This is a genomic window from Streptomyces sp. NPDC056987 (assembly GCF_042673865.1).
Lineage (GTDB): Bacteria > Actinomycetota > Actinomycetes > Streptomycetales > Streptomycetaceae > Streptomyces.
Map to the genome: position 1 here is coordinate 169132 of NZ_JBHURV010000011.1, position 55892 is coordinate 225023.

54 protein-coding genes and 1 pseudogene (2 of these 55 only partly in view) are annotated in these 55892 nt (G+C 72.4%); 27 read left to right on the forward strand and 28 right to left on the reverse strand.

Annotated elements, in window-relative coordinates:
* Positions 1-806 carry the 5' portion of an acyl-CoA dehydrogenase family protein gene (locus tag ACFTZC_RS15745; protein ID WP_382889888.1) on the reverse strand. Its footprint begins 331 nt before the window's first position, so 806 of the gene's 1137 nt are visible here — the first part of the coding sequence; the start codon lies at positions 804-806; its stop codon lies off the left edge, out of view.
* 192 nt (positions 807-998) lie between these two features.
* Between ACFTZC_RS15745 and ACFTZC_RS15750 the strand changes: the two genes are divergently transcribed.
* The gene (locus ACFTZC_RS15750) at positions 999-2039 is read left to right on the forward strand and encodes an NAD(P)-dependent alcohol dehydrogenase (RefSeq protein ID WP_382890011.1); all 1041 of its coding nucleotides are present in this window, start codon (positions 999-1001) and stop codon (positions 2037-2039) included.
* 117 nt (positions 2040-2156) lie between these two features.
* Here the strand turns inward: ACFTZC_RS15750 and ACFTZC_RS15755 are convergent, their stop codons facing one another.
* Both ACFTZC_RS15755 and ACFTZC_RS15760 read right to left on the reverse strand, forming a co-directional pair.
* On the reverse strand, positions 2157-2687 hold the full coding sequence (locus ACFTZC_RS15755) for a potassium channel family protein (RefSeq protein ID WP_382889890.1): 531 nt from the start codon (positions 2685-2687) through the stop codon (positions 2157-2159).
* A gap of 142 nt (positions 2688-2829) precedes the next feature.
* Entirely contained in the window at positions 2830-3387 is a 558-nt protein-coding gene (locus ACFTZC_RS15760) for a TetR family transcriptional regulator (RefSeq protein WP_382889892.1), read from the reverse strand.
* Positions 3388-3567: 180 nt separating this feature from the next.
* Here ACFTZC_RS15760 and ACFTZC_RS15765 point away from each other — a divergent pair, with 180 nt between their 5' ends.
* From ACFTZC_RS15765 to ACFTZC_RS15775, 3 genes are all read left to right on the forward strand, one after another.
* Positions 3568-4332 (forward strand): dienelactone hydrolase family protein, encoded by a 765-nt coding sequence (locus ACFTZC_RS15765; RefSeq protein ID WP_382889894.1) that lies wholly within the window; start codon positions 3568-3570, stop codon positions 4330-4332.
* A gap of 130 nt (positions 4333-4462) precedes the next feature.
* Positions 4463-5560 carry a glutamate--cysteine ligase gene (locus ACFTZC_RS15770; protein ID WP_382889896.1) on the forward strand — a complete coding sequence of 366 codons (1098 nt, stop codon included), beginning with the start codon at positions 4463-4465 and terminating at the stop codon, positions 5558-5560.
* Positions 5561-5602: 42 nt separating this feature from the next.
* Entirely contained in the window at positions 5603-7675 is a 2073-nt protein-coding gene (locus tag ACFTZC_RS15775; protein WP_382889898.1) for an alpha-glucuronidase, read from the forward strand.
* A gap of 49 nt (positions 7676-7724) precedes the next feature.
* Here the strand turns inward: ACFTZC_RS15775 and ACFTZC_RS15780 are convergent, their stop codons facing one another.
* The 5 genes from ACFTZC_RS15780 to ACFTZC_RS15800 all read right to left on the reverse strand — a co-directional run bounded on the left by ACFTZC_RS15780 (position 7725) and on the right by ACFTZC_RS15800 (position 14205).
* Positions 7725-9776, reverse strand: a complete 2052-nt coding sequence (locus ACFTZC_RS15780) for a beta-galactosidase (RefSeq protein WP_382889900.1) — start codon at positions 9774-9776, stop codon at positions 7725-7727.
* Positions 9773-10465 (reverse strand): hypothetical protein, encoded by a 693-nt coding sequence (locus ACFTZC_RS15785; RefSeq protein WP_382889902.1) that lies wholly within the window; start codon positions 10463-10465, stop codon positions 9773-9775. The genes ACFTZC_RS15780 and ACFTZC_RS15785 overlap by 4 nt, the downstream gene beginning before the upstream one ends.
* A gap of 94 nt (positions 10466-10559) precedes the next feature.
* The gene (locus ACFTZC_RS15790; protein WP_382889904.1) at positions 10560-12209 is read right to left on the reverse strand and encodes an extracellular solute-binding protein; all 1650 of its coding nucleotides are present in this window, start codon (positions 12207-12209) and stop codon (positions 10560-10562) included.
* A 56-nt stretch (positions 12210-12265) separates the two neighbouring features.
* Positions 12266-13138 (reverse strand): carbohydrate ABC transporter permease, encoded by an 873-nt coding sequence (locus ACFTZC_RS15795; protein ID WP_382890013.1) that lies wholly within the window; start codon positions 13136-13138, stop codon positions 12266-12268.
* A gap of 47 nt (positions 13139-13185) precedes the next feature.
* Positions 13186-14205, reverse strand: a complete 1020-nt coding sequence (locus tag ACFTZC_RS15800; protein ID WP_382889906.1) for an ABC transporter permease — start codon at positions 14203-14205, stop codon at positions 13186-13188.
* Between the two features lie 215 nt (positions 14206-14420).
* On the opposite strand from ACFTZC_RS15800, the gene ACFTZC_RS15805 reads away from it, so the two are divergent.
* Complete coding sequence (locus ACFTZC_RS15805) at positions 14421-15482, forward strand: acetylxylan esterase (RefSeq protein WP_382890015.1); 1062 nt, start codon at positions 14421-14423, stop codon at positions 15480-15482.
* A gap of 234 nt (positions 15483-15716) precedes the next feature.
* Here ACFTZC_RS15805 and ACFTZC_RS15810 read toward each other — a convergent pair.
* Positions 15717-16028: pseudogene (locus ACFTZC_RS15810) on the reverse strand (glycoside hydrolase family 3 C-terminal domain-containing protein); the annotation flags it as partial.
* Positions 16029-16279: 251 nt separating this feature from the next.
* Between ACFTZC_RS15810 and ACFTZC_RS15815 the strand changes: the two are divergent.
* The 3 genes from ACFTZC_RS15815 (at position 16280) to ACFTZC_RS15825 (ending at position 19709) form a co-directional block, all read left to right on the forward strand.
* On the forward strand, positions 16280-17317 hold the full coding sequence (locus tag ACFTZC_RS15815) for a LacI family DNA-binding transcriptional regulator (RefSeq protein WP_382889908.1): 1038 nt from the start codon (positions 16280-16282) through the stop codon (positions 17315-17317).
* Positions 17318-17336: 19 nt separating this feature from the next.
* Complete coding sequence (locus tag ACFTZC_RS15820; RefSeq protein WP_382889910.1) at positions 17337-18350, forward strand: LacI family DNA-binding transcriptional regulator; 1014 nt, start codon at positions 17337-17339, stop codon at positions 18348-18350.
* A 291-nt stretch (positions 18351-18641) separates the two neighbouring features.
* Complete coding sequence (locus tag ACFTZC_RS15825; RefSeq protein ID WP_382889912.1) at positions 18642-19709, forward strand: AI-2E family transporter; 1068 nt, start codon at positions 18642-18644, stop codon at positions 19707-19709.
* Positions 19710-19724: 15 nt separating this feature from the next.
* On the opposite strand, the gene ACFTZC_RS15830 is transcribed toward ACFTZC_RS15825, so the two are convergent.
* Complete coding sequence (locus ACFTZC_RS15830; protein WP_382889914.1) at positions 19725-19880, reverse strand: DUF6131 family protein; 156 nt, start codon at positions 19878-19880, stop codon at positions 19725-19727.
* Positions 19877-20701, reverse strand: coding sequence for a TioE family transcriptional regulator (locus ACFTZC_RS15835; protein ID WP_382889916.1), 825 nt, complete (start codon positions 20699-20701; stop codon positions 19877-19879). The genes ACFTZC_RS15830 and ACFTZC_RS15835 overlap by 4 nt, the downstream gene beginning before the upstream one ends.
* Positions 20702-20759: 58 nt before the next feature.
* On the opposite strand from ACFTZC_RS15835, the gene ACFTZC_RS15840 reads away from it, so the two are divergent.
* Complete coding sequence (locus tag ACFTZC_RS15840) at positions 20760-22010, forward strand: erythromycin esterase family protein (RefSeq protein WP_382889918.1); 1251 nt, start codon at positions 20760-20762, stop codon at positions 22008-22010.
* Between the two features lie 18 nt (positions 22011-22028).
* On the opposite strand, the gene ACFTZC_RS15845 is transcribed toward ACFTZC_RS15840, so the two are convergent.
* Together ACFTZC_RS15845 and ACFTZC_RS15850 are read right to left on the reverse strand one after the other, a co-directional pair.
* Positions 22029-22298: a sigma factor-like helix-turn-helix DNA-binding protein gene (locus ACFTZC_RS15845; protein ID WP_382889920.1), complete on the reverse strand. Its 270-nt coding sequence runs from the start codon at positions 22296-22298 to the stop codon at positions 22029-22031.
* A 158-nt stretch (positions 22299-22456) separates the two neighbouring features.
* Complete coding sequence (locus ACFTZC_RS15850; protein WP_382889922.1) at positions 22457-23194, reverse strand: SDR family oxidoreductase; 738 nt, start codon at positions 23192-23194, stop codon at positions 22457-22459.
* A 138-nt stretch (positions 23195-23332) separates the two neighbouring features.
* Here ACFTZC_RS15850 and ACFTZC_RS15855 point away from each other — a divergent pair, with 138 nt between their 5' ends.
* On the forward strand, positions 23333-23923 hold the full coding sequence (locus ACFTZC_RS15855) for a TetR/AcrR family transcriptional regulator (RefSeq protein WP_382889924.1): 591 nt from the start codon (positions 23333-23335) through the stop codon (positions 23921-23923).
* Here the strand turns inward: ACFTZC_RS15855 and ACFTZC_RS15860 are convergent.
* Genes ACFTZC_RS15860 through ACFTZC_RS15870 form a run of 3 tightly spaced genes read right to left on the reverse strand, consistent with a single transcriptional unit; the run spans position 23874 to position 26558 of the window.
* Positions 23874-24671, reverse strand: coding sequence for an FAD:protein FMN transferase (locus ACFTZC_RS15860; RefSeq protein WP_382890017.1), 798 nt, complete (start codon positions 24669-24671; stop codon positions 23874-23876). The two genes, ACFTZC_RS15855 and ACFTZC_RS15860, sit on opposite strands and share 50 nt — an antisense overlap.
* Before the next feature lie 34 nt (positions 24672-24705).
* Positions 24706-25161: an FMN-binding protein gene (locus ACFTZC_RS15865; RefSeq protein ID WP_382889926.1), complete on the reverse strand. Its 456-nt coding sequence runs from the start codon at positions 25159-25161 to the stop codon at positions 24706-24708.
* Positions 25162-25172: 11 nt separating this feature from the next.
* The gene (locus tag ACFTZC_RS15870; protein ID WP_382889928.1) at positions 25173-26558 is read right to left on the reverse strand and encodes a ferric reductase-like transmembrane domain-containing protein; all 1386 of its coding nucleotides are present in this window, start codon (positions 26556-26558) and stop codon (positions 25173-25175) included.
* Positions 26559-26718: 160 nt separating this feature from the next.
* Between ACFTZC_RS15870 and ACFTZC_RS15875 the strand changes: the two genes are divergently transcribed.
* The 3 genes from ACFTZC_RS15875 to ACFTZC_RS15885 all read left to right on the forward strand — a co-directional run bounded on the left by ACFTZC_RS15875 (position 26719) and on the right by ACFTZC_RS15885 (position 29883).
* Positions 26719-27477, forward strand: a complete 759-nt coding sequence (locus ACFTZC_RS15875; protein ID WP_382889930.1) for a response regulator transcription factor — start codon at positions 26719-26721, stop codon at positions 27475-27477.
* Positions 27477-28970 carry a sensor histidine kinase gene (locus ACFTZC_RS15880; protein WP_382889932.1) on the forward strand — a complete coding sequence of 498 codons (1494 nt, stop codon included), beginning with the start codon at positions 27477-27479 and terminating at the stop codon, positions 28968-28970. The genes ACFTZC_RS15875 and ACFTZC_RS15880 overlap by 1 nt, the downstream gene beginning before the upstream one ends.
* A 253-nt stretch (positions 28971-29223) precedes the next feature.
* A complete protein-coding gene (locus tag ACFTZC_RS15885; RefSeq protein ID WP_382889934.1) occupies positions 29224-29883 on the forward strand; it encodes an NADPH-dependent FMN reductase in 660 nt (219 codons plus the stop codon).
* Positions 29884-29887: 4 nt separating this feature from the next.
* On the opposite strand, the gene ACFTZC_RS15890 is transcribed toward ACFTZC_RS15885, so the two are convergent.
* Positions 29888-30691 carry a methyltransferase domain-containing protein gene (locus tag ACFTZC_RS15890; RefSeq protein ID WP_382889936.1) on the reverse strand — a complete coding sequence of 268 codons (804 nt, stop codon included), beginning with the start codon at positions 30689-30691 and terminating at the stop codon, positions 29888-29890.
* Here ACFTZC_RS15890 and ACFTZC_RS15895 point away from each other — a divergent pair.
* A complete protein-coding gene (locus ACFTZC_RS15895) occupies positions 30690-31205 on the forward strand; it encodes a MarR family winged helix-turn-helix transcriptional regulator (protein WP_382889938.1) in 516 nt (171 codons plus the stop codon). The two genes, ACFTZC_RS15890 and ACFTZC_RS15895, sit on opposite strands and share 2 nt — an antisense overlap.
* A 70-nt stretch (positions 31206-31275) precedes the next feature.
* Here the strand turns inward: ACFTZC_RS15895 and ACFTZC_RS15900 are convergent, their stop codons facing one another.
* On the reverse strand, positions 31276-31857 hold the full coding sequence (locus ACFTZC_RS15900) for a TetR/AcrR family transcriptional regulator (protein ID WP_382889940.1): 582 nt from the start codon (positions 31855-31857) through the stop codon (positions 31276-31278).
* Between the two features lie 106 nt (positions 31858-31963).
* Here ACFTZC_RS15900 and ACFTZC_RS15905 point away from each other — a divergent pair, with 106 nt between their 5' ends.
* Positions 31964-33157: an MFS transporter gene (locus ACFTZC_RS15905; RefSeq protein WP_382889942.1), complete on the forward strand. Its 1194-nt coding sequence runs from the start codon at positions 31964-31966 to the stop codon at positions 33155-33157.
* Positions 33158-33203: 46 nt separating this feature from the next.
* Here ACFTZC_RS15905 and ACFTZC_RS15910 read toward each other — a convergent pair whose 3' ends face one another.
* Positions 33204-33947, reverse strand: a complete 744-nt coding sequence (locus ACFTZC_RS15910) for an IclR family transcriptional regulator (RefSeq protein ID WP_382890019.1) — start codon at positions 33945-33947, stop codon at positions 33204-33206.
* 125 nt (positions 33948-34072) lie between these two features.
* Between ACFTZC_RS15910 and ACFTZC_RS15915 the strand changes: the two genes are divergently transcribed.
* The 10 genes from ACFTZC_RS15915 to ACFTZC_RS15960 all read left to right on the forward strand — a co-directional run bounded on the left by ACFTZC_RS15915 (position 34073) and on the right by ACFTZC_RS15960 (position 44645).
* A complete protein-coding gene (locus ACFTZC_RS15915; RefSeq protein ID WP_382889944.1) occupies positions 34073-34906 on the forward strand; it encodes a 2-keto-4-pentenoate hydratase in 834 nt (277 codons plus the stop codon).
* A complete protein-coding gene (locus ACFTZC_RS15920; RefSeq protein WP_382889946.1) occupies positions 34903-35868 on the forward strand; it encodes an acetaldehyde dehydrogenase (acetylating) in 966 nt (321 codons plus the stop codon). Before ACFTZC_RS15915 ends, ACFTZC_RS15920 begins: the two co-directional genes overlap by 4 nt.
* The gene (gene dmpG, locus ACFTZC_RS15925) at positions 35865-36929 is read left to right on the forward strand and encodes a 4-hydroxy-2-oxovalerate aldolase (RefSeq protein ID WP_382889948.1); all 1065 of its coding nucleotides are present in this window, start codon (positions 35865-35867) and stop codon (positions 36927-36929) included. The genes ACFTZC_RS15920 and dmpG overlap by 4 nt, the downstream gene beginning before the upstream one ends.
* 341 nt (positions 36930-37270) lie before the next feature.
* A complete protein-coding gene (locus ACFTZC_RS15930) occupies positions 37271-38161 on the forward strand; it encodes a catechol 1,2-dioxygenase (protein WP_382889950.1) in 891 nt (296 codons plus the stop codon).
* 33 nt (positions 38162-38194) lie between these two features.
* Positions 38195-39052 carry an alpha/beta fold hydrolase gene (locus ACFTZC_RS15935; protein WP_382889952.1) on the forward strand — a complete coding sequence of 286 codons (858 nt, stop codon included), beginning with the start codon at positions 38195-38197 and terminating at the stop codon, positions 39050-39052.
* The gene (locus tag ACFTZC_RS15940) at positions 39049-40098 is read left to right on the forward strand and encodes an LLM class flavin-dependent oxidoreductase (RefSeq protein WP_382889954.1); all 1050 of its coding nucleotides are present in this window, start codon (positions 39049-39051) and stop codon (positions 40096-40098) included. The genes ACFTZC_RS15935 and ACFTZC_RS15940 overlap by 4 nt, the downstream gene beginning before the upstream one ends.
* Entirely contained in the window at positions 40095-41435 is a 1341-nt protein-coding gene (locus ACFTZC_RS15945) for an MmgE/PrpD family protein (protein WP_382889956.1), read from the forward strand. Before ACFTZC_RS15940 ends, ACFTZC_RS15945 begins: the two co-directional genes overlap by 4 nt.
* Before the next feature lie 49 nt (positions 41436-41484).
* Positions 41485-42204 carry an NADPH-dependent F420 reductase gene (gene npdG, locus ACFTZC_RS15950; protein ID WP_382889959.1) on the forward strand — a complete coding sequence of 240 codons (720 nt, stop codon included), beginning with the start codon at positions 41485-41487 and terminating at the stop codon, positions 42202-42204.
* Between the two features lie 305 nt (positions 42205-42509).
* Positions 42510-43820, forward strand: coding sequence for an MFS transporter (locus ACFTZC_RS15955; protein ID WP_382889961.1), 1311 nt, complete (start codon positions 42510-42512; stop codon positions 43818-43820).
* A gap of 18 nt (positions 43821-43838) precedes the next feature.
* The gene (locus tag ACFTZC_RS15960) at positions 43839-44645 is read left to right on the forward strand and encodes an alpha/beta fold hydrolase (protein ID WP_382889963.1); all 807 of its coding nucleotides are present in this window, start codon (positions 43839-43841) and stop codon (positions 44643-44645) included.
* 14 nt (positions 44646-44659) lie between these two features.
* Here ACFTZC_RS15960 and ACFTZC_RS15965 read toward each other — a convergent pair whose 3' ends face one another.
* The 7 genes from ACFTZC_RS15965 to ACFTZC_RS15995 form a co-directional block, all read right to left on the reverse strand.
* Positions 44660-45361 carry a TetR/AcrR family transcriptional regulator gene (locus ACFTZC_RS15965; protein ID WP_382889965.1) on the reverse strand — a complete coding sequence of 234 codons (702 nt, stop codon included), beginning with the start codon at positions 45359-45361 and terminating at the stop codon, positions 44660-44662.
* 70 nt (positions 45362-45431) lie between these two features.
* Positions 45432-46760: a M20 family metallopeptidase gene (locus ACFTZC_RS15970; protein ID WP_382889967.1), complete on the reverse strand. Its 1329-nt coding sequence runs from the start codon at positions 46758-46760 to the stop codon at positions 45432-45434.
* Positions 46757-46915: a hypothetical protein gene (locus tag ACFTZC_RS15975; RefSeq protein WP_382889969.1), complete on the reverse strand. Its 159-nt coding sequence runs from the start codon at positions 46913-46915 to the stop codon at positions 46757-46759. Before ACFTZC_RS15975 ends, ACFTZC_RS15970 begins: the two co-directional genes overlap by 4 nt.
* A complete protein-coding gene (locus ACFTZC_RS15980) occupies positions 46912-47790 on the reverse strand; it encodes an alpha/beta fold hydrolase (protein ID WP_382889971.1) in 879 nt (292 codons plus the stop codon). The genes ACFTZC_RS15975 and ACFTZC_RS15980 overlap by 4 nt, the downstream gene beginning before the upstream one ends.
* Entirely contained in the window at positions 47790-49127 is a 1338-nt protein-coding gene (locus tag ACFTZC_RS15985) for a Rieske 2Fe-2S domain-containing protein (RefSeq protein WP_382889973.1), read from the reverse strand. The genes ACFTZC_RS15980 and ACFTZC_RS15985 overlap by 1 nt, the downstream gene beginning before the upstream one ends.
* Positions 49128-49194: 67 nt before the next feature.
* Positions 49195-50172 carry a PDR/VanB family oxidoreductase gene (locus ACFTZC_RS15990; protein WP_382889975.1) on the reverse strand — a complete coding sequence of 326 codons (978 nt, stop codon included), beginning with the start codon at positions 50170-50172 and terminating at the stop codon, positions 49195-49197.
* A gap of 168 nt (positions 50173-50340) precedes the next feature.
* Positions 50341-51390, reverse strand: coding sequence for an Lrp/AsnC family transcriptional regulator (locus ACFTZC_RS15995; RefSeq protein ID WP_382889977.1), 1050 nt, complete (start codon positions 51388-51390; stop codon positions 50341-50343).
* A gap of 142 nt (positions 51391-51532) precedes the next feature.
* Between ACFTZC_RS15995 and ACFTZC_RS16000 the strand changes: the two genes are divergently transcribed.
* Positions 51533-52822, forward strand: a complete 1290-nt coding sequence (locus ACFTZC_RS16000; RefSeq protein ID WP_382889980.1) for an amidohydrolase family protein — start codon at positions 51533-51535, stop codon at positions 52820-52822.
* Positions 52819-54393, forward strand: coding sequence for an AbgT family transporter (locus tag ACFTZC_RS16005; RefSeq protein WP_382889982.1), 1575 nt, complete (start codon positions 52819-52821; stop codon positions 54391-54393). The genes ACFTZC_RS16000 and ACFTZC_RS16005 overlap by 4 nt, the downstream gene beginning before the upstream one ends.
* Before the next feature lie 172 nt (positions 54394-54565).
* On the opposite strand, the gene ACFTZC_RS16010 is transcribed toward ACFTZC_RS16005, so the two are convergent.
* Positions 54566-55288, reverse strand: a complete 723-nt coding sequence (locus ACFTZC_RS16010) for a hypothetical protein (protein ID WP_382889984.1) — start codon at positions 55286-55288, stop codon at positions 54566-54568.
* 138 nt (positions 55289-55426) lie between these two features.
* Positions 55427-55892: the 3' portion of a sulfotransferase gene (locus ACFTZC_RS16015; protein WP_382889986.1), read on the reverse strand. Its footprint extends 584 nt past the window's final position; 466 of the gene's 1050 nt are visible here — the last part of the coding sequence; its start codon lies off the right edge, out of view; its stop codon occupies positions 55427-55429.

A 55892-nucleotide genomic window follows, 5' to 3' on the forward strand; every position in this document is an offset into this window, starting at 1 on the left:
GGCCGGCCGAACTGGGTACGTTCCCGCACGAAGCGCACCGTGTCCTCCAGCGCGTGGGCGCTGCCGCCGACCTGCTCGGCGGCGAGCCCGGCCCGCCCGGCGTCGAGGGCCGCCGTCACCTCGCCCGACGCGCCGACCGGCGTCGCGGGCGCGCCGCGGAACTCCACCAGCGCCTGGCGCCGCGTCCCGTCCAGGACGCGGCGCTCCGTCCGTACGCAGGTGTCCGAATCCGGCTCGCAGGCGAACAGCCGGGGCCCGTCGGCCGTTCGGGCCCGCACCAGCAGCAGTTCGGCGCCGGCCCCGTCGAGTACGAAGTCGGCCGCGCCCCGCAGCACCCAGCCCGAGCCGCCGCGCTCGGCGCCGACATCGGGCGCACGGTCCTCGGCGCCGTCCCCGAAACCGGCCACGGTGGCGGTGAGCGTGCCGTCGGCGATCCGCGGCAGGTGGCGCTCGCACGCGGCCCGGTCACCGCTGTACAGCAGGGCGTGCGCGGCGAGGACCACCGTGGGCAGCAGCGGCGCGGGGGACAGGACGCGGCCGGACTCCTCCAGCGCCACGGCGAGCTCGGCGAAGGTGAAGCCGGCCCCGCCGTACTCCTCGGGGATCGCCAGCCCGTGCACGCCGATCTCGCGGGCCATCCGCGTCCAGAGCCGCTCGTCGTGACCGCGCGGGGTGGCGGACTGCTCACGGAGCGCCTCGGAGCCATGGGTGTCGGCGAAGAAGTCCCGCAGGACGGTGCGGAGCTCCCGCTGCTCCTCGGTTTCGGGCAGGAGACGCGGGGCGCCTTCGTGCGGACGGGGGCTCATGGGGTCTCCAATGCGCTCGGGTACGGGACTGGGACGGAGGCGGCACAGGGATACTTGAAATTGAACTCAATTCATGAACGGTACGTGCCGGATCCCCGGACGGGCAAGATGCGCGCTCCGCGACCCATATTGAACTGACTTCGTCTCTGTTACCGTCACGGCATGGGACTGACAAGACCCCCGGCGGCCACCATGCGGGCCGTACGGATGACGGCCTGGGGAGAGGAACCGGCGTACGGGACGGTCGAGCGCCCCGTACCGCGGGGCGCCGAGGTGGTGGTGCGCGTGGCGGCCACCGGGCTCTGCCACTCCGATCTGCACATCGTGGACGGCCCCGCGGGCGCGCTCCCCTACCGGCTGCCGTTCACCCTCGGGCACGAGGTGGCCGGGGAGATCGCGGCGCTGGGCCCGGACGCCGCCGGACGGACCGCCGGTGAACGTGTCGTGGTGTACGGCCCGTGGGGCTGCGGGGAGTGCGACCGCTGCGCGGCGGGCCGCGACAACTACTGCGACCGGCGCGGCGAACTGGACTGGCACGGTGCCGGACTCGGCCGGGACGGCGGGATGGCCGAGTACGTACGCGTCCCCTCCGCCCGGTATCTGGTACCGATCGGCGACCTGCCGGCCGACCGGGCGGCGCCGCTCTCCGACGCGGGGCTGACCTCCTACCACGCGATCGCGGGGGTACGGGAGGCGCTCGGCGAGGGCACCACCGCCGTGGTCATCGGCGTCGGCGGGCTCGGTCATCTGGCGGTCCAGATCCTGCGCGCGACCACCCCGAGCCGGGTGCTGGCGGTCGACATCCGCGAGAGCGCGCTCGCCCTCGCCCACCGGTCGGGCGCCCACTTCGCCACGCTGGCGCGGGAGGACACCGCGCGGGTGCTGAGGGAGCGGACCGGAGGGGTGGGAGCCGACGCGGTCCTGGACTTCGCCGGCACGACCGCCTCCCTGGAGCTCGCCACCGGCGTCCTGCGCCCCGGCGGGGAGCTCGCGGTGGTCGGCAGCGGCGGTGGCCGGCTGACGGTCCGCAAACCGGGCGCCCTCCCACCGGGCTGCCGGCTCTCGCTGCCGTTCTGGGGCACCCGGGCCGAGCTGGCCGAGGTCGTGGCGCTGGCACGCTCGGGTGCGCTCCATGTCGAGACCGAGCGGTTCCCGCTCTCCGCCGCGGCCGAGGCGTTCGGGCGGCTGCGGCGCGGGCAGGTGCGGGGGCGGGCCGTACTCGTACCCGGGTGATCCGCGCGGAAGCGTCGCGGCCGATCCCCTCACAGGCGTCCGGCGGGCGGCCGCCGACCCGCCCGCCGGCACGGTCACCCACCGCGCCGGTCCCGCCGCCCCGGCCTCCCGCCGTTGTCAGCCGTCGCCGGTCGGGCGGGGGCCGGGGGGCTCCGGCGGCCGCCCGGTGCCGTGCGGGGTGAGCAGGTGCTCGATGCGGTCGAGCCGGTCGTGGAGGGCGCGCACATCGTGCGAGATCCCGGCCCGCCCGCCGTGTGCGGCGCGTTCGAACACGGCGGCCAGTTCGTGCAGGTCGTGCCCGGCGTCACCGACGAACCAGGTGGCGACGGCCGCCGTGACGACGCTGAACACGGAGATCCCGGCGAGGAGTACCACCGAGGCGATGACCCGGCCCGGCGCGGTGACCGGATACAGGTCGCCGTACCCGACGGTGGAGGCGGTCTCGACGGACCACCACAGCGCGAGCGGGAAGGACGTGATGGTCGCATGCGGCGCCGACCGCTCGAACGGGACGATGATCCACGAACCGGCCAGCAGCACGACGGCCACCGCGACCACGGCCCAGCCGGCCGCCCGTACGTGAAGACGCTGCCACCGCTCACCGCCGAGCAGCCGTTTCAGCACACGAGTGAAGGACAGCAACGGCACGGACCCACCTCGCTCCGGCGGCGGACAACGCTCGACCGCCCCGAAACTACCCGTGCCGTGACGGTCCCGGGGCCCTGACACACGCGCGCCACGGCCATGCGGCGGCGGAGGCCTCGCCGGGGACTCCGAGGGCAGGGTCCGGTCAGCGCGGCGCGACGAGGCGTCGTACCGCGTCCCGGACGACCGCGACGCAGTGTTCCTCCGACAGGCCGTCGGTCCCGGAGGCCCGTGCCCAGTAGGTGGCGGTCGCGAGGATCAACTGGAGGAGTTCCCCGGGATCCCACGCCCCGTCGACGGTACCGGCGGCCTGGGCCCGCCGTACCGCTTCGATCTTCCGCTCCGCGTGCGCGCGGACGTCGCCCGTCCTCAGGGCGCGTTCACACTCCTCCTCCAGCCGCATCCAGGCCATCATCCGCAGGTCGTCCGGGTGCCGGAAGAAGTGCCCGGCGAGCCGGCCCGCGTACTCCACGAGGTCGCCGTCGTCGATCCCGACGGCCATCGAGCTGCGCTCCACGGCGCCTCGCACGGCCTCGTCGAACAGCGTCCGCTTGTCGCCGAAGTACGCGTAGAGCCGTTCCTTGCTCGCCCCGGCGTTCCGCGCGATCCGGTCGACTCGGGCGCCGCCCACGCCGTGGCGGATGAATTCGTCCATGGCCGCCTCAAGGATCCGCTGCCTCGCTTCCGCGCCTGTCCTTCGCATGGCGAGCAGCGTACATACAAACAAGTTTGTTTGACTTGCCCGCCGGGCAGTCGCAGACTGCTCCCATCCGCGAACCGAACTGTTCGTCCCGGCCCGGCGATCCGTGAGAGGACGACCGCCCGGCGCCCCGCGGCACACTCTCGGCTCGCCCGTTCATCCGAACCGAAAGAGGGACTCCTCATGGCCGGCACGCACGGATCCTCCGTCGACATCACCACCCCGGACGGAACCGCCGACGCCTATCTCACGCACCCGGACGACGGCGCCCCGCACCCCGCCGTGCTCTTCTACATGGACGCCTTCGGGCTCCGCCCCCACCTGAGGTCCATGGCCGACCGCCTCGCCTCCGCCGGTTACACCGTCCTGGTCCCCAATGTCTTCTACCGCCATGGCCGCGCTCCCGTGGTGGAGCTGCCCGACTTCATCAACCCCGCCGACCGCCCGGAGATCTTCGAGAGCATCCGCCCCGCCGCCCGGACTCTCACCCCCGAGGGGGCCGTGCGGGACGCCGGTGTCTATCTCGACTGGCTGGCGGCCCACCCCCTGACCACGGGCGGCGCGGCGGGGGTCACGGGCTACTGCATGGGCGCCGGCCTGGCCCTGCGCACCGCCGGGGGACACCCGGAGCGCGTGGCGGCCGCGGCCGGCTTCCACGGGGCGTACCTCGCGACCGACGCCCCGGACAGCCCCCACCTGTCGGCCGACCGGATCACCGCCGAGCTCTACTTCGGCCACGCCGATCAGGACCGGACCAACCCGGCCGAGCAGATCGACCGCCTCGGCAAGGCCCTCGGCGCGGCCGGTGTCCACCACCGGTCCGAGGTCTACGCCGGCGCCCACCACGGCTTCACCCAGGCCGACACGGCGATGTACAGCGCCGAGGCGACGGAACGCCACTGGACCGCCCTGCTCGACCTGTTCGGCCGTACCCTGCGCTCCGGCTGACGCGCGGGGAGATCGGCAACTGCCGTGTAAACCGGGGAAGTTGGAGTGGCCGGTTACGGATGAGGGGGTATGGCGGCGGGGGCCCCGCCGCGCACATACTCGAAGCTCCGCAGCCCGGGAGGGGAACCTCATGGCGCAACCGCTCACTGTCGGTGCCGAGGAGGAGTTCTTCCTGGTCGATCCGGGCAGCGGGGCGGCCGTTCCCGCCTTCGAGGCGGTGAGCGCCGCCGCGTCGTCCGCCGGACCCGCCCGCCGGCTCCAGCCGGAGGTGTCCTCGGCCCTGATCGAGGCGGTGACGGAGCCGCATCGCGAACTCTCCCTGCTCGCCGACGACATGCGCGCGTTGCGCGCCACCGCCGCGGCCGCCGCCGAGGCGGCCGGCTGCGCGGTGCTGGCGTGCGGAACGGAGCTGCTGGCCGGGCCGTACATGCCGCCGACCGGGAGCTCCCGCTACCGCGCGATCCACCGGAAGTACGGCGCCCACGTGTTCGGTCATATCCCGTGCGGCCTGCATGTCCACGTCGGCATGCCCGACCGGGAACACGCCGTCCGGGTGAACAACCACCTCCGGCCCTGGCTGCCCACACTCCAGGCGCTGGCGGCCAACTCCCCCATCATGCTGGGAGAGGAGACCGGATACGCGAGCTTTCGGTCAATGTGGTGGGCCTACACACCGGTGGCAGGTCCGGCTCCGCTGGTCGCCGACGCGGGTCAGTACGACGCCCTCCTCGACAGCCTGGTCGCCTCGGGGGTGATCCTCGACCGGAAGATGGCGTACTGGTTCGCCCGTCCCTCCGAGGACGTGCCCACCATCGAGATACGGGTCATGGATGTCTGCCCCACCAGCGACACCGAGATCATGCTGGCGGGGCTGGCCCGCGCGCTGGTCGCCACCTGCCTCCAGGCGGTGGAACGGGATGCCCAAGTCCCCTCGGTCTCCGAGCAGTTGTTGACCGCCGCCCACTGGCAGGCCGCCCGGTACGGACTGGAGGGCGACGCCCTGGACGTGTCCACCGGACGCCCGCTCCCCGCTTGGACCCTGGTGGAACGGCTGGTGAAGCACGTCACTCCCGCCCTGTCGGACGCGGGGGACCTCGCCCTCGTCAGCGATCTGCTGCTGGACCTGCGCACGCGTGGCTCCTGGGCCGGCCGGCAGCGGAGGATCCTCCAGGAGGGGGGCACACCGGCCGACGTGTCGGCGTATCTCCGCTCCCTGTTCCTGGTGTGAGGGTCACCTGTCACCGTCCGCGCACACCGACCAGGAGGCTCAGTGACGGTATCCGCGCCCGAACCCGTCCCCGTACCTGAACCCGCACCCGCACCGCCCGGCGGCGTCGACCCGGCGTGGCTGCCGCCCGAGGTCTTCCGCCCGATCGGTTCCCGGCGCACCCTGATCGCCGGGACGGGGCCGCTGGTGGAGACGGTGCACGGTGAAGTGGCGGACGCCTGCGCCCGGTTCGGGGGGCAGGTCGTCAGGGACGCGCGGACTCGAAACGCGTGGACTCCGGACATGCCGTACGACGTGGTGGTGGAGGTGGCCGGGGGCGACGGCCAGGACGCCCTCGGCGGTGAGGGGTTCGCGCTGGTACGGGCCGACGGTGTGACCCGGGTGACGGCCGGAGGTCAGGCCGGGCTGCTGTACGGGCTCTTCCATCTGGTGCGGCTCGGCGAGGCGGCCTTCCGGGGCGAGCGGCCCCGCGAGGTGCACCGCCCGGCGCTGGCGCTGCGGATGCTGGACCACTGGGACAACGTCGCCGTCCATCCGGTGATGGGCCAGGTGGAGCGGGGTTACGCGGGCGGCTCGCTGTTCTGGCGGGACGGCCTGGCCCGGGGCTCGCGGGACGAGCTGGAGCGGGTGCGCCGGTACGGCCGGCTGCTGGCCGCGTGCGGCGTCAACGCGGTGGCCGTGAACAATGTGAACGTGCACCGGGCCGAGGCGCGGTTGCTGACCGACCGGATCGGTGAGGTGGCCGCGATCGCGGACGCCCTGCGCCCGTACGGGATCCGGACACATCTGTCGGTCTCCTTCGCCTCTCCCGTCCTGCTCGGCGGCCTGCCGACCGCCGATCCGCTGCACGAGGCGGTGCCCGGCTGGTGGGCGGAGACGACCCGCCGGGTGTACGCGGCGGTGCCCGACTTCGGCGGGTACGTGGTGAAGGCCGACTCCGAGGGGCAGCCCGGCCCGTTCACCTACGGCCGCAGCCACGCGGACGGCGCCAACCTGCTGGCCGGGGCGCTCGCCCCGTACGGCGGTACGGTGCACTGGCGGGCCTTCGTCTACGACCACCGGCAGGACTGGCGGGACCGGTCGACGGACCGGGCCCGCGCGGCCTACGACCACTTCGTGCCGCTGGACGGCGAGTTCGCGCCGAACGCGGTGCTCCAGGTGAAGCACGGGCCGCTGGACTTCCAGGCGCGCGAGCCCGTCTCCCCCGTGATCGGCGCGATGCCGGACACCCGCCTCGCGGTGGAGGTGCAGGCCACCCAGGAGTACACGGGACAGCAGCGGCACGTGTGCTGGCTCGGGCCGATGTGGAGCGATGTCCTGCGGTTCCGTCCCGAGGGCGCGTCGCACCCGGACGTCGGGGAACTGGCGCGCGGCGGCGGCCTGGTGGCGGTGTCGAACGCCGGTGACGACCCGTTCTGGACCGGTCATCCGCTGGCTCAGGCCAACCTGTACGCGGTGGGCCGGCTGGCCTGGCAGCCCGACGCCGACCCGCGCGCGGTGCTGCGCGAGTGGATCGAGCTGACCTTCGTCCCCGGGGAGAGCGCCGACCCCGGGCGGCTGCGCGAGGGGCTGCACGCGGTCCTGGACGGCTCGTGGCACACGTACGAGAAGTACACGGCGCCGCTCGGCGTCGGCTTCATGGTGCAGCCGGGGCACCACTACGGGCCGAGTGTGGACGGCTACGAGTACAGCCCCTGGGGCACCTACCACTTCGCCGACCGGGACGGCGTCGGCGTCGACCGCAGCCGGGCGACCGGCACCGGGTTCGCGGGGCAGTACGCGAAGCCGTGGGCGGAGGTGTACGAGTCGCCCGGGACCTGCCCCGACGAACTGCTCCTCTTCTTCCACCATGTGCCGTACGGACATGTGCTGCACAGCGGCAGGACGGTGATCCAGCACATCTACGACACCCACTTCGACGGGGTGGCGGAGGCCGAGGAGGCGCGCCGCGTATGGGCCGGACTCGCGGACCTGGTGGAACCGGCCCGCCATGGCCGGGCCGCGGAGCGTTATGAGGAGCAGGTGCGCGGCGCCCGCGAGTGGCGCGACCACATCAACACGTACTTCTTCCGGAAGTCCGGCGTGCCGGACGCCCACGGGCGCCGCATCCACTGACCACGCGGCGGCCCCGGGGAGGCGGTGGCCGTCCCGGGGCCGCCGGGTGTCAGTGGGCGCGGCCCTGCTCCGGACGCAGCACACGGACTCCGTACGGGTCCAGTGTGAGCGTCTCACCGCGCTCGGCCCGCTTGCCGGTGAGCAGGTCCACGGCCGTGGTGTGGGCGGTCACGGACACCGGTTCGGGCGCGTGGTTGAGCAGGAAGAGCAGCCGGGTGCCGTCGGGGGCGGTGCGGGCGGCGGTCTCGACTGACAGGTGGTCCGCGTACGGGCCGACGAGTCCGTGGCGGGCGAGGACGCGGCGTACCACCCAGTCGACGCCCGGCTGGTCGAGTGCGGTCGCGACGTACCAGCCCTCGCCCCCGCTCGCGCCGACGGGGTGGCGGGTGACGGCCGGGGTTCCCGCGTAGAAGTCGGCCCGGTAGGTGCCGACCGGCTCGGCGCCCCTCGGCAGCACGATCTCGAAGACCAGGCGTGCCTCGGTGTGCAGGGCCTCGTCGCCCGTGCCGAGCACGACCGGGTTGGCGGTGCCGGCCGGGCGGGCGTCCCACTCGTCGACGCGGACGCCCAGGAGACCGGCCAGCGGGCCGGGGACATCGGTGAGGAACGCGTTGTCGTGCTCGTCGACGCGGCCGGAGAGGAACGTCGTCAGGACGGTGCCGCCGCGCGCGGCGACGGCCTCCAGGCGCGGGGCCAGATCGCCCTTCACCATGTGCAGGACGGGGGCGATGACCACGTCGTACGGGGTGAGGTCGGCGGTGACCGCCACCACATCCACGTCCGCGCCCGCCGCGCGGGCGGCCCGGTAGTAGGTGTGGACCACGTCCTGGTAGCGGACGAGGCGGGACGGCCCGTCCGAGAGCTCCAGTGCCCACCAGCTGTCCCAGTCGAAGAGCAGCGCGGTACGGGCCGGGGTGCGGGCGCCGAGCGTGGCCGGGCCCAGCTCCGCCAACTCCCTTCCCAGATCGGCAACTTCACGGAAGACGCGGGTGTCCTCGCGGCCGGCGTGGCCGATGACCGCGCCGTGGTATTTCTCGCAGGCCCCGCGCGAGGCGCGCAGCTGGAAGTACAGGGCGGCGTCGGCGCCGTGGGCGACGGCCTGCCAGGTGGCCAGCCGCAGCTCACCGGGGCGCCTGAGCGGGTTCACCTCGCGGCAGGCGGTGGTGGAGGGGGTCTGCTCCATGAGCCAGAAGGGCGCGCCGTCCTTGAGACCGCGCATCAGGTCGTGCCCGAGGGCGGCCCGGGTGGGCGGGGCGTCGAGCGGCGGATAGCTGTCCCAGGAGGCGAAGTCGAGATGGGGCGCCCAGCGGTGGTAGTCCAGCGGGCGGTAGGCGCCCATGAAGTTGGTGGTGACCGGTGTGTCCGGGTCATGGGCGCGGATCGCCTCCTTCTCGCCGAGGAAGCAGCCGAGGAGGGCGTCCGTGGTGAAGCGGTGGTAGTCCAGGGTGATGCCCTGGAAGGCGGTGTGGTCGGGTCCGCGCCAGTGCTCGGTGAGGGCGCTGGGCGCCTCGATCTCCTCCCAGTTCGTGTAGCGGTGCGACCAGAAGGCCGTGCACCAGGCGTCGTTGAGGGCGTCGAGGGCGCCGTACCGCTCGCGCAGCCAGACGCGGAACGCGGCGGCGCACCGGTCGCAGTAACAGGCCCCGCCGTACTCGTTGTTGATGTGCCAGGCGAGCAGGGCCGGGTGGGCGGCGTAGCGCTCGGCGAGGCGGTCCGCGAGGGCGGCGGAGAGCCGGCGGTACGCGGGTGAGCCGGGGCAGAAGTTGTGGCGTTGTCCGTAGCGGTGGCGGCGGCCCTCGAAGTCGGTGCGGTTGACCTCGGGATGGGCGCGGGCCAGCCAGGGCGGGAGGGCCGCGGTGCCGGTGGCGAGGCACACGCGCCGGTCCTCGGCTGCGGCGCGGTCGAGGATGCGGTCGAGGACGGTGAAGTCGTAGGTGTCCTCGGCGGGTTGGGTGAGCGCCCAGGAGAAGACACCGACCGTGAGGGTGTCGATACGGGCCGCGCGGAAGAGGCGGTGGTCCTCGTCCCACACGGGTTCGGGCCACTGCTCCGGGTTGTAGTCGCCACCGTAGGCGATCTTGTCGGTCTCGGGGGTGGTCATACGGTGAAGTCCTCCTGGGCCTCGGTGATCACCGGGCGGGTCGTGTTCAGCAGGCAGAGCAGCAGCGGCGCGGCGAGCAGGGCGGGCAGGGCCTCGGTGAAGAGCACGGTGAGGCCGGCGGCGAGGGCGAGCAGGGAGGCGGTGCCGAGAGTGGCCCCGCCGTGCCGGAGCAGGAGATACGCGGCCAGTCGGGCGGTGTCGGCGGTGCGGAAGGTGAAGAGCGAGGCGAGCACGAGCGCGTACGTGCCCCACAGCACCGACACCAGGCCGGTCAGCGCCAACAGCCAGGCCCACCAGCGGGGCAGCCCCGCGGCGGGGAAGCGGGCGAGCGAGAAGCCGATGACCGAGAGCCAGCCGAGCAGCGGCGCCCACAGCTTGAGCACGGGCACGGCGTTCAGCCGCCAGCCGCGCGTGTACGCTCGGGCCGGACGGAGCTCCGTGAGGTCCCGGCCGCGGCGGTGGAGCGCGTACAGCGCGGCGGACAGGGCGGGGCCGAGCGGCAGCAGACAGACGGCGGCGAGCGGCAGGTTGGACGCACTCCGGGCGAGGAAGAGGAGGGCGACGAGGCAGGGCGAGGCGGCCACGAGGACCATCAGCTGGGTGACGAGCAGGGTGTGGACGAGGGCGGCGGCCCGGGAGAGCGTTCCCGTGCCGAAGGTGTGGCGGCGGGCCGCCTCGGGGGTACTCATCCTGACTCCTTCTCCGGTCCGGTCCGGCGGCCCGGGGTGCGCCGCCGGGCCGCCCGATCCGGTGTGCGGTGGTGCGGGGCCGGGCCCGGCATCGTCAGCCGTTCTCCTTCTTGAACCGTTCGTACGCCTTGTTGGTCACGTCGACGAACTGCTGCATGTTCTTGGCCTTCAGTTCGGCGACGTAGTCGTCCCATTCGGACAACGGCCGCCTGCCGAGCGCGAATTGGAGGGTGTTCTGCTTGACGTGGTCCCTCAGCGGGGTCTCCCAGAGCGTGGCCTGCTCCTGCTCCATGGCCTGGAGCGGGTGGGCCGGCTCGACGGGGAGCCGCTCGCGCCGGGCCATCGAGTCCTGGAACGCCTTCTCGTCCGCCGTGAAGGAGGACGCGACCAGGGACCAGGTGCCGCCGTAGGCGAAGACGCCGTTGGAGAACCCGTAGTCCTTCTGCAGGTCCTTCTCCGCCTCCGGGTTCAGTCCCAGGACCTTGATGCCGTCGAGGGGCTGGTACCGGCCGGGTCCTGAGGTCGTGTACGTGACGTTCCTGACGCCCCACTTGGCGAATTCCTGCCCGGCGTCCGAGTACCACAGCCAGTCCACGAACTGCATCAGCGCGACGAAGTTCTCGCTCTTCAGGGCCTTGCTGGAGATCAGCATGCCGTTCTCCAGGCGGCTGCCCGCCACCACCGGGCCGGCCGGGCCGATCGGCACCGGGATCATCTCCACCGTGGCGCCCTTGATCTGCTTCGCCAGGTTTTTGCGGTACTCGTCCGCCAGGACCTGCGGGTTGCCGCTGATCACGAAGGACCTGCCGCCGAAGAGCTTCTGCTTGGCCTGGTCGTCGGACTGCGTGAAGCTCTCCGGGTCCACCAGCCCGTCGGAGACCAGCTTCCTCAGGTAGGTGAGCATCGCGCGGTACGCGTCCATGGCGCCGGTGAAGACGAACTGCCGCGCCTCGGCGTCCCAGGTGGCGTTCTGGTATCCCCAGCCGCCCTTGGTGCCGTAGGACGGGGCGAGGAAGTTGAGCAGCGCGCCGCCCGGCTCGGGCTGGTTCCAGCGGTCCGAGAAGGGATACACGTCGGGGTGGGCCTCCTTGAGGTCCTTCAGCACCGCGTGGACCTCGTCCCAGGTGGCCGGCAGGCCGAGCCCGGCCTTCTCCAGTACGTCGGTGCGCAGGGCGAGGGAGTAGCCGGGCTTCACCTTCTCGTGCAGGCCCGGCAGGAGGTAGTACCTGCCGTCGGCCTGCCGGACGGAGTCCAGATCGGCCGCCAGCCCCCACTTCCTGACCTTGTCCTGGAAGTGCGGCATCAGGTGCGCGTACTCGCTGACCGGGAGGATGGCCCCCGAGGAGACGAACGCGGTCTCCGCGCCCGGGTACGTCTTGGGGATGAGGAAGGGCGCGTCCCCCGCTCCGATGAGCAGACCCCGCTTCTTCTCGTAGTCGCTGTACGGGACGGCGGTCGCCTTGAGTGTGACGCCCGTACGCCGGGTCAGCTCCTTCCAGAAGAGCCAGTCGTCCTTGAGCGGATAGGTCGGCATGTTGTTGTGGAGGATGGTGAAGGACAGCGGCTCGGTGGCCTTGAACTGGTCACCCACGCCGTACTTCTTCATCGCGCCGGCCTGTTTGCTCGCGAGGTCCTTCGCGTCCCCGTCGGCCTCGCCGCTGCCGCAGCCGGTGAGAACGGTGAGGCCGGCGAATCCGGCGGCGGCGAGCAGGCTCCGCCGCGAAAGCTGTCCGGAGTTCTTCACGGATACTCCTTTGTTCCGTATGCGGGTGTTCCTCCGTGGTGGAGCGGGTTCTTTCGTCAGCCCTTGACCGCGCCGAGGGTGACGCCGGAGACGAAGTAGCGCTGGACGAACGGGTAGACGGCGAGGATGGGAAGGGCGGTGAGCAGAATCGTCACGGCCTGGATGTTCGCCCCCACCTGGGTGAGCTGCTCCGACTCGGCACCCAGGTTTCCCCCGCCGGTCGCGCCGGCGATCATGTTGCGGAGATAGACGGTGACCGGCATCAGTTCGGCCCGGTCCATGTAGAGGAAGGCCCCGAACCAGGAATTCCAGAAGGAGACCGAGTAGAAGAGCACCATCGTCGCGATCACCGCTTTGGAAAGGGGCAGCACGACCCGCAGCAGAATGCCGTAGGTGCTCAGCCCGTCGATCTGCGCGGCCTCTTCGAGTTCGGTCGGCAGCCCCTCGAAGAACGCCTTCATCACGAGCAGGTTGAAGACGCTGATCGCGTTCGGGATCACCAGCGCCCACAGTGTGTTCTTCATGTCGAGGCTGGTGATGAGGACGTAGTTCGGGATCAGGCCGCCGGAGAAGAACATGGTGAAGACGGCGACGCCGATCAGCGCGCCACGGCCCTTCAACTGCCGCTTCGAGAGGACGTACGCGTAACAGGTGGTGAGCACCATGGCGATGACCGTGGCCACCACCGTGTAGAGGACGGTGTTGCCGTAGTTCCGCCAGAACATGCCGTCCGAGACGACGAGGCGGTACGTGGTCAGGTTGAAGCCCTCGGGCAGCAGGCTCACCTGGCCGGCCCGGATCCGGTCCTCCGCGCTGAGGGAGCGGGCGATGATGTTCACGAAGGGGTAGAGGGTCACGGCGACGACCCCGGTGAGGATCAGCCCGTTCACCCCTTGGAAGACGCGGTAGCCCCGGGAGGGCCGGTGCACCGAGACGCGCGGGCGCGGGGCGCGGCGGCGGGGGCCGCCCGTTGTGGTCACCACAGGCTCGTCCCCACCGTGCGACGCGAGAGCTGGTTCGCGGAGAAGATCAGTACGAGGCCGATGACCGCCTCGAACAGGCCGATCGCGGCGGCGTAGCTGAAGCTGTTGGACTCCACCCCGGCGCGGTACAGATACGTGGAGATGACGTCCGCGGTGGGGTAGGTCAGCGGGTTGTAGATCAGCATGATCTTCTCGAATCCCACCGCCATGAACGTGCCGATGTTGAGGATCAGCAGCGTGATCATGGTGGGGCGGATGCCGGGCAGGGTGATGTGCCGGATCTGCTGCCAGCGGTTGGCGCCGTCGATACGTGCCGCCTCGTACAGCTGGTCGTCGACGGTGGTGAGCGCGGCGAGGTAGAGGATGGTGCCCCAGCCGGCGGTCTGCCAGATCTCCGAGCCGACGTAGACCGTACGGAACCACTCGGGTTCCTGGAGGAACGGGATCGGATCGTGGCCGAAGGTCCGCAGCGCGTGGTTGACGGGGCCGTCCGTGGCGAGGATCTGCATCGTGATGCCCGCGACGATCACGACGGAGAGGAAGTGCGGGAGGTACGACACCGACTGCACGAACCGTTTCAGCGCGCGGGTGCGCACCTCGTTGAGCAGCAGCGCCAGCACGATCGGGATCGGGAAGCAGAACACGAGCGTGAGGGTGCCCAGCCACAGTGTGTTGGTGAAGACCTGCCAGAAGGTGGGGTCGCTGAGGAACATCCGCACATAGCGCAGGCCCGCCCAGTCCTCGCCCAGGATCGAACCGCCCGGCTCGAAGCGGCGGAAGGCGATCACGTTCCCGATCATCGGCAGATAGCGGAAGACCAGGAAGAACAGCAGCGGCAGCACCGCCAGCGAGTACAACTGCCAGTCGCGGCCCAGTGCTTGGCGCCAGGTGCGGCGCGCGACGGGCGGCGTGCCGGGCGGGCGGTGTCCGCCGGGCGGCCGCGGCTCCGGGGGGCGGTGCGGCGGTTTCCGCGTGCCGTCCGGCGGTGGGTCCAGTGCGGTGGAGGTGCTCATGCCCGGGCCTCCGTGGTGTGGGCGGAGTGGGTGGCCGGGCCCGGGGGCCCGTCCGCAGAGGGGGGTGGTGCGTAGGTGGTTCCTGGCGCGCCCGTCGCCCCGCACGGGGGGCGTCAACTCCGCAGAGGGGCTGTTACCGTCCTCCGGAGATGTTCGACCGGACAGCGGAACGGCCGGACGGCTGTGCGCCGTCCCCGACCGCCCTGCGAGGTGCCGTGCCCGCCTTCGATCTCCCCCTGGACGAGTTGCAGCGCTACCGCCCCGTGCTCGACGAGCCCGCCGACTTCGACGCCTTCTGGCGGGACACCCTGAAGGATGCGGAAGAGGAGGCGGAAGGGGCCGGCCCGGTGGTGTCGCAGTGTCCCGTGGACACCGGACTGCGGCTGGTCGAGACGTGGGACGTGGCCTTCCGCGGATTCGCCGGCGAACCGGTGCGCGCCTGGTACACACGCCCCGCCGGGGTGTCGCGCGCCCTGCCCGCCGTCGTCGAGTACGCGGGGTACGGGCGCGGGCGCGGGCTCCCGCACGAGCGGATCACCTGGCCCGCCGCCGGGTTCGCGCACCTCCTCATGGACAACAGGGGCCAGGGGGACCGGTACGGGTGCGGTGGTGACACCCCGGACCCGCACGCCTCCGCGCCCGGTGGCCCCGGGCCCGCCGCGCGCGGCCTGCTCGCGCCGCGCGACTACCACTACCGGCGGCTGATCACCGACGCGGTGCGCGCCGTCGCCGCGGTGCGCGCGCTGCCGGGCGTGGACGGCGCCCGGGTGGCCGCGGTCGGCAACAGCCAGGGCGGAGGGCTGGCGCTGGCGGTCGCCGGCCTCGTCCCTGACCTCACGGCGGTGCTGGTGAGCGCTCCGCTGCTGTGCGGGATCCGCCGCGCGCTGGACCTCGCGGGCGCCGGGCCGTACGACGAGATCGCCGCGTACCTCGCGGTGCGCCGCGAGGCCGTGGGCGCCGCGCTGCACACGCTCTCCTACGTGGAGGGGGCGTCCTTCGCGCGCCGCGCCCACGCACCGGCGCACTTCGGTGTCGGGCTGCGCGACACGGTCTGTCCGCCCAGCGGCGCCTTCGCCGCCTTCAACCGCTACGGCGAACTGACCGGCCGGGAACCGCGCCGGGAGATGCACACCTACCCCTTCAACGGGCACGAGGGGGGCGACGCGGTCCATGTGCGCGGACAACTCTCCTGGCTGCGCGCGGTGGTGGACGACGCGGCAGGCGGTGCGGACGGCGCTGCGGCAGGGGACGCCGTGGGCGGTGCGGTGGGCGGCTGAGTGACGGAGGTGTCCCTCGGGGCTCGCGCCGCCGCGCCGCCCGGTGTTGCGTACGGTGACCGCGCGGCGGATCGCTCCGGCGGCCTCGACCAGGGGTGCCTCGACCGCGAAGCCCTCGTAGGCGAACTCCGTGCAGCTCAGGCCGAATCCGTGGCGGACGGCTGGCGCGGTGTCGACCCGGGTGACGGAACTCGCGCCGCCCAGCGGCGGGTGCGGACAGCTGTACGGCTGGGCACCGGCCCCGCGCGGCAGGCTCATCGGCAGGCGGCCGGACGGGTTGACGCGCCCGCTGAGCACTCGGGCGGCGGCGCCCGCCCCCTCCTCCCCCGGGAAGAAGGCCTGCACCACGGCCGCGGCGCCCTCGAACATCCAGCCGACGGCATAGGCGCGTCCGGTCAGCGGGACCACGATCGTCGGGGTGCCGGTGGCGACGACCGCCTCGACGAGGGTCCGCTGCGCGCCGGGGAGTTCGAGGTCGTCGACGTCGCGGCCCTCCCCGCTCGTACCGAACCCGAGGCCGACCGCTTCGTCATTGAGGGCAGACACGTATCACTTCTCCGCGTTCGGCGGGCCGTCCCGCAATTCCCGGCAAGTGGATCTCTGCAACCGCCCGCAAGAGTTGCGGCGGATTCATGACGCGGACGCTAAGTCCGGGTAAAAACGGGTGTCAAGGAATCGGATAGGAACTCGCGGACCACCTGTGGTTTGCATGAGGAGTTGGCGGAATATTCCGCCAACTCTTGCGGGAATTTGCGGTACAGCCGTACCGTCAGTGCGCTCTACGAGAGGGAGCCGGCATGACCGGTCGGGCAACGATGGCGGCGGTGGCCAAGGCGGCGGGGGTCTCGATCTCCACGGTGTCACGGGTCCTCGCCGACAAACCGGATATCTCCGAGGAGACGCGGGGCCGCGTCACACGGGCGGCGAAGGAGACCGGATATGTGGCGCGCAAGGGACGGCAGCAGCCGCAGGACGGCATCCTCGACGTCCTCATCGAGGGGATCGCCACCCCCTGGGCGGGGGAGCTGATATCCGGGGTGCAGACCACCGCGTTCAGCCTCGGGTACCGGCTCGCGCTCACGGCCACCGGCCACCCGCGCTTCAGCATCCGCGACTGGATCACCGTCCGCAGGACGCGCCCCACGGACGGGGTGATCCTGGTGCTCTCCCGCGCCCGCCACGACGAGATCGCCGCGCTGGCCGGTCTGTCGGCCCCGCTCGTCCTGCTCGATCCGGTGGGCACCGGCGAACCCACCATCCCGACGGTCGGGGCCACGAACTGGTCGGGAGGGGCCGCCGCCACCCGGCACCTCCTCGAACTCGGGCACCGGCGCATCGGGTTCATCGGCGGGCCCGCCGAGATCCAGTGCACCCGCGAGCGGCACGAGGGCTACCTCGCCGCGCACCGTGAGTTCTCCGTCGCCCCCGACCCCGCTCTCACCCGCTACGGGGACTTCCTCCTCACCGGCGGAGTCGCCCACGGTTCCGCGCTGCTCGACCTCCCGGACCGGCCCACCGCCGTCTTCGCAGGCTCCGACGGGCAGGCCGCCGGCGTCTACCAGATGGCCCGCGCGCGCGGACTGCGCGTCCCCGAGGACCTCTCCGTCGTCGGGTTCGACGACACCACGATCTGCACGATGCTCGCCCCTCCGCTGACCACGGTCCGCCAGCCCCTGGCGGAAATGGCCGCGGAGGGAGTACGGCTCATCGCACAGGAGCGGTCACGGCCCGGTTCGTCGCAGGGGCGGCGGATCGAGCTCGCGACCTCGCTCGTGGTCCGGGACAGCACCACACCGCCCGCCGCCGTCGAGGGGACGCCCTCGGTCAGCACCTGACCCGCTGGAGGAGACCGCCATGAACGGACGGACGACCGTACGGATGGCCACGGTGGCCGAGCTGGCCAACGTCTCGCAGAGCGCGGTCTCCAAGGTGCTCAACGGCCGCCCGGGCCCCTCCCCCGCACTGCGGCGGCGGGTCATGGACGCCGTCGCGGCCACCGGCTACCAGTGGCATCGCCGCGCGCCGCGCCACGGGTCGGTGGAGGTGGTGTTCGGCAGTGTGGGCAGCGCCCTCAACGCGCCCCTCCTACGCGGGTTCTCCGCCGTGCTCCGCGCGGCCGGCCGGCCGCTCACCGTCAGCCATGCCGACGGCGACCCCGACTGGCTGGAACAACTGCTCGCCCACCGGCCGGCCGGCGCCGTGTGCGTGCTGTCCCCCGTGCCACCCGAGGTGCGCCGGCGACTGGCCGAGGCCGGGCTGCCCACCGTCATCCTCGACACGATCGGCGACGCCCCCGCGGAGATGAACGCCGTCGGGGCCACCCAGTGGCGCGGCGGGGCGCTGGCGGCCCAGCACCTCACGGGGCTCGGCCACCGCAGGATCGCGCTCATCACCGGACCGCTGGACCTGGTCTGCTGCCGCGCCCGCTTCGGCGGGTATCTTTCGGCGCTGCGCGAGGCGAACATCCGCCCGGACCGGGCGTTGATCCGTTCGGTACGCTTCCAGGCGGAACCGGCCCGGCGCGCCGCCCACGCCCTGCTGGACGACTGCCGGACCCCGACCTCCTTCGTGACCGGCAACGACCTCCAGGCCTTCGGCGTGATCGAGGCGTGCGCCGAGCGCGGGCTGCGGGTCCCCGAGGACATCTCGGTCGTCGGATTCGACGACATCGACGCCGCGAGGTCCTCGGCCCCCGCCCTGACCACCGTCCGCCAGCCCTTCGAGGACATGGCCGCCGAGAGCATCCGGGTCCTGGGCGCCGTCACCGACAACCCCTCGCCGGCCCCCGTCCGCCTCGACATGTCCGTGGACCTCGTCGTCCGGAAGTCGACCGGTCCGCCCGCCGGCCACGACCGCCGGCCGGAGTGAGCGCTCCGCGCCCGGGGACCGGCCGGCGATTCACCCATGGGGAATCCGCCGGTGGGGGTGACTTCCCGCGCGAGCGGTCGCGAGAACCGCGGATGGTGCGCGGTCGTCTGGTACCAGCAAGGAATGCCCAGGCCATCGCACCCGCAGCCCGATCTTCCGGATCCAGGTCTCCCGAATGACGGGCGGCGCCGCCGGAAGCGGATCCGTACAGCACCACGCGGCACCGCCGGATCCGCGGCGCGGCACCCCGGGGCACGGCGCCCGGCGGGCGCGCGGGCGGAGGAATCACCGATGTCCCCCGCGCTGCGGAAGAGCGCCGCCTACGCGTGGCGGATCCTCCTCGTGGCGGCCCTCGTGTACGGCGCGCTCGTCGTGCTGGGACGGTTCCACGATCTCGCGGTCGCGGTCTTCCTCGGGCTGGTCGGCGCCGCGATGCTGCGCCCGGTGGCGGACTTCCTGACGCCCGCGCTGCCCCGGTCGCTCGCCGTCGCGGTGGCGCTCCTCGGCAGCATCGCCCTGCTCCTCGGTCTACTGGCCCTGGTCGGTGAGGCGGTGGCCGGGGAAACGGCCGGTCTGGAACGGCAGTTCGGCGCGGGCCTGTCCAGGATCGAGCGCTGGCTCGAAGGGCCGCCGTTCCGGTTGAGCCACGGTGCGCTGACCGATGTCCGGGCCCGCACGGGGCAGTTCCTGTCCAGTCATCGCACCGCCGTGATCAGCACGGCACTCACCGGCGTGGGCCGGTTGATCGAGGTGCTGACCGTGCTCGCCCTGGCGGTCTTCTGCTCGGTCTTCTTCATCCACTCGGGCGAGCGCCAGTGGCGCTGGTTCTGCGATCAGCTGCCCGCCGCGGCGCGCGGGCGGACGGAGATCGCGGGGCGTGCGGCCTGGGGGACGTTCATCGGGTACACCCACGGCATCGTCCTGGTCTCCTCGACCAACGCCGTCCTCGTCGGGCTGGCCCTGTTCGCCCTGGGGGTGCCGTTGGCGCTACCGCTGGCCGTGCTGGAGTTCTTCGCCACCTTCATTCCCCTGGTCGGTTCGCCGATCGCCCTGGCGATCGCGGCGGTGGTGGCTCTGGCGCTGAAGGGTCCGGTCGTGGCGGCGATCGTGATCGCGCTCATCGTGATCATCGGCCAGATCGAAGGACATCTCCTCCACCCGCTCGTGATGGGCTGGGCCGTGCGCCTGCATCCGGTGGTGGTGGCGCTCTCGGTGCTCGGTGGCGCGATCGCCGCCGGAGTGGTCGGAGCCGTGGTGGCGGTGCCACTGGTCTCCATCGTCTGGGCCGTCCACCAGGCACTGCGGAGGGACAGGGAACGCGGTGGCGGTGCGACGACGCCGCGGGACCGGCGCGCGTGAAGCCCCGCCCCGTCGTCACCAGTAGTGCCGCCTGCCGCCCACCGCGTGCCCCAGGGCTCCCAGCGCCCAGAGGATGGCGCCGATGGCGACAAGGATGATCCCGATGGTCCACAGAACGGAGAGGCTGGTGACGAATCCGACCACGAGCAGGATGATGCCGAGGACGATCACCGTGTCCTCCTCTCGCCGGTCATTTCCTTCATTCTCCGCCCGTCGTGCCCGCCCCGCGATTCCACCTCACGGAGGTACGCGTCCAGTTCGGCGGCCCCGGTCAGCATCGCCCGCCCGCGGGCGGACAGCCGGCCGTGCCAGTCGCCCAGCGCGGACTCCAGCGGCTCCAGCCCGCCGGCCGCCCGCACCTGGGCGATCAGCGGCGCGATCTGCTCCAGCAGATAGCCGCCCCGCCTGAGCTGGTGGGCCAGCCGGGCGTCCCGTACGTCGGCCTCGTCGTAGACGCGGTATCCGGTCAGCGGGTCACGGCGCGGGCGGACCAGCCCGGCGCGCTCCCACGCGCGCAGCGTCGCGGGCCGGATGCCGAGTCTCCCCGCGAGCGGCCCGATGAACATGCCGCCGGTCGACCTGCCGCCGGGCCCGGACACCGCGGTCGGCCCGGACCGGCCGCCGGGCTCGCGCGGTGTGGCGGGCTCCAGGTCGCGGAGGGCGCTCTCGACGGCCCGGAGGGTCGCCCGGTCGTCGAGGAGCTGGGCGTGGCTCTCGTCGATGAGGCGCAACGCCTCATCGGCCGCGCCCCGGTTCACGGCCCGCATGATCGCCGACGCCGTCCGGTGGCCGTGCGCGGGCACCAGGGCGAGGAACGCGCGCAACGCCCGCGCGTGCAGCGGGGTGTAGGCGCGGTACCCGTGGGGCGTGCGATCCGCGGCCGGAAGGATGCCCGCCTCTTCGTAGTTCCTGACCGCCTGCGTGGACAGACCGTGCCCACGCGCCAGATCGACCGGCCTGAGCCGCTCCCCGTTTTGAAGGTTCCGTCCCATGATGTCGACGTTATCGCGGAAAAGTTTCCACCGAAGGTTCAACGATACCGTTGATGGCATGGATGCTGACATCAAGGACATCACCCCTGCCGTCACGACCTCTGCTGTCACGCCCCGTGCCGTCGAGATCCGTGCCGTCGAGGCCGCCGCCGTCATGGGCCTCCTTCCGGTCCGGCCGCGGCTGCTCGCCCTGGGCGAGCCCACCCATGGCGAGGACACTCTGCTCGATCTGCGCAACGAGCTCTTCCGGCAGCTTGCCGAGAACGAGGGCTACCGGACGATCGCGATCGAGAGCGACTGCGTGGCGGGCCTGGCCGTGGACGCGTACGTCACCTCGGGCACGGGCACGCTCGACGAGGTCATGGAGCGCGGCTTCAGCCACGGCTGGGGCGCCTCCGCGGCCAACCGCGAACTGGTGCGCTGGATGCGCGCGTACAACGACGGCCGGCCCGCGTCCGAACAGCTCCGCTTCGCCGGTTTCGACGGCCCGCTGGAGATCACTCACGCCGCGAGCCCCCGGCACGCCCTCACCGCCCTCCACGGCTACCTCTCGGCCCGGGTGGACGCGGACCTGCTCCCCTGCACCGCGGACACACTCGACCGCCTGCTCGGCAGCGACGACCGGTGGACCGACCCCGCCGCGATGACGGACCCGTCCCGGTCCACGGGGCAGTCGGCGGAGGCCGGCCGGCTGCGGCTGCTCGCCGACGATCTGGTGGCGCTACTCGACGCGCAGACGCCGCACCTGATCACGGCGACCTCGCGGGACGACTGGGACCGGGCGCGGCTGTACGGGCGCACCGCGACCGGTCTGCTGCGCTACCACTCCGGCATGGCCGACAACTCCCCGGCCCGTATGACACGGCTGTGCGCGCTGCGGGACGTGATGATGGCCGACAATCTCCTCGCCGTCGCCGCCCGGGGCCCGGCGTTCGTCCACGCCCACAACTCCCATCTCCAGCGGGAGAAGAGCGGCATGCGGATGTGGCAGGGGCCGGTGGAGTGGTGGAGCGCCGGCGCCCTGGTGAGCGCCCGGCTCGGGGAGGAGTACGCCTTCGTGGCCACGGCCCTCGGCACGATCCGGCACCAGGGGGTGGACACCCCGCCGCCGGACACCCTCGAAGGACTCCTGTACGCGCTCCCGGAGGACCGCTGCCTCCTCGACGCACCGCGGCTGGCCGCCTCCCTCGGCGGTACGCCGCCCGCGCCCCGCGCGTCCCCCTGGTTCGGCTACGCCTCCCTCGACCCGGCCCACCTGGCGAGCCTCGACGGCGTCGTGTTCGTCAAGGACGTCCCGCCGAGCCACTGAGGGCGGCGCGTGAGGCAGTCAGGGCGCGCCCGTGGCGTGTGCCGCGGCGTGTTCCGCGGCGTCGAGCAACTGCCACAACGTCGTACCGGCCCGCGCGCCCCGTGAACGCACCGTACCCACGGGGCAGCGGCAGAGCGCCGCCGCCTCGGCGTACGGCACACCGAGCAGCTGCATGGAATACAGACGTGCCTGGTCTTCGGCCGCCAACGACTGGCGGCCGGCCTCGGGGCCTTCGCCGGCGGCGTCGCGGGCGGAGAGGGATACCGACTGGCCGAGCGCGCCGCCCACCCCGGGCTCTGCCGGCTCGGCGTGGCCGCGCGATGCGTCGTGGTGCCGCCGCTGCTGACCGCGGCACTGCGCGACGCGCCGTCGTCACGCCCGCCATGAGCCGCGCGATCGGTGCGGATCGGCCACCGCCGCGCCGGTCGCGCCCGGCCGCAACGGCCTCAGTCCTGCGCGGTGGGACGCACGACGATGTCGCCCACGTCGACACTGTCCGGCTGCTCAACGGCGAAGGCTACGGTGCGGGCCACCGCCTCCGGGGGGATCGCGATCCTGTCCATCGTGTCGAGGATCTGGGCCTTGACCTCGGGGTCCGGCATGGGGCCCGCGAAGTCCGTGCGGACGAAGCCCGGTGAGACGACGGTGACCCGCAGATTGCCGCCGGCCTCCTGCCGCAGCCCTTCCGAGATGGTGCGTACGGCGTTCTTCGTACCGGCGTACACCGACATGGTCGGGCTGATCCTCAGACCGGCGGTGGACACGATGTTGACGAAATGCCCGAAGCCCTGCTGCCGGAAGACCGGCAGGGCCGCGGCGATCCCGTACAGCACGCCCTTCAGGTTGACGTCGATCATCTCTTCCCAGTCCTCGACGCGGAGGTCGTCGAGGGGGGAGATCAGGCCGACCCCCGCGTTGCCGGCGAGGACGTCGAGCTTGCCGAACCGGTCGCGTGCCAGCGTGACGAGGCCGGAGAGGTCCTCGCGCCGCTTCACGTCCGTGCGGACCCAGGCGGCCTCACCGCCGGCCTTCTCGATCCTGGCGGCCAGAGCCTCAAGCCGCTCCACGCGGCGCGCCCCGAGGACCACCTTCGCGCCACGCTCGGCGAGCAGCAGCGCGGTCGCCTCTCCGATGCCGCTGCCGGCGCCCGTGATCGCCACAACCTTGCCTTCGATTCCCGACATGAACGAGAGTCCTTCCAGAGACGGAACGAGGGCAGACCTGCGTCATGCCCTACAGTGAAAGTGGGGGCGCCGCCACTTTCACTCAGGCTAAGTGGCGGCTCCTCCACTTAGCAAATGGCGATGAGGGGAGAGTCACTGATGGCCCGAGCCGTCGAGCGTCCGCTGAGGGCCGACGCACAGCGCAACCGGGACAAGATCCTGGCCGCGGCCGTGCGGGTGTTCAGCGAGGAGGGACTGGACGCGCACTTCGAGCGCATCGCCAAGGAGGCCGGAGTCGGGAGCGGCACCCTCTACCGGAACTTCCCGACCCGGGAGGCCCTGATCGAGGCGGCCTACCGCAACGAGGTGGCCCGCCTGTGCGACGCCGTCCCCGACCTCCTGGCCGCCCTGCCGCCCGGTGAGGCCCTGCGCGCGTGGACGCGCCGCTTCATCGACTACGCCACCGCCAAATTCGGCATGGCCGACGCCCTGCGGGCCGTCGTCGACTCGGGCTCCAACCCGTACGCCGGCAGCCGCGACATGATCCAGGACGCCCTCTCCTCACTCATGGAAGCCGGTACCGCGGCCGGCGAGATCCGGTCCGACATCCGCCCGACCGACATGTTCGCCGCGCTGGCCGGTATCGCCCTCACCTCCGCCCAACCGGAACAGCGTGAGCAGGCCGAACGCCTCCTCGACCTCACCCTGGACGGACTGCGACCGGCGGCCCGGCGGCCCGCCACGAACTGACATCGCCCCCGGACGGATCGCGGTGAGGGGACGCCTGCCCGGGGAAGCCCGGCGTCCGCCAGGACCGGCCGTCGGGCAGGACGGCGAACGCCTCGTAGCCGTCGAGGGACTCCACCCAGTCTCGAGCCGCCTCGCCCATGGCGAAGGCCGCGGTGGCATACGCGTCGGTCAGGGTGAGCCCGGGGCCCGTGAGGGTGATGGAGGCCGGGCCGGTAGCGGGCGCTCCGGTGTGCGGGTCGACGATGTGGGCGCCGCGTTCGGCCGTGCCCGAGGTGGCGACGGCCAGGTCCCGGCCGGTGACGACCGCGCACAGCGCCCCCGGACGCAACGGGTGGGCGATCCCGGTACGCCACGGCGTGCCGGGGGCCGCCTCGCCCCTGAGCCGGAGGTCGCCGCCGCCGTTGACACAGGTGTTACGGGCACCCGCGTCGTACAGGACGCGCGAGGCGTGCTCGACCGACCACCCCTTGACCAGTCCGGACGGGTCGAGCGTGCCGCCCGGCCGATGGCTGAACCAGCCGCCGCTGACCCGCGCCGCGTCCTCGCAGAGGGCAAGGACGCCCTGCACCTCCGGCGAACAGTCGGCCGGCCGGGCTTCGCCGCGCGCCAGGCGGCTGACGGCACTGTCCGGGCGGTACGGGGAGTACTCGGCGTCGACGTGGTGCAGCCAGGCCACGGCGTCCCTCAGGGCCGCCCCGATCGCCGGGGTGCGGGGGTCGCGGATGTCGAAGGAGAAGACGGTGCCCATGACGTGCTCGACGTGGCGCAGTCCGGGCGGGGCGTCAGACACCGGCCTGGTCCAGCGCGCTCTGCAGCGACAGGATGTAGCCCTGGCTGGTGTAGCTGGCGCCGGAGACCGCGTCGATGTGCGCGCTGTGCGCCGCGAGCGCTTCCTGCGTCAGTCGGGGTACGGCGGTGGCGGCGAGCTGTCTGCTGCGGCCGTCCCCGGAGGGTGCCTGCACGACCTTGACGGCGGTCAGCTGTCCGTTCCTGACGGTCGCGGCGACCTGCACGGTGCCGTACTGGGTGGGCACGGCGTCTCCGGTGTAGGTGCCGCCGGTCGGGTGCGCCCCGCCCGCCGGGTGCGACGACGCGCTCCGCGACGGAGGCGCGGCGGGCGCCGGGGGTGTGCCCGCCGCGAGTGCGGCGGGACGGTGCGGCTTCAGGGAGAGCAGCAGGACGACGACGGCGCTGGTCGACGCCGCGGCCAGCACGGCTCGGCGGACGGGTGCGGACATGCCGGGGCTCCTCAGAACGCGAACGACTCGTGGTGGATGTGGCGGCGCGGCACCCCGGCCGCACGCAGCGCGCGGCGCGCCGCGTCGGTCATCCCGGGCGGACCGCACAGGTACACCTCGTGCGCGGCGAGGTCCGGCACCAGCCGGGTCAGGGCGCGGGCGGTGAGCGGCGCGGTCCGGGCCGGGGTCATCGGCGCCGGGACCGCGGCCGGTTCGTCGACGACGTAGTGCACGACGGCTCCCCGGGCGGCGGCGATCGCGTCGAGTTCGCCGCGCAGCACCAGGTCTTCCGGGCGGCGGGCCCGGTAGACGAGGGTCACCTCGCCCGGCAGGGTCTCGAAGAGCGCCCGCAGCGGGGTGATGCCGGCACCGCCCGCCAGCAGGAGTACCTTGGCCGACCGGCGCCGCTCGGCCGTGAAGGCGCCGTACGGACCCTCCGCCCACACCCTGGTGCCCGGCCGCAGTGTGGCGAGGGCGGCGCTGTGCGCGCCCGCCGCCTTGACGGTGATCCGCAACCCGCGCGGGTGCGGTGGCGCGGAGAGCGAGTACGGGTTGGCGGCCCACCACAGGCCCGGCGCCAGGAAGCGCCAGCGGAAGAACTGCCCCGGGCGCGCGTTCAGTTCGTCCAGGTGCCTGCCGGTCAGATGCACGGAGACGACCCCCGGTGCCTCGTGCCGCAGGGCGGCGACGCGCAGCCGGTGGCGCAGGGCACGCCGTACGGGGACCACGAAGCGGTACCAGCCGATCAGCGCCGCCACCCCGAGGTACAGGGCGTACCAGGCCACCTGGGCGGCTCGGTGGCCGACGAAGTCCGCGCCGTCGCTGAGCTGGTGGGAGAAGGCGAGGAAGACCGCCAGGTAGGTCGCGAAGTGAAGATGGTGCCAGGTCTCGTACCGCATCCTGCGGCGCGCGGCCCGTGCCGAGACGATCCCGGTGGCGATCAGCAGCAGGAAGGCGGCGGTCGCCTTGAGCATGTCCGGGTAGTGCAGGACGAGCGTGGATGTCTGTTCCACCACACCGGTGCCCGAGGTCAGGGCGTACCCGCAGATGATCAGCAGTGTGTGGGCGAGCACGAGGGAGACGGTGTAGCGGCCTCCCAAGGCGTGCCAGCGGGCGAGCCGGTCGCTGCCGGCGGTGTGGTCCAGGACGGGAGCGCGGGACATCAGTGCCACCAGAACCGCGCAGGCGTATCCGGCCAGCAGTCCCGTGATGCGGCCCGCGCCGGTCAGCCACCCCGCCGCACCCACCACCGAGGTGGTGTCGCGCCACCACAGCAACAGCACTCCCGCGGCGCCCACCCAGATGGCGCACTGTGTCAGCAGCGGCGCGATCGAGCGCGGACGCCGCGGACGGGCCGCGCGGTCCGCCGGACGGTGGGTGGGAATCACCGTAGTCATGAGGGCCCCCTCTCCTTCGACGTGAGGGCCAGCGTCACAGCGCGACCTATGAGAAGCCTCTGAGAACGCCGGCCGGCCGGTGCCGCCGGTGCACATTCAGAGGAAACTCAGAGCCGGCCGTCGCCCCGCGCCGTCGCTCGCGCGCGATGCTGGAGCCACCATGAACACGCACACCTCTCCGCCCCGCCTGTACGGCGACGACGGCGGCCCCGTCCGGGTACTCGTCGTCGACGACGAGCCCGACCTCACCGAGGTCCTGTCCGGCGTACTGTCGGACGAGGGCTGGCAGGTCCGCACCGCCGCCGACGGGGCGGAGGCCGTCGCCGCCGCCCGTGCCTTCCGGCCGCACGCCGTCGTCCTGGACTGGATGCTGCCCGACATGGACGGTCTGCGGGTGCTGCGGGAGCTGCGGGCGGCGAGCGGGGAGCTGGGACACGTGTGTGTCCTCTTCCTCACCGCGCGGGACTCCGTGGAGGACCGCGTCACCGGGATCACGGCGGGCGGCGACGACTACGTGACCAAGCCCTTCAGCCTCGAGGAAGTGCTGGCCCGGCTGCGCGGGCTGCTGCGCAGGGCGGGCATGGCGCGCGACCCCGCCGCGGGCCGGACGGACGGCGACGGCCTGCTGGCCGTCGGCGACCTGGTCATGGACGAGGAGGCACGCGAGGTGACCCGGGGCGGCGCTCTCGTGGAACTGTCCCGGACGGAGTTCGAACTGCTCAGGTTTCTGATGCGCAACCCGCGCCGTGTGATGTCCAAGGCGCAGATCCTCGACCGTGTCTGGTCGTACGACTTCGGTGGCCGCGCGCATGTCGTCGAGCTCTACATCAGTTACCTGCGCAAGAAGGTCGACGCCGGCCGGACCCCGATGATCCACACCGTGCGCGGGGTGGGCTACGTCCTCAAGCCGGCGCCCTGATGCGCGCCGGAGCCCGTGCCCGGGCGGTCGGCCTGACGCGGCGGCTGCGCCCCCGCACCCTGCGCGGTCAGCTCACCGGTGGGCTCGTCGTCCTGCTGGCCCTCGCCTGCCTGGCCGTGGGCGTCACGACGGTCCTGGCCCTCGAAGGGTTTCTCGTACGCCGACTGGACCAGCAGCTCACCGCGTCCGGGGGACGCTTCGCGGCGAGCCTGGAGCACGAGGCCACACCGGACTCCGACAACCGGCCGGACACCCGGGGCCAGTCGGAGGGCACGTTCGGCGCGCGCCTGCTGCACGGTACGACCACCCGGGCGGCCGTCGTACGGGACCGGACGGACGCCCCGGTGCCCCTCACCGCCGAGGACCGGCGCACCCTGGCCGGTGTGCCCGTCGACGGAGACGGGCACAGCCGACGGCTGTCCGCTCTCGGCGCCTACCGGCTCACCGCCGTACGGGGTGACGACCAGGACGTCCTGATCACCGGATTGCCCCTCCGCCCGGTGGAGGAGACCGTGCGCCGGCTGGAGGGCGTGGAGGCGGTGGTCTTCGGCGCCGCCCTGGCCGCCACCGGTGTCGTGGGTGCCCTGTGGGTACGGCTCTCCCTGCGGCCGCTGCGGCGGGTCACGGCCACCGCGGCGAGCGTGGCCGAACTGCCCCTGGCCGACGGTGACATCGCCATGCCGGAGCCGGTCCCGGTCGCCGACCCCCGGACCGAGGTGGGTCAGGTGGCCACCGCCGTCAACCGCATGCTGGGCCACGTCGGCGGCGCCCTGGAGCGGCGCCGGGCCAGTGAGGAGCGGCTGCGCCACTTCGCCGCGGACGCCAGCCACGAACTGCGCACCCCCGTGGCCAACATCCGCGGTCACGCGGAGCTGGCGCTACGGCACCGGGGCCCCGTACCACCCGAGGTGCGGCGCGCGCTGGACCGGATCCACGCCGAGTCCCGGAGGATGAGCCGCCTCGTCGACGATCTGCTGCTGCTCGCCCGGCTCGACGCGGGGCGCGCCCTCGACCGGAGCCCGGTGGATCTGACCCGGCTCGTCCTCGACGCGACGGAGGACGCGCGCGCCGCGGGCCCCGGGCACCGGTGGCTGCTCGACCTGCCTGAGCAGGCGGTGACGGTCACGGGAGACGAACACCGGCTGCACCAGGCCGTCGGCAACCTCCTGGCCAACGCCCGTACCCACACCCCGCCGGGCACCGAGGTCACCGTACGGCTCCGGTCCGGCACCGGGCCCGACGCCGACCGCCCCCGGGTCAGGCTCACGGTCGCCGACAACGGCCCCGGCATCCCCCCGGGACTCCGGCCCGAGGTCTTCGGCCGCTTCGTCCGCGCGGACCACAGCCGCTCGCGCACGGCGGGCAGCACCGGCCTGGGACTCGCCATCGTCCAGGCGGTGGTGAGCGCACACGGCGGCACGGTCACCGTCACGAGCCGCCCCGGAAACACGGTCTTCACGGTGGAACTCCCCGCGCCGCCGCCGGAGCCGTAGCTCCCGATACGTCCTGGCGGACCCCGTTGACATGGCAGTCCCGTCCCCAGGACGGACCCGCCGCCTGTCCGGCCGGTCCCACCGCTCAGACCGTATGTGCCACCACTGACAACGGCCTCGCGCGCAGGCGCCGTGCGCACCCGCATCCCCTGTCGGACCGCTCGGGAGCCCGCAGAGTGTCGTGTGGTGCGGCGGGCCGGGCTGGGGAAAACTGACTGCCGGGGGACGACCGCCCGGCGAAAGAGACCGCACCATGACCATGGACGCTCCATCAGCTCCCGTTCGGGTCCTGGTGTTCGGCGCCGCGCTGCGCGCCGGGTCCACCAACGCGCGGCTCGCCTCGCTCGCGTCGGAGCTGATCACCGGGACCGGTGCCGAGGTCGACCTGGCCAGGATGCGGGAATTCGACATGCCGCTGTACGACGGGGATGTGGAGGATGCCGAGGGGCTGCCCGCCGGTGCCCTGGCCCTGTGCGAAAGGATCAAGCGCTGCGACGCGTTCGTGATCTCGTCGCCCGAGTACAACGCCTCCGTCCCGGGAGTGCTGAAGAACGCCATCGACTGGGTCTCCCGGGTACGGCCCCAGCCGTTCAAGACCAAGCACGCGCTGCTGGTCTCGTCCTCCCCGTCGATGATCGGCGGCAATCGCGGCCTGTGGGCGCTGCGGGTCCCGCTGGAACACCTCGGGACACGGGTCTATCCGGACATGTTCAGCCTGCCCCGCGCGTACGAGGCCTTCACCGAGGACGGCCGGCTCGCCCACCCCGGCTCCCACGAGCGGCTCACCGACACCGTCTGCGGGTTCATGCGGCTGGTCCGCGCCGACGTGGAGTTCGTATGCCTGCGGCGCCGCTGGTACGAGTTCCCCGGCGACCGCACCGACGCTCCGGTCACCCACCGCAGCGAGGACTGACCTGTTACGGGCGGCGTCCCCACGCGGAGACCATCGGGGCGGTGGCCAGGTCGAGGCGTCCGGTGGCGACGTGCGCGAGGTGGCGGTCGATCTCCTCGTCGGTGGCGAGTCCTTCTGCCACCAGACGGCCGCGGATCTGCCGCACGGTCGCGGCCTCCAGGACGGCACACGCCGGTGAGGTGATCGGGAAGTAGGCGTCGGCCCGTACGTCGTCCAGACCGGCCTCCCGCAGCAGCCTGGGCAGGGTGCGCCCGTACGTGAGGTCCGCGCCCCGTGCCGCCATCAGGGTGCGGAAGCCGGACCGCAACCGGTTGGCGAGCCGCTGTTCGGGACCCGACTCGTCCGGGCACAGCAGCGGCTGCAGCCCCGGGTCGGCGTCCTCCAGGAGCAGCCGGCCGCCGGGCCGGAGCGCCTGGACCATCCGGCGCAGCGCCTCGGCGCGGTCGGTGACGTGGACCAGGACCAGTCGGGCGTGGACGAGATCGAAGCCGCCGGGTGGCGGCGGGTCGGCCGCCACGTCGTGGCGCAGCACCTCGATCACCCCACCGGCGATGTCCCGGGTCCAGGACACGTCGATGTCGGTGGCGATCACCCTTCCCCCGGGGCCGACCCGCTCGGCCAGCCCGAGGGGTACGGACGGACCACCGGCTCCGACCTCCCAGCAGCGCATGCCGGCGGTGATCCCGAGCTGGTCGACGTGCCGGAACGTCACCGGATCGAACAGCTCGCCGAGGGCCTCGAATCGGGTCCCCGACTCCGATTGCCGGTTGTCCAGCAGGTAACCCTGATCCGTGTCGTGCTCAGCCATGCGGCGATTCTGTCAGGTGGCCGCCGGGGCCCGGCGCCGCGGCGGCTCCGAAAGCAGCTCGGCCACCGACGGCTCCGCAGCGGCGGCGGAGGCGGACGCCCTGGCCCTGGTCCAGCTCTCCCATCTGGTCCGGGACGCCTTCACGCGCGTCGCCGAGCGGCATGACCTGACGCCGGTACAGGCGCGCATGCTCTGCGTCCTGGCCGAGCGGCCGTACGGCATGGCGGAACTCGCCCGTCTCTTCGGCGTGGGAAAGGCGAACCTGACAGGGCTCGTCGACCGGGCGGCCCAACGCCGGCTCGTCGAGCGCTCACTCGTCCCCGGCGACCGCCGCGCCGTCCACGTCACCCTCACCGAGGACGGACGCCGTTCGGCCCTCGCCTTCCACGAGAGCGTGACGGAGGAACTGAACGGACTCCTGGCGCCCTTGGCGCCACAGGCCCGGGCCGACCTCCGCAGGAGCGCCATGGCCATCGCCGAGGCGGCCGGCCCGCCCGGCCACCACGCCTGCTGACCTCCTCCGCAGGCTTCGCCCACGAGGGTTCAGCGGGTGCTCGGCGGGGGTCCGGTGCGGGACCACCGGTTCACGGTGGGCCGGCGGAGAGGTTCGGTGCGGCGCTGACGATCGCGTGGACGGTCTCGGTGACGAGCCGCCGGTCCAGGGGCGCGCCGTCGAAGGCGCGGTGCATGGGCCAGCCCTCGATCAGGGCGTCGAGCGCGCGGGACACCCCCGGGGTGAAGTAGAGGGCGAGACTGTCCCGGCTGCGTGCGAGCCAGGTGCGGGCCGTGACAGACACCGCTTCGTTGTGGTTGGCGTAGGCGTACATCTCGAAGATGAGCGTCATGTCGCGCTCCGTGGCGTAGGCCGGCCCGCAGATCAACTCGACCACGGCCGCCTCGGCTTCGGCGGCCGATCCGGCGGCGCGCATGGTCTGCCGGTAGAGCGCGGACATGGTGTCGGCGAGACGCGCGAACGCCTGCGCGAGCAGGTCGTCGATGCCGTCGAAGTAGTACGTCAACGAGCCGAGCGGAACCTCCGCCCGCGCCGCGATCCTGCGATGGGTGGTCCGGTGCACCCCGCTCTCGGCGATGACGTCGAGGGCGGCATCCAGGATGCGCTCCTTGCGTCCGGGGTCGTTGGGGATCTCGCGTCGTGTGCCGCTCACGCGTCCAATGTGCCATGAGGCACCCCCAGGCAAGTGTGTACAGACGTACACGTTAGTGCGTACGATGGTACACACTCTGCTCGCATGTGTTGGGGAGCCACCGTCCATGACCACCGAACTCGCTCTGCGCCGTACCGCCGTCTTCGCCTTGTTCTTCCTTCCCGGACTGACCATCTCCTCCTGGGTGTCGCGCACCCCCGACGTGCGCGACCTGGTCGGCGCCTCCACGGCGCAGATGGGCCTCATCCTGTTCGGGCTCGCGGCCGGGTCGATGATCGGCATCCTGTGCTCGGGCCCGCTGGTGGCCCTCCGGGGCGCCCGGCCCGTGATCGTGGCCGGGACGACCGCGGTCGCGGCCGGCGCCGGGATCATCGGCGTCGGAGCCGGCACGGGCTCGGGGCTCGTCGTGGCCCTGGGCCTGGGGCTCTTCGGCCTCGGGATGGGCGGCGGCGAAGTGGCTCTCAACGTCGAGGGCGCGGAGGTGGAGCGGCTGCTCGGCCGCTCCACGATGCCGGCCATGCACGGCTTCTTCAGCCTCGGCACGGTCATCGGCGCCCTCGGCGGAATGGGCCTGACCGCGGTCGAGTTCCCGGTCCTCGTCCATCTCGCGGCCGTCGCGGCCGTGGTCCTCGCCGCGCTGATTCTCGTGATCCGCCATGTTCCCCCGGGTGTGGGCAGACGGGCCGGCGCCGCGGACCGGGCACCGGGCGCGGAACGCGCGCCGGTGTGGAGAGACACGAAGCTGCTGCTCATCGGATGCGTCATCCTCGCCATGGCCATGGCCGAGGGGACGGCGAACGACTGGCTCCCGCTGGTCATGGTGGACGGCCACGGCTTCGACCCCGCCCTCGGGTCGGCCGTGTACGCCGCGTTCGCCGCCGCGATGACGGTCGGGCGCTTCGTCGGCGGGCGCGCCGTCGACCGCTTCGGGCGAGCCGCCGCGCTCTGCGCGAGCGCGCTCATCGGGGCGGCGGGACTGGCCCTTGTGATCTTCGTCGACCATCAGGCCGTCGCGGCCGCCGCGGCCGTCCTCTGGGGCCTGGGAGCATCGCTGGGGTTCCCCGTCGCGCTCTCCGCGGCAGGCGATTCCGGCGACGACTCCGCCGCGCGCGTCGCGCTCGCCGCCACCGTCGGCTACGTCGCGTTCCTCGTGGGGCCGCCCTCCCTCGGGTACCTCGGCGAACACTTCGGGCTGCGCCAGGCCCTGCTCCCCGTTCTCGTCCTGGTGGTGGCCGCCACCTTCGCGACGCCCGCCGCTCGCCCCCGGGCGCCACGGGTCCTGGAGCGGCACGGCGGGTGAGGTCGCCCCGGTGCCACCGCCCGACGGGGCGGCGGCACCGCCCTGGTCACCCCTGCGCCCCCGCGCCGCCGGGTCCGTGGCGCAGCACCCGGGACAGGCCGAGGGCGGCGGTGCGGACCGCCGGCGCCAGTTGCGCGGGGCGGAAGCGGGCGCGGGGCACCGACACCGAGAGCGCGGCCACGGTGGTGTCACCCGCGAAGACGGGGGCCGCGATGCAGCTCACCCCCAGTGTGGACTCCTGTTCCTCGTAGGCCAGCCCGGACACCTGGATCTTCTCCAGTGCCGTACGCAGCCGTACGGGATCGGTGATCGAGTAGGGGGTGATGCTCGGCAGGGGGCGGGACAGCACCTGTTCCGTCAGCTCGTCGCCGGAGAAGGCCAGGAGCGCCTTGCCCACACCGGTGCAGCTCAGCGGCAGGCTTCCGCCGACGTGCGAGGGCAGTCGGGGCGCGTTGTGGCCGTGGATGCGTTCCAGGTAGACCACTTCCAGTGCTTCGCGGACCCCGAGGTTGACGGTCTCGTGGGTGGCTTCGAACAGATCCTGAAGGAACGGGAGCGCCACGTGCCGCAGGTCCCGCCTGCGGGGCACCAGCGCTCCGAACTCGAACATCTTCACGCCCAGGTAGTAGTGGGTTCCCGACCGCTCCAGCCACCCGAGCCGCACCAGATCGGCCGCCAGCCGGTGCACGGTCGCCTTCGGCAGCCCCGTCAGCTCCGACAGTTCCGTGAGCCGGAACGGACCTCCGGTCGGGGGGAAGCAGTTGAGGATCAATGCGCACTTGTCGAGCATGTTGCCGTCCCCACTGTTCCGTGACACGGAACAAACATTGGCTCACCACGGACGATGCGTCTATACCGGAGGCCACATCGAGGGCACCGACGGCCTCGGTCCTCACTCGTCCCTGGAGGTAGCCCGTGCCCATCGCACCCCCCGCCGTTCCACCGGACTCCGCATCCCCGGCCGTGGTGCAGGCCGCCGGCGTGCTGGCGTACGCGACCCGGTCGCGGACCGCCTGCGATCCGGTGCGTGTGCTGTTCGACGACGGCGACATCGAGAGCGCGTACGCCGTACAGCGGCTCAACGTCCGGCACGGCCTGGCGGCCGGACGACGGGCGGTGGGGCGCAAGATCGGCCTCACCTCCCGGGCCGTGCAGTCCCAGCTCGGGGTCGGTCAGCCCGACTTCGGGGTGCTGTTCGCGGACATGGAGGTGGCGGAGGGCGGCGTGGTGCCGGCCGGCCGGCTGATCCAGCCCAAGGTCGAGGCCGAGGTGGCGCTCGTCCTGGGCGGCGACCTGCCGCACCCGCGGTGCACCGTGGCCGACGTGGTGCGGGCCACCGACGTCGCGCTGCCCGCGCTGGAGATCGTCGACAGCCGGGTGCGCGGCTGGGACATCTCCATCGTCGACACCGTCGCCGACAACGCGTCCTGCGGGCTCTACGTCCTGGGCGGTGCCCCGCTGCCGCTGAGCGAGCTGGACCTGCCCTCGGTGCGGATGACGATGACGCGCAACGACGAGGTCGTCTCCCGGGGAAGCGGCGCCGACTGCCTGGGAAGTCCGCTCAGCGCCGTCGCCTGGCTCGCCTCGACCCTGGCCGGGCTGGGGGATCCGCTCAGGGCCGGTGACCTCGTACTCACCGGAGCGCTCGGACCGATGACGCCCGCTGTCCCCGGCGATGTGTTCGAAGCACGTATCTCGACCCTGGGCTCCGTACGGGTCGGGTTCGCCACGGAAGGAGAAGAGCGGTGAGCGGAGACACGAGCAGGCGCCCCAGGGTGGCCATCATCGGGTCCGGCAACATCGGCACCGATCTGATGATCAAGGTACTCCGGCTCTCCGAGCGCCTGGAGGTCGTGGCCATGGCCGGCATCGATCCCGACTCCGAGGGCCTGGCCCGGGCCCGGCGCCTGAAGGTGGCCACCACCCACCGGGGAGTCGACGGACTGCTGGAGATGGACGAGTTCGCGGACGTGGAGATCGTCTTCGACGCCACCTCCGCCGGCGCGCACCGGCGCCACGACGACGTGCTGGGCGCTCTCGGCCGTACCGTCGTCGACCTCACACCGGCGGCCATCGGCCCGTACGTGGTGCCCCCGGTCAACGGCGACGCCCACCTCCGGGCGCGGAACGTCAACATGGTCACCTGCGGCGGCCAGGCCACGATCCCGATCGTCGCCGCCGTCAGCGCGGTCACCGCCGTCCACTACGGGGAGATCGTCGCCTCCATCGCGTCCCGGTCGGCGGGCCCCGGCACCCGGGCGAACATCGACGAGTTCACCGAGACCACCGCCTCCGCCGTCGAGGCCGTCGGCGGCGCCGCCCGTGGCAAGGCCGTCATCATCCTCAACCCGGCGGAGCCACCGCTGATCATGCGCGACACCGTGCACTGCCTGGTCTCGGAGTGCGACACCGGGGCGGTGGCGGCTTCCGTGGCGGACATGGTCGGCCGTGTCCAGGCGTACGTGCCCGGCTACCGCCTCAAGCAGAAGGTGCAGTTCGACCCGGTGCGGGCCGACGATCCGCTGCGGTCCTGGCTGCCCGCCGGCGCCGCCCGCACCGACGCGGTGAAGGTCTCGGTCTTCCTTGAGGTCGAGGGCGCCGCCCACCACCTTCCCGCGTACGCCGGCAACCTCGACATCATGACCTCGGCCGCGCTGCGCACCGCGGAACGCATGGCCGTACACCGTTCCGGCGAAGGGGCCGCGCGATGACCACGACCGACTCCGGGTCCCCTACGACCGCGGCCTCCCCCACGCCCGTCCTGTACGTCCAGGACGTCACCCTTCGGGACGGCATGCACGCCGTGCGGCACCGTTACACCGTCGAACAGGCCCGCGGCATAGCCGCCGTGCTCGACGCCGCCGGTGTGGCGGCGATCGAGATCGCCCACGGCGACGGTCTGGCCGGCTCCAGCATCAATTACGGTGTGGGCGCCCACACCGACTGGGAGTGGATCGAGGCCGTCGTCGGCGCCACCAGCACCGCGATTCCCACCACCCTGCTGCTGCCGGGCATCGGCACGGTGCGCGATCTGGAGCAGGCACACCGCCTCGGCGTACGTTCCGTGCGCATCGCCACCCACTGCACCGAGGCCGACATCTCCGCCCAGCACATCGCGGCCGCCCGTTCCCTGGGCATGGACGTCGCCGGTTTCCTGATGATGTCGCACATGGCGGAGCCGGCCGAACTGGCGCGTCAGGCCCGGCTCATGGAGTCCTACGGCGCGCAGTGTGTCTACGTCACCGACTCCGGCGGCCGCCTGACGATGGACGGCGTCCGTACCCGCCTGCGGGCCTACCGTGACGCCCTCGACCCCGCCACCGAACTCGGCATCCACGCCCACCACAATCTCGCCCTCGGGGTGGCCAACACCGTGGTCGCCGTGGAACACGGTGTCACCCGGGTGGACGCCTCCCTCGCCGGCCAGGGCGCCGGCGCCGGCAACTGCCCGCTGGAGGCGTTCATCGCGGTGGCCGACCTGATGGGCTGGGAACACGGCTGCGATCTGTTCCCCCTCATGGACGCGGCGGACGACCTCGTCCGCCCGTTGCAGGACCGGGAGGTCCGCGTCGACCGCGAGACCCTCACGCTGGGCTACGCGGGGGTGTACTCCAGTTTCCTGCGCCATGCCGAGGCGGCCGCCGCCCGGTACGGAGTGGACACCCGGGCGATCCTGGTCGAGGTCGGCCGCCGCAGGATGGTCGGCGGCCAGGAGGACATGATCACGGACGTCGCGCTGGACCTGGTGAGCCGGGCGGACCCCGCGTCCTGACCGTCCGGTTCCGGGGACGGTCGCTACCACCACCGCACCTCTTTAACATCCGTACTATGTACGGTACGTTGCAATGAACTGATAACTCCGGCGAAGGCACTGTTCGGTACGGGCCGTCCGGGAAATTCCCGTTCCTTCTATCCGGGAATTGCGCGCATGGCGGAGGGATCACGACATCGCGATGCGATGTGACCGGCGGGACGCCTGCCGCCTCGCCGGTTCCTCTCGCCTCGCCGGTTCCTCTCGCCCCGTCGATGCCGGTCACCTCGCCGCATCGCCCCCGAAAGGAAGAGCAGATGAGTTCTGTGGTCCTCGGAGTGGGTGCCTCTCACAGCACCCTGATGAACACGCATTGGGCGGAGGTGGACCACCTCGAAGGCGCGCACCGGTTCCGCGACGGACTGGCCGAGGCGCGCGAGGCGCTGGCCGAGGCCCGTCCCGACGCGGTGGTGATCATCGGCTCGAACCACTTCCGTGGATTCTTCCTCGATATGATGCCCGCGATCACTGTCGGCGTCGGCGAGGTGCTGGGGGCGGGCGAGGCCGGAACGCCGGCCGGGCCGCTGCCGGTGGACACCGCCCTGGCACGCCACATGGTGGACTCACTGGTGCGGAAGGATTTCGACCCGGCCTTCTCGCTGCGGCTGACGGTGGACCACGGCATCACCCACAGCCTTCAGCATCTGCTGCCCGAGCTGGACGTCCCCGTGGTGCCCGTGGTGATCAACATGTTCGCGCCGCCGCTGCCCTCGCTGGCCCGCTGCCACGCGCTGGGGCAGGCGATCGGCGCCTCCGTACGCGACGACGGCGATGCCAAGAGAGTGGCGGTGATCGCCTCCGGCGGGCTGTCCCATCAGCTGCCCTGGCCCGCGTGGTTCGACGCGCTCAGCGACGACGACCGCTTCCTGGTCGAGGCATGGCTGAACGGACGCGACTCGTGGAGCGAGTACGAGGTGCGCCGCCGCGAGATCATCCGGGCCGCCCGGCCGCGGATCAACCAGGGTTTCGACGAGCGCTTTCTCTCGCTGGTCGAGACGGGCGACCTGAGTCCGCTCCTCTCCCTCACCTCCGAAGAGGTTGCCGCCGAGGCCGGCAACGGAGCCCAGGAGATCCGTTCGTGGATAGCGATGACGGCGGCTCTCGGACCGTGCGAGGGACGCACTCTGGCCTATGCCGCGATGGACGACTGGCTCACCGGAATGGGCGTCGCCGTTCTGGAACCCCGTTCATAACTTCCGCAAGCCGCAAACCAAGGAGAAGAACCGATGAGTATCTGGACCGATCTGGCCGGGGTGGAATTCCGTCTCGCCTACGTGGACGCGGAGGGAATTCGCACCCGGTCGCTCCAAGCGGGCTCCGGCGAGGCCGTGATATTCCTGCACGGCACCAGCGGACACCTGGAAGCCTTCGTACGCAATATCCCGGCTCACGCGGAGGCCGGGTACTCCTGCCACGCGATCGACATGATCGGCCACGGCTACACCGCGGGCCCCGACGCGCCGTACCGCATCCCCCGCTACGTCGCCCACGTGCTGGCGTACATGGACACCCTCGGCATCGACCGGGCCCACTTCGTGGGTGAGTCGCTCGGGGGCTGGGTGGCCGGCCGGCTGGCCGCCGACCACCCCGACCGGGTGAGCCGGCTGACCCTCGTCGCCCCTGGCGGTACCGTCGCCAATCCCACGGTGATGGAACGGATCAGGACCAGCACCCGCAAGGCGGTGGAGGAGGACGACATCGCCTTCACCCGCAAGCGGCTCGAACTGCTCATGTTCGACCCCGCGGCGAACGTCAGCGACGAACTGGTCGAGGTCCGCCACCACATCTATCACCAGCCGGAGTTCGTCAAGGCACTGCCCAACCTGCTGTGTCTGCAGGAGATGGACAACCGTCTGGAGGACCTGCTCAGCCCCGAGCAGATGGGCCGAATCACCGCGCCGACGCTGATCGTGTGGGGGGCGGAGAACCCCTTCGGCGATGTTCCCGAGGCACACGCCCTGAACCGGAGCATCGCCGGATCGACCCTGGAGATCTTCGCCGAGTGCGGCCACTGGCCCCAGCACGAGCATGCGGACCGGTTCAACGCGCTGCACCTGGACTTCCTCAGCGGGGCACGGGCATGACCGCCCCGGAGGACGGGGCGCTGCGCGTCGGCATCCGGATACCGCCCTGCGACCGCGCGGACCGGCTGGTGGAGACCGTCCGGCGGGCGGAGCGCCTCGGCTTCGACCAGGTGTGGTTCCCGGACTCGCAGTTGCTGTGGCGGGACGTGTTCACCGTGCTGACCGCCGCCGCTCTGGCCACGGAGCGGATCGGCCTGGGCAGCGCGGTCACCAACCTGGCCACCCGTCACCCGGCCGTCGTCGCCTCGGCCGCGCGCAGTGTGGCCGAACTCGCGCCCGGCCGGTTCGTCCTCGGTCTCGGCGTCGGCAACAGCTCGGTCGGCCCCGTCGGCATGCGTCCGAGCACCAGGGCGGAGATGCGGGCCGGGCTCACCCTGCTGAAGGCCCTGCTGGACGGCGAGGAGTGGGACTTCGGCAGCGTCAGATCCCGGCTCCGGGACCCCGGGCCGGGGGTCCCGGTCCACCTGGCCGCCAGCGGTCCCCGAAACCTTCAGCTCGCCGGCGAGATCGCCGACGGGGTCATCCTGCTCAGCGGCGTCTCGCCGAGGACCCTCGCCGGCGCCACCGCACAGGTGCGGGAGGGGGCCGCCGTCGCGGGGCGCCCCGCGGGGACGATCCCGTTGACCGTCTCGGCGTTCTGCGCGGTGACCGACGACGTGACGGCCGCGGCCCGGCTCCTCAAACCGATCTGCGCGTCGATCGCCCAGAACGGCGGAGCGGCGTCCCTCGCCCTCGCCGGCATAGAGATCGACGTACCCGCGAGGGTGCACGGGGTCTACCCGGACCTCGTGCACGCCGAGGAATGGGACGCGGCCGTGAAGATCTGCTCGGAGTGGGTGAGCGACGCGGACGCCCTCCGGTTCGCCGAGGAGTTCTGCCTGGTCGGCACCGCCGAGGAGATCACCCGCAAGCTGCGGGCCCTGCACGCCGGTGGAGTGACCGGCGTCTTCCTCCAGCATGTGGGTTCGTACGATCTGCCCACCGAGCTGATCGAGAGTGTCGGCTCCGGGGTGCTGCCCGCCCTGGCGACGGGGGGCGGCCGGTGAGCGTCCTGGAGGAGTTGGCCGGACGCGGCGTCCGCGGCCCGGGCAAGGCCCGTGCGGACACCCGGATCCTGGCCGCTCTGCACGTGCTGGACACCATGGGGTGCGTGGCGGCCGGTGTCTCCCATCCCCTGGCGGCCCAGCTCTCCGCACTCGTGTCGGGCACCGGCGACCGGGGCGACACGCACTCGCCCGCGCTGACCGGGACACACTCCCTGCGGGCGACCGTACTGGTGGAGTCGGTGCTGGCCCATGCCGACGAGTACGACGCCCTGCATCCCGCCTCCGCGGTGGTGCCGTCGGCCGTGGTGGTGCCCGCGGCCCTGGCCGTGGCCGACCTGGAGGGGCGGCCGGGCAGCGCCGTCATCGACTCCGTCGTGGCCGGTTACGAGGTCGCCGTGGAGGCGGGGCTGCGGTTCGGCGGGCCGCGGCTCTACGCGCGCTCCTGGTGGCCCACGGCGGTCTTCGGCGCGCTGGGGGCGGCCGCCGCCACAGCACACCTGCTGGACCTCGACCGCGAGGCCACCACGGTGTCGCTGGGGCTGGCCGCGGCCGGGCTCGGCGGACTGCTCAGCCAGGACGAACTCGCGGCCGGACACTATCTGCTGGCCGGACGCGCGGCGGCGAACGGGGTCGAGGCCGCCTACCTGGCCAGGGCCGGCGCGCGGGCCAGCCCGACCCTGCTGGACGGGCCGGGGGCCGCCGCGCTGGGCGTGGCCGCGGCGCCCGGGTCGGCCGCGGGGCGCCCCCACCTCGACGGCTGCGTCTTCAAGGCGTACCCGTGCGCCCTCCCCCTGCACGCGGCGCTCCGCGCGCTGGACTCCCTGGCCGAGAGCCGGGTACCGGTCGGCTCGGCTCACCGGGTGGAGGTTCTCCTCCCGAGCGCTCTGTCCCGCTTCGTCTCCGCCGACCGGGCGCCCTCAGGACCCACCGAAGCGGCGGCCAGCGCGGCCTTCGCCGTTGGAGCCTGGCTCCGCGGAGCCGCCGGGGACGTCGCCTTCTTCCGCGGTGAACTCCCCCCGGACACACCGGAGGTGGTCCTGGGCCGGGCGCCCGACCTCGACGCGGGCCTGCCGGACCACTGGGGCGCCCGGGTGGTCGTCCACCTGCCGGACGGGCAGCGGGTCGTACGGGAGGAGACCGGCGCGGCACGGGAAACCGCCCTGCCCGCGCTCACGGACATGGTGACGGCCAAGTTCCGCCGCCGGGTGGGAACGGCCGGGGACGGCCCCGGGGACAGCCCCTCCCGGGAGCGGTGGATCACGCGGTGCCTGGCGCTGGACGCCGTGGACGACATCCGCGACCTGCGGCTCGCTCTGAGTTCGCTCGCCGGGCGCTGAAGGCCCCCTTCGTACAGCACGCACAGCAGGTACAGCACAAGGAGTCACAGTGACCCTCTACAAGATCGCTGTCATCGGCGGCACGGGACCGCAGGGGAAGGGCCTCGCCTACCGGTTCGCCAAGGCCGGCCACACCGTGGTCATCGGTTCACGTTCGGCCGGGCGGGCACAGGAGACGGCCGACGGCATCGCCGACCGGATCGGGGTGGCGGGCCTGGTCGGCGGGGCGGACAACGCCGCCGCCGCGGAGGCGGCGGACATCGTCCTGCTCGCCGTGCCCTACCGGGGCCACGCGGAGCTGGTCGCCTCCCTCGCGGCCCGGTTGGCCGGCAAGGTCCTGATCTCCTGCGTCAATCCGCTCGGTTTCGACGAACGGGGCCCCTACGGCCTCGATCCCGCCGACGGCAGCGCGGCCGAGGAGGCCCTGCGTCTCGCCCCCGGGGCCAGACTGGCCGGAGCCTTCCATCATGTGTCGGCGGCGAGTCTCTGGGGACGGTCCCCCGTGCTCGACCACGAAGACGTACTGGTCTGCGGGGACGACGAGCAGGCCAAGGACGTCGCGTGCGAACTCGCGCGCGCCGTCACCGGCCGCCCCGGGATCGACGCGGGCCCGCTCCGCCTGGCCCGCCACCTGGAGCCGCTCACCGCCACCCTGATCAGTGTCAACAGGCGCTACAAGGTACGTTCCGGCCTCCGGATCACCGGTCTGGAGCAGACAACTGGAGCAGATCAGGATGACGGCTCCGTTTCCGGCCTGATCCATGGGTAACGGAAAAGTTTCGCCTCTGCTCGTTCCGGCCACCGGCTCTTGACGCCCGTGCATTGAACCGTACATCGTACGGACACCCGGCACCGTACGATCCCGTGCACCGGCCCCGCCGCGGCCCACGCGCCGCGGCTCCGCCGCACAGCACTCGACGGACATCCCCTTCTCCCGCCACGCCCCCGACGGTCCCTTCCGCCGGGCGGCGGCCCCGCTCGGCGCCGAGCGGCCACCATTCCCCGACGTTTCCGCTCCGGCCGCTCCCGCGGCCCGGCGTCGCACCATCTGTGGCTCACCTCCTGGAGGATCCGATGAGCGTTTCCAGCACTCCCGCGAGACAACGGACGAAAGCGGTGGTGGCGAGCTGGATCGGCACGACGATCGAGTACTACGACAACGCCGCCTACGGCCTGGCCGCCTCACTGATCTTCGCCCCCCTGTTCTTCCCCAGCACGGACCCCGTCGTCGACACACTGCTCTCCCTGTCCAGCTTCGCCATCGGGTTCGTCGCCCGGCCGGTGGGGGCGGTCGTGTTCGGACACTTCGGCGACCGGATCGGCCGCAAGACCACTCTCATGATCACCCTGATCATGATGGGTGTCGCGACCTTCGCGATCGGCGTACTGCCGACCTACGACCAGGTGGGACTCGCGGCGCCCGCGCTGCTCATCCTCTGTCGCGTCCTTCAGGGCATCAGCGTCGGCGGCGAGTACGGCGGGGCCATCCTCATGACCGTCGAACACGCGGGGGAACACCGGCGCGGCTTCTTCGGATCGCTGGTGAACACCGGGTCCACCGCCGGCCTGCTGCTGGCCAACCTCGCCTTCCTGCCGGTGTTCTCCCTGCCCAAGGAGGACACGCTGGGCTGGGCCTGGCGCGTCCCCTTCCTCATCAGCGCGGTGCTGGTGGTGGTGGGCTACTTCGTCCGCCGCGCGGTCGAGGAGAGCCCGGACTTCGCCCGCGCCAAGGAAGCCGGAGACGTGGCGAAGCTGCCGATCGTCGAGGTCCTGCGCCACAACAGGCGCCAGGTGGCCCTGCTGGCCCTCGCCATCCTGGCCGCCGGTGTGTCGTTCACCATGGCGTCGGTGTACTCACTGGCCTACGGGCCCGACGGCCTCGGACTCGGCAACGACGCGATGCTCAAGGTGCTGCTGCCGGCCACCGCCGTGATCCTCGTCTGCGTCCCCGCGTTCGGCGCGCTGGCCGACCGGGTCGGGATACGCCGGGTGTTCCTGATCAGCGCGGCGTCCCTCGTGGTGCTGCCCTTCGCCTGGTTCGCGCTGCTCGGCACCCGCCAGTACGGACCGATGCTGCTCGGCTTCGTGGTGCTCTTCATCGGCTACTCCGCGAACTACGCCGTCGTCCCCGCCTACTTCTCCCAGGTCTTCCCGCCCGCCCTGCGCTACACCGGCATGTCCATCGGCTTCACCACCGGTCTCATCCTCGGCAACGCCTTCGCCCCGGCGATCGCCGCCTCGCTCCTCGACAGCACCGGCGGCTGGCTCGCCATCGCCCTCTACATGGGCGGAGCGGCCCTGGTGTCCCTGATCGCCGGAGTCTTCCTCCGTCCCTCCGACGCTCCGGCCGACAAGCCGGCCCCTCTCGCCGTACCCACCCGCTGACCCGTCCCGGGAGAACAGATGCGCCACCATTTCGCCGACAGCCGGTTCGGCCAGCTCCACTACGTGGAGGAGGGAACCGCAGAGCCGGTGCTCCTGCTCCACCAGACACCCCGGTCCTGGGACGAGTACCGGGACGTCCTGCCCCTGCTCGGGCGGAGGTTCCGCGCCATCGCCCTGGACACTCCCGGATTCGGCATGTCGGCCCGCCCCACCGAGGAGTGGAGCGTGGAACTCTTCGCGCGGGCCGTGCTCGACCTGTGCGACGCGCTGGGCCTGGAGCAGGTCGCGCTCGTCGGGCATCACACCGGCGGTGTGGTCGCGACCGAGGTGGCGGCGGCCGCGCCCGACCGGGTACGGGCGCTGGTGCTCTCGGGCATGCCCTTCGTCGACGCGCCGCGCCGCCATCAGGTCGCCACGGGACGTCCGCCCATCGACCATGTCGAACGCGCGGCCGACGGTTCGCACCTCCAGCGGCTCTGGGACAACCGGGCCCCCTACTATCCGGCCGACCGGCCGGACCTGCTGGAGCGCCTGGTCCGCGACGCCCTGCGGGTGCTGGACCGGGTCGAGGAAGGACACCTCGCCGTCAACCGGTACCGGATGGAGGACCGGATCGGCTCGGTCACCGCGCGCACGCTGGTGCTCTGCGGCGAACTCGACGCCTTCTCCCTGCCGGACGTGCCGAAGATCCTCGCGGCGATTCCGGGCGCGGTCTCCGAAGTCCTGCCGGGTACGGGTGTTCCTTCCGTCGACCACCGGCCGGACCTGTTCGCGGAGGCCGTCGGCCGGTTCCTTCTGCGGGACGGGTCACGCACCCGCGAGTGAGCGACGGCCGTCACCTAGGGCGGCGACAGGTCCGGCCGGGACAGGACGGAGGCGATGAACGCCTCCAGGCCGGCCAGGTACTGCTCGTTCGTGGGCAGGGCGGGGAGCTCGCCGGCGAGTTCGACCAGGCGCGGGAACTGGTCGCGGGGCAGCGCCGAGTAGACGTGCGAGCGCTGCCGGCGCTGCTCGGCGCGGTCTCCGGCGTCGGCGTCCGCCGCGCGGCCCCAGGGCCTGGGGGCCTGGTAGGTGGCGAATCCGATCGAGTAGGTGATCAGAAATCCGTAGCAGCGCACCGCGAGGGGGCCCGGGATGCCGGCGTCGACCAGCCGCTGCAGCGGGGCTTCCATCGCCCCCCGGAGCGCCGGGCGGCTGTCGGTGACCCTGCTGCCGAACAACCGGATGACGGTCGGGTGTTCGTCCATCATGTCGAGGAAGGCGAGCCCGACGTCGCGCATCGCCTCGGCCGGGCCCGCCGGCGGCTCCGCCGGCAGCCGCATCCGGCCCAGTACGTAGTCGGCCATGCCGTCGAGGATCTCGTCGCGGCTGCGGAAGTAGCTGTAGAGCGTCATGGTCCCGACGCCCAGTTCGGATGCGATTCTGCGCACGGTGAGCCGGTCCAGACCGCCTTCGTGGTCGGACAGGCGCAGTGCCGCCTCGATGATCCTGCCGGGCGTCAGACTCGCTGTACGTCTCTGGCTCGAACTCCGCTGTGTCATGCCCACTTCCGCGTCTGATCCGTTCCGGACGAGTCTAAGGGCAGCCGGTGTTCCCGGCTGCCCCGGCTCGTCATCGTGCGGGGCCGGCGAGGGCGACGACGGTGTGGATGAGATGGCGGGCGAGCCGCTCGGCCTCCCGGATGTCGACGGTGTTCATCCCGGCCGGGAAATCCAGCGGGATCGGAGCGTCGGGACCGATCCGGTCCATGCCGATACGAGCGGTGGGCAGCCCCCGGGAGCGCAGGATGTTCGCGTCCGTGGCACCGGAGTTGGCGGTGATCGGCGCGTGCGGACGCCCCTCGGTCTCCTCCCAGGCGGCGATCGCGGCCCGTACGACCGGGGCGTCCTCGGGGGTGGAAGTGCCGGGGATGGACAGGACCATGTCCCACTCGATGTCGGTCTCCGGACATCCCGACCGGATGCCGTCGATCGCCGCCCCGAACTCGCGCCGTACCTCCGCCGGAGTGGTGCGCGGGTTCGTCCGCAGGTCCACCACGAACCGGCAGAGCGCCGGGGTGGCCGACGCCAGCCGGGGCCAGCCGCCCTCGATCGCGGCCACGATGCCCTGCGGGGCGACCAGCCCGTCCGTGTGCCGGGCGGCGTACCGCGGGAACCAGTCCTCCAGTTCCTGTACGACCCGGGCCGCCTGCGCGATCGGATTGCGGTACGGCATACGGTGCCGGGAGCCGACGTAGGAGAAGGTGCCGCGCACCCGCACCTCGAACCAGCAGAGCCCGACCTCCTCCCAGGCGACCGCCCAGCCGGGCTTGGCGATGATCGCGTGGTCGGCCCATACGCCCTGCTCCAGCATGAACGAGCAGCCGACGCCCTGGCCGGTGTTGCGCCGGGTCAGTCCGCGGGCGGTCCGGCCGTTGGTCGGCATCCCGCCCGCTCCCAGCCCGACGACGACATCGCCGGCCAGGGGGACTCCGGCGGCGGCGAGCGCCTCCGCGGCGGCGATCACCGCCGCCCCGTGCCCCTTCGGATTGCTGGCGCCGAGCCCCAGGACATGGTCGCCGTGGACCTCGGCGCGCGGACGCATGTCGGGGCGCAGCTCGTCACCGATCCACGGGACGTCCTCGGCCTCGTCGCCCACGGTGAAGGTGTCGATCGGCGCGTAGAGCAGCACGCCGTCGCCTCCGCCGGTGCCGGGAAGCACGCCGACCGCGTTGCCCTGCCGGTCGTCGATCTCCTGGTAGCGGCCGCGCAGCCCCGCCGCGGTCAGGGTGCCGGCGAGGTGCCGGGCGAGCTCGGCCTCCTCGCCGGTGGGGCTGGGGATGTCCACCATCCCGACGACCAGTTCGGTGATCCGGGTGCGGTCGAGACGCGCCCGGGCGGCGTCGACCCACGCGCGCCGCTCGTCGTCGAGCCCGGTCGCGCGGGGCCGGGGGGCGCTCACGCGGGCCGCCGTACGGTCAGCACGGTGGTGCCGCGGCCCGCCTTGGCGAGCAGGCCGGCGCCGTAGCGGCGGCGTATCACGGTCCGGTCGGCGACGATCAGTGTCGCGAGCGCGGCGGCGCCCAGGGAGGCGGCGAGCAGCCGGGTACGGGTCACGGGTTCTCCTGCGGTAGGGGGACGGGCGGATTCGCCGGGGCGGAGGCGGACATCGGCCCGCCTCCCCGGCCTGGCTCCGGGAGGAACGCGTCGGCCAGGGCGGCGACGGCGTCCGGGCGTTCGGACTGCGGATGGTGCGCGGTACGGCCGAGAACCACCAGGTCTCCGTGGGGCAGCGCACCGGCGAGCGCGGCCCCGTAGGCGGGCTCGGAGAAGGGGTCGTGCGCCCCCCAGACCGCCAGCGTCGGGGCGGTGACGGTTCCGAGGAGGGGGCCCAGGTCCTCGTCGGTGCCGCGGGCCGCCGGATCGGTCGCGACGGCGAGCGCCGTCGCCGTGGTGGCCGCCCGCAGGCGCCCGGCGACGAGTTCCTCCGGCGGTGTGGAGCGATGCCATTCGGCGCCCTCCATGAGCGCGCGCATCCGGGCGGGTCCGGGATCGGCGTACAGCGCGTCGCGCAGCCGGGCGCCGAGCCCCGGGTCCGTGCGCACACCGCGGAAGGCGGCCGGGGTGCTGCCGATCAGCACGATCCGTGCCACCAGTTCGGGCCGGCGCGCGGCGAGCGCGAGCGCGACCGCGCCGCCGAGGGACTGCGCGAGGATGTTCACGGGGCGGCCGATGCCGTCGAGCAGACCGGCGAGCGCGGCCGCGGGTCCGGAGAACCGGCCGGGCGGCAGCCCCGGTCCTGGCAGGGGTGAACGGCCGTAGCGGGGCAGGTCGACACAGAGCCAGGCCCGGCGGGGGCGCAGGGCGAGCACCGCGGCGAAGTCCGCGGCGGAGTGGCAGCCCGGCCCGCCACCGTGCAGCACGACGGTCGGGACGGTGTCCGCCGGGCCGAGCCTGGTGTGGTGCAGGCCGGGGCGGCGGGAGCCGGGCATCAGTGCCCTCGGCGTTTCTCGGCCGGCTGGACGACGGGGCCGGTCTGCTCGATGTGCCGGCGCCACGCCGTCAGCGACAGGTCCGGCCGGTACAGGCGCTCCGGCGGGGCGTCCATCACATCGACCATCCAGGCGTCCTGCGCGGTGAACTGCCCGTGGAAGAGCCAGCGGATCGCCGTGAGGTACTTCGCCTTGAACGCCAGCGCCTTGCGGCCGGTCTCGAACCGCACCATGAGCTGGACGTACCGGACGTGGTCGGCGTCGACCGGCACGTACCACTCGTAGTGGATGAACTGCGGGTAGGCGACGCGCAGCAGGCCGGGCAGCCGGATCGACACGAAGCCGGGCAGGTCCAGGGCGGCGATGACGGGGTTGGCGTCGCCGTTCTTGCCGGGCCGGTCGGGCAGGGGCATCCGCTTCCACCAGCGCTTGTTGGTGAAGGTGCCGACGCCGGGGAACTCGGCGTCCCAGTGCACCTCGTCCTGCACGCGGATCAGCCAGCCGTCCTTCTCCACGATCCGGGTCATGTTCCAGGTCGGCATGACCTTGAAGAGCCGCCAGAGCGCGGTGTTGTGCAGGTATTTGGCATGGCCCTCGTCGAAGCCGTTCTCGGCGGCGAACCGCCAGTTGCCGTCCCGTATCTCGGTCCGCCCGCCCAGGACCAGGGAGTTGTCGTTGAGTTCCGCCGGGATGTCCCGCTCGACCGGCGGCGGCTCCTCCCCCGCCGGGACATCCCCGATGTAGACGAAGACCAGGCCCAGGCGCTCGGCCACGTGGTACGTGGCGACCTTGACCTTGCCGCAGATCGGCGAGCTGGGCCCGTCGGTGATGACGGCGCAGAGCCTGCCGTCGGTCAGGTCGTAGGTCCAGCCGTGGTAGGGGCAGCTGATGGTGCCGTCGAACTGCCGGCGGCCCAGCGAGAGCGGTACTCCGCGGTGCGGACAGCGGTCGTGCAGGGCGCGGACCGTGTTCGTGGTCTCGTCGCGGACCAGCACGATCTTCTCTCCGGCCACCGTCACAGGGACGGGTTTACGGCCGACCTGGTGGGCGAAGAGCGTCGGGTACCAGTAGTCGCGGAAGCCGAGTTCGGCGGCGTCGTAGGTGGCCCAGGAGCCCCAGTCGGCGCCGGCCTGCACGGGCGGCCCGGGGGGCAGTTCCGGCGCGGCCGGTGTGCCGCGCCGGCGCGCGGGGCGGCGCGGAGCCTCCGCCTCGGCCGGGTCGGACGCCGCCGCGACGGCCGGTTCGCCGGGGGTGGTCGCCGCCGCGACGGCCGGATCGGGGGTGGGCCCGGCGGTGCCGGGACCGTCGTCGGAGGCCCGGTTGCTCAGCTCGGTCACAGGAATGCCTTTCGAGGGGGCGGTTCGGGGCGGGCGGCCGGATGGGGCGGTCGTACGGGGCGGCCCGTCAGAGATCGAGGACGAGTTCGGCGGTACGGGCGCGGGAGACGCAGGGCAGGACCCGGTCGGTCACCCCCGGATCCGTCAGGGTGTCGCGGTGCTCGGGAAGCCCGGACAGGACCCGGGTCTCGCAGCTGCCGCAGATGCCGTCGCGGCAGGCGTTGGGCACCTCGATCCCGGCGGTCTCCAGGACGTCGAGGACGCTCTCGCCCGCGGGCACCGGGAGCCGGGTGTTGCTGCGCCGCGCGACCACGTGGAAGGCCACGTCGCCGCTGGTGTCGATGGCGGCGGCGGAGAACCGCTCGACGTGCAGGGTGCCGGCCGGCCACGCGGCGCAGGCGGCCTCCATCGCCGCGATCAGCGGCTCCGGACCGCAGCAGTACACGGCCACTCCCGGACGCGGCTCCCCCAGGGCTCCGGCCAGGTCGAGCACTCCGTACACGTCCTGCGGGCGCACCAGGACCCGCGGATCGCTCCCAAGACGGCCGGTGAAGGCCATGGAGCGACGGGTGCGGCCGCCGTAGAGCAGCCGCCAGTTCTCCCCCGCCGCCGCGATCATCGGCAGCAGCGGTGTGATGCCGATGCCCCCCGCCACGAAGAGGTACTCCTCCGCCGGGACCAGCGGAAAGTTGTTGCGCGGCCCGCCCACCTCGACCAGTTCGCCGGGCCGCAGCGCGTCGTGGACATAGGCCGATCCGCCCCGGGACGCCTCCTCACGCAGGACGGCCACCCGGTACGCGCGGCGCTCGGCCGGATCGCCGCACAGCGAGTACTGCCGTACCTGGTCGGGCAGCCACAGATCGATGTGCGCGCCCGGCGTCCAGGCCGGCAGAAGCCGGCGCTCGGGATCGGCCAGCGTCACCGACAGCACACCGTCGGACTCCCTTCTCAGCTGCACCACCTCCAGTTCGAGCACACCGGAAGGTGGGGCTCCGGCGCTCTGGGTGACGCCTGTGAAAGCTGCCTCACCGGTGTCGATCGACATGTGTACCTCCAGCCACGAGCCTGGTCGTACTAAGTACGGTACACAAAAGTTCCCGGTTGGGAAGAGATCGATCCACACAAAGGAGCGAGGGAAGGAGCGGGGCACGGAGCGAGGGGCTCTACGTGTTCCCTGGACCGTCCGCGACCTCGGTCGCGCTCACGACAGGCCCTACGGCTCCTGGTGCCGGGGGGCGACCGGGTGTGCGCTCGCGGGGTGCCGGAGCGGCACGACCCCCACGCAGGTGCCGTCGTGGCCCAGCAGCCTGCCCATGTGCTTGACCGTGCGCAGCACCACCGAGCGGTCGTCGACGGTGAGCCGGGGCAGTTGCCGGGAGAGGTGGGCCTCGAAGGCGTGCACATCGCTCAGGACCCGTAGCCAGACGTCGATCACCAGGGTGTGCGGGCCGGCGGCGATGAAGCAGGAGCGGACCTCGCGTACACCGGCCAGGATCCGGCTGGTCTCGTCCAGGTACCTGCCGGGAACGGAGGCGAAGTACACGGCGGACAGCGGCCATCCGGACAGGGGCCGGGCGAGGTCGCAGCGCAGGTTGAGGCGCGAGGCGAGCAGGGAGTGCAGACGGCGGCGCACCGTGGAGATACCGGCGTCGGTCCGCGCGGACAGTTCGCGCAGCGACATGCGGCCGTCCGCGCTCAGCAGTTCCAGCAGGTGGGCGTCGAGGGAGTCCCAGCCCGCCCCGGTGACCGGTTCGGCCCGGTGGACCGGGGGGAGGGCGGCCTCGATGCGTGCGCTCTGCGTGCTGTCCAGGCTGCGCAGACGCCACTGGCTCCCCTCGGTGGGAACGCCGGTGGACACATGGGTACGGGTGGCCCTCACTCCCGGCGTGCGCTGGAACTGCGAGGTGGTGAGGCGGGCCAGTTCGTCGAGGCTCATGGTCTGCACGGTGGCCACGATGTCCCGGCCGCCGGCCGTGAGTTTGATGTTCGGCATGGAGGGGTGGGCGGCCAGGGCCCACGCGACGTCCTCGGCGGCGCCCGGCTCGGTGTCCACCTCGATCACACCGGTCACGACGGCCCGCGTGTTGGAGACCCGGGGATAGGCGGTCACCCACGCCAGGCCCGCCCCGGTGAGGCGGTTCCACCGTCGCGCGACGGTGACCGGGTTGATCCCGAGCACCTCGCCGATCAGTGTCCAGGGGGCCCGGGGGTGGATCTGCAGGGCGTGTACGAGGCCGCGATCCAGCTCGTCGAGCTCCGTCACGGCACTATCCTGCGCACTCAGGGGTGGCACTTCTCTGCGTACAGGAACGAATTCGGTACGGAAACTGCGTTGTGACACCGGGTTTTCATGTGCATTCCACACTCTCCTCGCCCACTCTCCATCGCTTGAGGAGTGTCTCCCGATGTCGGATGCTATGACACAGAACGCGTCCCGGACCCCGCTGAGGATCCACAACGCCCGGCTCATCGACGGCACAGGTTCGTCCCCCGTGGACGACGCCGTCATCCTCGTCGACGCCGAGGGAGTCATCACCTACGCCGGACCCGCGGCCACCGCGCCGCCGGTGACCGGCCAGGCCGATCCGGTCCGCGTCCTCGACGCCGGCGGCCGCACGGTACTGCCCGGCTTCTTCGACTGCCACGTCCACCTGTCCTACGCGCATGGTTCCCCGCCCCACCGCCGCGCGGAACTGGACCGGGTCCTCGTGACCCTCGACACCGTCGCCCGGATGCGGCAGACACTCGACGCCGGTATCACCAGCGCCCGGGACCTGGGAGGTCTGTCCGCGGGGTACCGCACGGCGGTCGAGACCGGGCGGATCGTCGGCCCGCGGCTGCACACCGCCGTGCGGATCCTCAGTCACACCGGCGGCCACGCCGATCTGCGCCTGCCCGACGGCACCGACCTGACCGCGGGCATGTCGGAGATCACCGACACCGCCGACGAGGCGAGGCTCGCCGTACGGCGGGTGCTGCGCGAGGGCGCCGACCTGATCAAGGTCTGCGCCACCGGCGGCATGGGCAGCCCGTACGACCAGCCCGACGACGAGGGCCTGCTGGAGGAGGAGATCCGCGCGGTCGTGGACGAGGCCCGGCGGCACGGTGGCAAGCCGGTCGCGGCACACGCCCAGGGCAACGCGGGCATCCTCAACGCCCTGCGCGCCGGCGTCACGAGCATCGAGCACGGTTACGGCCTCGACGACCGGGCGCTGGACCTGCTCGCCGAGCGCGACGCCTTCGTCGTCCCCACGCTCTCCACGGTGTACGCGGGCATCAACAAGGACACGATGCCCGACTACCACTACCAGAAGAAGGTCCGCTGGTCCGGCATCACCAAGACGAACATCGCCCACGCCATCGAGCGGGGTGCCCGGATCGCGCTCGGCACCGACGCCGCCGTCGGTCCGCACGGGGTGAACCTGATGGAGCTGAGCTATCTCGTGGACCTGGGGATGGATCCGATGGACGCCATCGTCGCCGGTACCCGCACTTCCGCCGAACTGCTCGGTGTGGCCGACCGGCTGGGCAGCCTGACGGCCGGCCGTGTCGCGGACCTCGTCGTGTGCGACGGGGATCCGCTCACCGACATCGGTGTGCTGGGCGATCCCGCCCACATCGTGTGTGTGATCCAGGACGGTGTCGTCCGCAAGGGTTCGCTGCACCCGGGCACCCCTGCCGCAGGGCGGCCATGATGCCGGCACCGACTCCTGTGCCGGCCCGGGAGCGTGAGGCCCCGGCCCCGGGCGGGCCCCGTGGCATCGACCGGCTGCTGTCCCTGATCGAGCGGGCCGGCAACGCCCTGCCCAACCCGATTCTCCTGTTCACCGGACTCTTCGTCCTGCTGGCCGTCGTCTCCACCGCGCTCGCCCTGGCCGACGTGTCGGTCACGGTGCCCGGAGTCGACGAGACCAAGAAGGTCGGCGGGCTGTTCACCGGCGAGGGCATCCGCTGGCTGCTGGAGAACTTCGTCCCCAACTTCGCCACGTTCCCGCCCGTCGCCGCCGTACTGCTCATGATCATGGCGGTGGGTGTCGCGGAGAAGACCGGCCTCCTGGAAACCGTCATGCGGGCCACCCTGGCCCGCGCGCCGCGCGCGCTCCTGCCCTATCTGGTGGCGCTGGTCGCCTGCCAGGCGCACATGATGAGCGATGTCGCCTCCATCGTGCTGCCGCCCCTGGCGGCCGTGGTGTTCAAGAGCGCGGGGCGCCACCCCGTGGCCGGTCTGATCGGCGGTTTCGCGTGCGTCGGCGCCGGTTACGCCGCGGGCTTCACCCTCGGTTCGCTGGACGCCCTCTACGTCGGCATCACCCAGCAGGCGGCCTCCGTCCTGCCGGGCGGCGCGGACCAGCACCTGAACCTGCTGGTCAACTACTACTTCACCGCGGCCAGCAGCCTTGTCCTCGGACTTCTGGGCGGTTTCCTCATCAGCCGCGTCCTGGAGCCGCGCCTCGGCCCGTACCGGGCCTCCGCGGACGAACCGGCGGAGCAGAACCTCGCTCTCACTCCGGCCCAGCGGCGGGGGCTGCTGCTGACCGCCCTGGTCGTCGTGGTCTACGCGGTGGTGGTCCTCCTCCTGTGGCTGCCCGAGGGGGGTCCGCTACGCGGTGAGGCCGGGGCGTTGGTCCCGTCACCACTGCTCACCGGCATCGTCCCCGTGCTGTTCGGGGCGTTCATGCTGGCCGGACTGACCTACGGAATCACGGTCAGGGCGCTGACGGGCTCGGAGAGCGTGGTGACCGCCATGTCCGACTCCGTGAAGACCATGTCGGGCTACCTCGTCCTCATGTTCGTCGCCGCCCAGGTCATCGCGCTCTTCAACTGGTCCAACGTGGGCGTGCTCCTCGCCGTGAAGGCCGCCGCCGGTCTCGAATCGATCGGTCTGACCGGCTTCTGGGTGGTGGCCGGCTTCGTCCTCCTGGTGTCCGTCCTCAACCTGTTCATCGTCTCCGGGTCGGCCCTGTGGTCGCTGGTCGGTCCCGTGTTCGTCCCGGCCTTCATGCTCCTGGGCATGAGCCCGGCCCTCAGCCAGGCCGCGTTCCGCATCGGCGACTCCGCCACCGGGATCATCACACCGATGAACCCCTACGTGTTCCTGACCCTGGCACTGCTGCGCCAGTACGAACCGGACGCACGCCTGGGCACGCTCATCTCGCGACTGTCGATCTTCGTCGTGCCGTTCCTGGTCGTCTGGCTCGCGATCCTGGGCGTCTTCTACGGGTTCGACCTGCCGCTCGGGCCCGGGGCGCGCATCGGTCTGGACTGAGCACCTCGGTCCGGGCATCGGTCCGGGCATCGGTCCGGGCCGGGATGACGCGGCAGGCACGGTCTTCCGTCGTGGTGGTCGGCGAACGCGACACTCCATGACCACCGGAAGCCGTGCCTGCGCGCGTACCGGCTACGACGAAGCCCACCGGGAGAGCGGCGCGGTCCTGGGCTCAGGACAGGAAGCCGCCGTAGGGACCGCTGCGGATCCTGTCCTTCTGCTGCTGGCTGAAGTGGCAGTTCGGGTAGTCGTAGAACGAGCCGGACATCGGCGTGCCGTCGGTCTGCGAGGAGTCGGGCAGGCCGAGGGCGTGGCCCAACTCGTGCACCATGCCGCCGTACCACCGGTTCATCGGGCCGTTGACCCCGGCGGCGCCGTCGGCGTCGTGGCCGCTGAGGATCACCCAGCCGGCGCCTCCGCCGCCGCCGGAGACACCCGCCTTCTCCGCGCTGACTTCGCCGACGCACAGCCAGCGGGGGTCCGGGGATCTGAGACCGAACCTGGCCATCAGTTCCTGCTGCATGTTGAAGACCACCCACCAGTACGCCTCGCCGCCGTTCGGCGTGTTCTCGTACCAGGCCCGCGGGTGGTTGCCCTGGACCACCTCCACCGCCGGGTCGTTCAGCTTGAACGTCACACCGAGTTCCTGGCGGTAGTAGCGCTGTGACTCCCGCATGACGCCGGTGATGCCGTCGGGGTACCGCGAGTCGTTCGCCACGTCCGAGGGCCTGAGCCAGAACACGCGCACCGTCCCGGTCGGCGGGTCGGCCGCTTCCCTGTCCACCGATCCCGTCGCCGCCCGGGCGGTGGCGGTGAACGCCCCGGAACCAAGACCCGCGATCCCCCCGGCCGCCACGGCCAGCACCGAGCGCCGCGTGAACCTACATCCTTCCACCGGACATCCTCTCCATTGAGGCATGGACATGACCACATCGCGCTTGGCGACCAGTGTGCGACACGCCGGCTCCCCGGGCGTAGGTGACATCAAGCCGCAGTCGGGGGCGTCGGGTTCGCCCTGCCTCGGCATCGCCGGCTACGACGGTCGCGGGCGGGGTCCCTCCATGGACAGAACGCTCGTGCCGGGTGCGCAACCGGCCACCAGCTCGGCACGTTCGGAAGCGGGCAGGGAGTTCGCGGAACCCCGGCGGCCGGAGTGGAGGAGGGCGCCGGCGGAGCGGAGCCACTCGGGCCGCGCGGTGACGCCGATGAACCCGGCCATACGGGTCAGTTCGGCGGACGGGTCGTCCAACAGGTCTTCGTAGGCGAGGGTGGTGCCCTGGCCGACAGGCAGCCGGGCGAGGAATTCCGTTCCCTCGGAGACCAGTTGGGACCACAGGGCGCCGAAGGTCCGCAAGGGGATGGGGTGATGGGTCACCAGGGCGGGATCGAAACGTTCGCCCAGCAGCGCCGTCAACGCGGGGGGAAGCGCCCGTACATGGGCATCGGTCAGCTCGTCGAGACGAGTGACCTCGCACCGGCGGAGGATCTCCCGCGTCAGA

Bases quoted from the DNA above. Each gene is read 5' to 3' on its own strand.
- ACFTZC_RS15930 (WP_382889950.1), top strand. From the start codon at position 37,271: ATGAACACGCATTGGGCGGAGGTGGACCACCTCGAAGGCGCGCACCGG.
- dmpG (WP_382889948.1), top strand. From the start codon at position 35,865: ATGACCACGACCGACTCCGGGTCCCCTACGACCGCGGCCTCCCCCACG.
- ACFTZC_RS15865 (WP_382889926.1), bottom strand. From the start codon at position 25,161: ATGTCCGCACCCGTCCGCCGAGCCGTGCTGGCCGCGGCGTCGACCAGC.
- ACFTZC_RS15955 (WP_382889961.1), top strand. From the start codon at position 42,510: ATGAGCGTTTCCAGCACTCCCGCGAGACAACGGACGAAAGCGGTGGTG.
- ACFTZC_RS15855 (WP_382889924.1), top strand. From the start codon at position 23,333: ATGGCCCGAGCCGTCGAGCGTCCGCTGAGGGCCGACGCACAGCGCAAC.
- ACFTZC_RS15905 (WP_382889942.1), top strand. From the start codon at position 31,964: ATGACCACCGAACTCGCTCTGCGCCGTACCGCCGTCTTCGCCTTGTTC.
- ACFTZC_RS16005 (WP_382889982.1), top strand. From the start codon at position 52,819: ATGATGCCGGCACCGACTCCTGTGCCGGCCCGGGAGCGTGAGGCCCCG.
- ACFTZC_RS15765 (WP_382889894.1), top strand. From the start codon at position 3,568: ATGGCCGGCACGCACGGATCCTCCGTCGACATCACCACCCCGGACGGA.
- ACFTZC_RS15965 (WP_382889965.1), bottom strand. From the start codon at position 45,361: ATGACACAGCGGAGTTCGAGCCAGAGACGTACAGCGAGTCTGACGCCC.
- ACFTZC_RS15840 (WP_382889918.1), top strand. From the start codon at position 20,760: ATGGATGCTGACATCAAGGACATCACCCCTGCCGTCACGACCTCTGCT.
- ACFTZC_RS15750 (WP_382890011.1), top strand. From the start codon at position 999: ATGCGGGCCGTACGGATGACGGCCTGGGGAGAGGAACCGGCGTACGGG.
- ACFTZC_RS15885 (WP_382889934.1), top strand. From the start codon at position 29,224: ATGACCATGGACGCTCCATCAGCTCCCGTTCGGGTCCTGGTGTTCGGC.
- ACFTZC_RS15895 (WP_382889938.1), top strand. From the start codon at position 30,690: ATGCGGCGATTCTGTCAGGTGGCCGCCGGGGCCCGGCGCCGCGGCGGC.
- ACFTZC_RS16000 (WP_382889980.1), top strand. From the start codon at position 51,533: ATGTCGGATGCTATGACACAGAACGCGTCCCGGACCCCGCTGAGGATC.
- ACFTZC_RS15770 (WP_382889896.1), top strand. From the start codon at position 4,463: ATGGCGCAACCGCTCACTGTCGGTGCCGAGGAGGAGTTCTTCCTGGTC.
- ACFTZC_RS15880 (WP_382889932.1), top strand. From the start codon at position 27,477: ATGCGCGCCGGAGCCCGTGCCCGGGCGGTCGGCCTGACGCGGCGGCTG.
- ACFTZC_RS15800 (WP_382889906.1), bottom strand. From the start codon at position 14,205: ATGAGCACCTCCACCGCACTGGACCCACCGCCGGACGGCACGCGGAAA.
- ACFTZC_RS15990 (WP_382889975.1), bottom strand. From the start codon at position 50,172: ATGTCGATCGACACCGGTGAGGCAGCTTTCACAGGCGTCACCCAGAGC.
- ACFTZC_RS15825 (WP_382889912.1), top strand. From the start codon at position 18,642: ATGTCCCCCGCGCTGCGGAAGAGCGCCGCCTACGCGTGGCGGATCCTC.
- ACFTZC_RS15875 (WP_382889930.1), top strand. From the start codon at position 26,719: ATGAACACGCACACCTCTCCGCCCCGCCTGTACGGCGACGACGGCGGC.
- ACFTZC_RS15850 (WP_382889922.1), bottom strand. From the start codon at position 23,194: ATGTCGGGAATCGAAGGCAAGGTTGTGGCGATCACGGGCGCCGGCAGC.
- ACFTZC_RS15870 (WP_382889928.1), bottom strand. From the start codon at position 26,558: ATGACTACGGTGATTCCCACCCACCGTCCGGCGGACCGCGCGGCCCGT.
- ACFTZC_RS15960 (WP_382889963.1), top strand. From the start codon at position 43,839: ATGCGCCACCATTTCGCCGACAGCCGGTTCGGCCAGCTCCACTACGTG.
- ACFTZC_RS15860 (WP_382890017.1), bottom strand. From the start codon at position 24,671: ATGGGCACCGTCTTCTCCTTCGACATCCGCGACCCCCGCACCCCGGCG.
- ACFTZC_RS15785 (WP_382889902.1), bottom strand. From the start codon at position 10,465: ATGAGTACCCCCGAGGCGGCCCGCCGCCACACCTTCGGCACGGGAACG.
- ACFTZC_RS15940 (WP_382889954.1), top strand. From the start codon at position 39,049: ATGACCGCCCCGGAGGACGGGGCGCTGCGCGTCGGCATCCGGATACCG.
- ACFTZC_RS15820 (WP_382889910.1), top strand. From the start codon at position 17,337: ATGAACGGACGGACGACCGTACGGATGGCCACGGTGGCCGAGCTGGCC.
- ACFTZC_RS15980 (WP_382889971.1), bottom strand. From the start codon at position 47,790: ATGCCCGGCTCCCGCCGCCCCGGCCTGCACCACACCAGGCTCGGCCCG.
- ACFTZC_RS15815 (WP_382889908.1), top strand. From the start codon at position 16,280: ATGACCGGTCGGGCAACGATGGCGGCGGTGGCCAAGGCGGCGGGGGTC.
- ACFTZC_RS15935 (WP_382889952.1), top strand. From the start codon at position 38,195: ATGAGTATCTGGACCGATCTGGCCGGGGTGGAATTCCGTCTCGCCTAC.
- ACFTZC_RS15910 (WP_382890019.1), bottom strand. From the start codon at position 33,947: ATGCTCGACAAGTGCGCATTGATCCTCAACTGCTTCCCCCCGACCGGA.
- ACFTZC_RS15890 (WP_382889936.1), bottom strand. From the start codon at position 30,691: ATGGCTGAGCACGACACGGATCAGGGTTACCTGCTGGACAACCGGCAA.
- ACFTZC_RS15760 (WP_382889892.1), bottom strand. From the start codon at position 3,387: ATGCGAAGGACAGGCGCGGAAGCGAGGCAGCGGATCCTTGAGGCGGCC.
- ACFTZC_RS15780 (WP_382889900.1), bottom strand. From the start codon at position 9,776: ATGACCACCCCCGAGACCGACAAGATCGCCTACGGTGGCGACTACAAC.
- ACFTZC_RS15835 (WP_382889916.1), bottom strand. From the start codon at position 20,701: ATGGGACGGAACCTTCAAAACGGGGAGCGGCTCAGGCCGGTCGATCTG.